The organism is Caballeronia sp. LZ062 (genome assembly GCF_031450785.1).
Lineage (GTDB): Bacteria > Pseudomonadota > Gammaproteobacteria > Burkholderiales > Burkholderiaceae > Caballeronia.
In genome coordinates, this window is sequence record NZ_JARTWB010000002.1 from 1,706,286 (window position 1) to 1,763,956 (window position 57,671).

50 protein-coding genes and 1 tRNA gene (2 of these 51 cut by a window edge) are annotated in these 57,671 nt (G+C 65.3%); 36 read left to right on the forward strand and 15 right to left on the reverse strand.

Annotated elements, in window-relative coordinates:
• Together P9239_RS14075 and P9239_RS14080 are read left to right on the forward strand one after the other, a co-directional pair.
• On the forward strand, positions 1-116 hold the end of the coding sequence (locus P9239_RS14075; protein ID WP_309751819.1) for a hypothetical protein. 439 nt of this gene lie to the left of the window's left edge; 116 of the gene's 555 nt are visible here — the last part of the coding sequence; the start codon falls outside the window, past its left edge; the stop codon is at positions 114-116.
• Positions 113-637 carry a hypothetical protein gene (locus P9239_RS14080; protein ID WP_309756408.1) on the forward strand — a complete coding sequence of 175 codons (525 nt, stop codon included), beginning with the start codon at positions 113-115 and terminating at the stop codon, positions 635-637. The genes P9239_RS14075 and P9239_RS14080 overlap by 4 nt, the downstream gene beginning before the upstream one ends.
• 195 nt (positions 638-832) lie before the next feature.
• On the opposite strand, the gene P9239_RS14085 is transcribed toward P9239_RS14080, so the two are convergent.
• Together P9239_RS14085 and P9239_RS14090 are read right to left on the reverse strand one after the other, a co-directional pair.
• Complete coding sequence (locus P9239_RS14085; RefSeq protein ID WP_309751821.1) at positions 833-2,230, reverse strand: nitrate/sulfonate/bicarbonate ABC transporter ATP-binding protein; 1,398 nt, start codon at positions 2,228-2,230, stop codon at positions 833-835.
• A gap of 12 nt (positions 2,231-2,242) precedes the next feature.
• Positions 2,243-3,994 (reverse strand): ABC transporter permease subunit, encoded by a 1,752-nt coding sequence (locus P9239_RS14090; RefSeq protein ID WP_309751823.1) that lies wholly within the window; start codon positions 3,992-3,994, stop codon positions 2,243-2,245.
• 810 nt (positions 3,995-4,804) lie between these two features.
• Here P9239_RS14090 and P9239_RS14095 point away from each other — a divergent pair.
• The gene (locus P9239_RS14095) at positions 4,805-6,487 is read left to right on the forward strand and encodes a diguanylate cyclase (RefSeq protein ID WP_309751825.1); all 1,683 of its coding nucleotides are present in this window, start codon (positions 4,805-4,807) and stop codon (positions 6,485-6,487) included.
• A 95-nt stretch (positions 6,488-6,582) separates the two neighbouring features.
• On the forward strand, positions 6,583-6,846 hold the full coding sequence (locus P9239_RS14100) for a hypothetical protein (RefSeq protein WP_309751828.1): 264 nt from the start codon (positions 6,583-6,585) through the stop codon (positions 6,844-6,846).
• 24 nt (positions 6,847-6,870) lie between these two features.
• On the opposite strand, the gene P9239_RS14105 is transcribed toward P9239_RS14100, so the two are convergent.
• Positions 6,871-8,214, reverse strand: a complete 1,344-nt coding sequence (locus P9239_RS14105; RefSeq protein WP_309751830.1) for an ATP-binding protein — start codon at positions 8,212-8,214, stop codon at positions 6,871-6,873.
• Entirely contained in the window at positions 8,198-8,920 is a 723-nt protein-coding gene (locus P9239_RS14110) for a response regulator (protein WP_309751832.1), read from the reverse strand. The genes P9239_RS14105 and P9239_RS14110 overlap by 17 nt, the downstream gene beginning before the upstream one ends.
• 221 nt (positions 8,921-9,141) lie before the next feature.
• On the opposite strand from P9239_RS14110, the gene P9239_RS14115 reads away from it, so the two are divergent.
• Positions 9,142-9,738 carry a periplasmic heavy metal sensor gene (locus P9239_RS14115; protein ID WP_309751833.1) on the forward strand — a complete coding sequence of 199 codons (597 nt, stop codon included), beginning with the start codon at positions 9,142-9,144 and terminating at the stop codon, positions 9,736-9,738.
• 64 nt (positions 9,739-9,802) lie between these two features.
• Here P9239_RS14115 and P9239_RS14120 read toward each other — a convergent pair whose 3' ends face one another.
• Positions 9,803-10,501, reverse strand: a complete 699-nt coding sequence (locus P9239_RS14120; protein ID WP_309751838.1) for a pirin family protein — start codon at positions 10,499-10,501, stop codon at positions 9,803-9,805.
• A 469-nt stretch (positions 10,502-10,970) separates the two neighbouring features.
• Here P9239_RS14120 and P9239_RS14125 point away from each other — a divergent pair, with 469 nt between their 5' ends.
• From P9239_RS14125 to P9239_RS14145, 5 genes are all read left to right on the forward strand, one after another.
• Positions 10,971-11,657 carry an ABC transporter permease gene (locus P9239_RS14125; protein ID WP_175939813.1) on the forward strand — a complete coding sequence of 229 codons (687 nt, stop codon included), beginning with the start codon at positions 10,971-10,973 and terminating at the stop codon, positions 11,655-11,657.
• Between the two features lie 25 nt (positions 11,658-11,682).
• A complete protein-coding gene (locus P9239_RS14130; RefSeq protein WP_309751841.1) occupies positions 11,683-12,396 on the forward strand; it encodes an ABC transporter permease in 714 nt (237 codons plus the stop codon).
• 29 nt (positions 12,397-12,425) lie between these two features.
• Positions 12,426-13,205, forward strand: a complete 780-nt coding sequence (locus tag P9239_RS14135) for an ATP-binding cassette domain-containing protein (protein ID WP_309751843.1) — start codon at positions 12,426-12,428, stop codon at positions 13,203-13,205.
• Between the two features lie 531 nt (positions 13,206-13,736).
• The gene (locus tag P9239_RS14140; RefSeq protein WP_309751845.1) at positions 13,737-14,906 is read left to right on the forward strand and encodes a porin; all 1,170 of its coding nucleotides are present in this window, start codon (positions 13,737-13,739) and stop codon (positions 14,904-14,906) included.
• Positions 14,907-15,156: 250 nt separating this feature from the next.
• A complete protein-coding gene (locus P9239_RS14145) occupies positions 15,157-16,314 on the forward strand; it encodes a porin (protein WP_309754054.1) in 1,158 nt (385 codons plus the stop codon).
• A 125-nt stretch (positions 16,315-16,439) separates the two neighbouring features.
• Here the strand turns inward: P9239_RS14145 and P9239_RS14150 are convergent, their stop codons facing one another.
• The 3 genes from P9239_RS14150 to zwf all read right to left on the reverse strand — a co-directional run bounded on the left by P9239_RS14150 (position 16,440) and on the right by zwf (position 20,652).
• Positions 16,440-18,356, reverse strand: a complete 1,917-nt coding sequence (locus tag P9239_RS14150) for a bifunctional transcriptional regulator/glucokinase (protein ID WP_309751847.1) — start codon at positions 18,354-18,356, stop codon at positions 16,440-16,442.
• Complete coding sequence (pgl, locus tag P9239_RS14155; RefSeq protein WP_175939808.1) at positions 18,337-19,059, reverse strand: 6-phosphogluconolactonase; 723 nt, start codon at positions 19,057-19,059, stop codon at positions 18,337-18,339. The genes P9239_RS14150 and pgl overlap by 20 nt, the downstream gene beginning before the upstream one ends.
• Before the next feature lie 132 nt (positions 19,060-19,191).
• On the reverse strand, positions 19,192-20,652 hold the full coding sequence (zwf, locus tag P9239_RS14160) for a glucose-6-phosphate dehydrogenase (RefSeq protein WP_309751850.1): 1,461 nt from the start codon (positions 20,650-20,652) through the stop codon (positions 19,192-19,194).
• 591 nt (positions 20,653-21,243) lie between these two features.
• On the opposite strand from zwf, the gene P9239_RS14165 reads away from it, so the two are divergent.
• From P9239_RS14165 to P9239_RS14185, 5 genes are all read left to right on the forward strand, one after another.
• A complete protein-coding gene (locus P9239_RS14165; RefSeq protein WP_309751852.1) occupies positions 21,244-22,497 on the forward strand; it encodes an ABC transporter substrate-binding protein in 1,254 nt (417 codons plus the stop codon).
• Positions 22,498-22,714: 217 nt separating this feature from the next.
• Positions 22,715-23,656 carry a sugar ABC transporter permease gene (locus P9239_RS14170; protein ID WP_309751854.1) on the forward strand — a complete coding sequence of 314 codons (942 nt, stop codon included), beginning with the start codon at positions 22,715-22,717 and terminating at the stop codon, positions 23,654-23,656.
• The gene (locus tag P9239_RS14175) at positions 23,646-24,503 is read left to right on the forward strand and encodes a carbohydrate ABC transporter permease (RefSeq protein WP_175939804.1); all 858 of its coding nucleotides are present in this window, start codon (positions 23,646-23,648) and stop codon (positions 24,501-24,503) included. The genes P9239_RS14170 and P9239_RS14175 overlap by 11 nt, the downstream gene beginning before the upstream one ends.
• A 51-nt stretch (positions 24,504-24,554) precedes the next feature.
• Positions 24,555-25,673 (forward strand): sn-glycerol-3-phosphate ABC transporter ATP-binding protein UgpC, encoded by a 1,119-nt coding sequence (locus tag P9239_RS14180; RefSeq protein ID WP_309751860.1) that lies wholly within the window; start codon positions 24,555-24,557, stop codon positions 25,671-25,673.
• 115 nt (positions 25,674-25,788) lie between these two features.
• Positions 25,789-27,915, forward strand: coding sequence for a prolyl oligopeptidase family serine peptidase (locus tag P9239_RS14185; RefSeq protein WP_309751862.1), 2,127 nt, complete (start codon positions 25,789-25,791; stop codon positions 27,913-27,915).
• Between the two features lie 428 nt (positions 27,916-28,343).
• Here P9239_RS14185 and P9239_RS14190 read toward each other — a convergent pair whose 3' ends face one another.
• Complete coding sequence (locus P9239_RS14190; protein ID WP_309751864.1) at positions 28,344-29,555, reverse strand: Bcr/CflA family multidrug efflux MFS transporter; 1,212 nt, start codon at positions 29,553-29,555, stop codon at positions 28,344-28,346.
• Positions 29,556-29,709: 154 nt separating this feature from the next.
• Here P9239_RS14190 and P9239_RS14195 point away from each other — a divergent pair, with 154 nt between their 5' ends.
• The 8 genes from P9239_RS14195 to P9239_RS14230 all read left to right on the forward strand — a co-directional run bounded on the left by P9239_RS14195 (position 29,710) and on the right by P9239_RS14230 (position 37,242).
• Positions 29,710-30,279 carry a hypothetical protein gene (locus P9239_RS14195; protein ID WP_309751867.1) on the forward strand — a complete coding sequence of 190 codons (570 nt, stop codon included), beginning with the start codon at positions 29,710-29,712 and terminating at the stop codon, positions 30,277-30,279.
• Positions 30,280-30,404: 125 nt separating this feature from the next.
• Complete coding sequence (gene hemL / locus P9239_RS14200) at positions 30,405-31,688, forward strand: glutamate-1-semialdehyde 2,1-aminomutase (RefSeq protein ID WP_309751869.1); 1,284 nt, start codon at positions 30,405-30,407, stop codon at positions 31,686-31,688.
• Between the two features lie 27 nt (positions 31,689-31,715).
• Positions 31,716-32,837 (forward strand): bifunctional diaminohydroxyphosphoribosylaminopyrimidine deaminase/5-amino-6-(5-phosphoribosylamino)uracil reductase RibD, encoded by a 1,122-nt coding sequence (gene ribD, locus P9239_RS14205; RefSeq protein WP_309751871.1) that lies wholly within the window; start codon positions 31,716-31,718, stop codon positions 32,835-32,837.
• A gap of 29 nt (positions 32,838-32,866) precedes the next feature.
• Positions 32,867-33,499, forward strand: coding sequence for a riboflavin synthase (locus P9239_RS14210; protein WP_309751873.1), 633 nt, complete (start codon positions 32,867-32,869; stop codon positions 33,497-33,499).
• A 385-nt stretch (positions 33,500-33,884) separates the two neighbouring features.
• Complete coding sequence (gene ribBA / locus P9239_RS14215) at positions 33,885-35,051, forward strand: bifunctional 3,4-dihydroxy-2-butanone-4-phosphate synthase/GTP cyclohydrolase II (RefSeq protein WP_309751875.1); 1,167 nt, start codon at positions 33,885-33,887, stop codon at positions 35,049-35,051.
• A 36-nt stretch (positions 35,052-35,087) separates the two neighbouring features.
• Positions 35,088-35,597 carry a 6,7-dimethyl-8-ribityllumazine synthase gene (gene ribH, locus P9239_RS14220; RefSeq protein ID WP_175939795.1) on the forward strand — a complete coding sequence of 170 codons (510 nt, stop codon included), beginning with the start codon at positions 35,088-35,090 and terminating at the stop codon, positions 35,595-35,597.
• Entirely contained in the window at positions 35,594-36,028 is a 435-nt protein-coding gene (gene nusB, locus P9239_RS14225; protein WP_309751880.1) for a transcription antitermination factor NusB, read from the forward strand. Before ribH ends, nusB begins: the two co-directional genes overlap by 4 nt.
• 20 nt (positions 36,029-36,048) lie before the next feature.
• Complete coding sequence (locus tag P9239_RS14230; RefSeq protein ID WP_309751881.1) at positions 36,049-37,242, forward strand: pyridoxal phosphate-dependent aminotransferase; 1,194 nt, start codon at positions 36,049-36,051, stop codon at positions 37,240-37,242.
• Between the two features lie 77 nt (positions 37,243-37,319).
• Here P9239_RS14230 and P9239_RS14235 read toward each other — a convergent pair whose 3' ends face one another.
• Entirely contained in the window at positions 37,320-38,468 is a 1,149-nt protein-coding gene (locus tag P9239_RS14235; RefSeq protein WP_309751883.1) for a lytic transglycosylase domain-containing protein, read from the reverse strand.
• A 587-nt stretch (positions 38,469-39,055) separates the two neighbouring features.
• On the opposite strand from P9239_RS14235, the gene P9239_RS14240 reads away from it, so the two are divergent.
• Genes P9239_RS14240 through P9239_RS14250 form a run of 3 tightly spaced genes read left to right on the forward strand, consistent with a single transcriptional unit; the run spans position 39,056 to position 42,326 of the window.
• Positions 39,056-40,666, forward strand: coding sequence for a UbiD family decarboxylase (locus P9239_RS14240; RefSeq protein WP_309751885.1), 1,611 nt, complete (start codon positions 39,056-39,058; stop codon positions 40,664-40,666).
• Positions 40,663-41,658 carry an asparaginase gene (locus tag P9239_RS14245; protein ID WP_309751887.1) on the forward strand — a complete coding sequence of 332 codons (996 nt, stop codon included), beginning with the start codon at positions 40,663-40,665 and terminating at the stop codon, positions 41,656-41,658. Before P9239_RS14240 ends, P9239_RS14245 begins: the two co-directional genes overlap by 4 nt.
• The gene (locus P9239_RS14250; RefSeq protein ID WP_309751889.1) at positions 41,655-42,326 is read left to right on the forward strand and encodes a LysE family transporter; all 672 of its coding nucleotides are present in this window, start codon (positions 41,655-41,657) and stop codon (positions 42,324-42,326) included. Before P9239_RS14245 ends, P9239_RS14250 begins: the two co-directional genes overlap by 4 nt.
• Before the next feature lie 9 nt (positions 42,327-42,335).
• On the opposite strand, the gene P9239_RS14255 is transcribed toward P9239_RS14250, so the two are convergent.
• Complete coding sequence (locus P9239_RS14255) at positions 42,336-43,298, reverse strand: threo-3-hydroxy-L-aspartate ammonia-lyase (protein ID WP_309751891.1); 963 nt, start codon at positions 43,296-43,298, stop codon at positions 42,336-42,338.
• Between the two features lie 114 nt (positions 43,299-43,412).
• Positions 43,413-43,760 (reverse strand): hypothetical protein, encoded by a 348-nt coding sequence (locus tag P9239_RS14260; RefSeq protein WP_309751893.1) that lies wholly within the window; start codon positions 43,758-43,760, stop codon positions 43,413-43,415.
• Between the two features lie 1,218 nt (positions 43,761-44,978).
• Here P9239_RS14260 and P9239_RS14265 point away from each other — a divergent pair.
• The 3 genes from P9239_RS14265 to trmB all read left to right on the forward strand — a co-directional run bounded on the left by P9239_RS14265 (position 44,979) and on the right by trmB (position 46,529).
• A complete protein-coding gene (locus P9239_RS14265; protein ID WP_309751895.1) occupies positions 44,979-45,539 on the forward strand; it encodes a YggT family protein in 561 nt (186 codons plus the stop codon).
• Between the two features lie 62 nt (positions 45,540-45,601).
• Positions 45,602-45,676, forward strand: a tRNA-Gly gene (locus tag P9239_RS14270).
• Positions 45,677-45,779: 103 nt separating this feature from the next.
• On the forward strand, positions 45,780-46,529 hold the full coding sequence (trmB, locus tag P9239_RS14275; RefSeq protein WP_309751897.1) for a tRNA (guanosine(46)-N7)-methyltransferase TrmB: 750 nt from the start codon (positions 45,780-45,782) through the stop codon (positions 46,527-46,529).
• 68 nt (positions 46,530-46,597) lie between these two features.
• On the opposite strand, the gene P9239_RS14280 is transcribed toward trmB, so the two are convergent.
• The 3 genes from P9239_RS14280 to P9239_RS14290 form a co-directional block, all read right to left on the reverse strand.
• Positions 46,598-47,431, reverse strand: coding sequence for an undecaprenyl-diphosphate phosphatase (locus P9239_RS14280; protein WP_309751899.1), 834 nt, complete (start codon positions 47,429-47,431; stop codon positions 46,598-46,600).
• Between the two features lie 61 nt (positions 47,432-47,492).
• Positions 47,493-48,080: a DUF1439 domain-containing protein gene (locus P9239_RS14285; RefSeq protein WP_309751900.1), complete on the reverse strand. Its 588-nt coding sequence runs from the start codon at positions 48,078-48,080 to the stop codon at positions 47,493-47,495.
• Between the two features lie 50 nt (positions 48,081-48,130).
• Positions 48,131-48,412: a YkgJ family cysteine cluster protein gene (locus P9239_RS14290; RefSeq protein ID WP_309751903.1), complete on the reverse strand. Its 282-nt coding sequence runs from the start codon at positions 48,410-48,412 to the stop codon at positions 48,131-48,133.
• 139 nt (positions 48,413-48,551) lie between these two features.
• Here P9239_RS14290 and hemN point away from each other — a divergent pair, with 139 nt between their 5' ends.
• From hemN to P9239_RS14325, 7 genes are all read left to right on the forward strand, one after another.
• Positions 48,552-49,934 carry an oxygen-independent coproporphyrinogen III oxidase gene (gene hemN / locus P9239_RS14295; RefSeq protein WP_309751905.1) on the forward strand — a complete coding sequence of 461 codons (1,383 nt, stop codon included), beginning with the start codon at positions 48,552-48,554 and terminating at the stop codon, positions 49,932-49,934.
• Positions 49,935-50,162: 228 nt separating this feature from the next.
• Positions 50,163-51,542 (forward strand): amidase, encoded by a 1,380-nt coding sequence (locus P9239_RS14300; protein WP_309751908.1) that lies wholly within the window; start codon positions 50,163-50,165, stop codon positions 51,540-51,542.
• A 140-nt stretch (positions 51,543-51,682) separates the two neighbouring features.
• Complete coding sequence (locus tag P9239_RS14305) at positions 51,683-52,201, forward strand: disulfide bond formation protein B (RefSeq protein ID WP_309754056.1); 519 nt, start codon at positions 51,683-51,685, stop codon at positions 52,199-52,201.
• A gap of 245 nt (positions 52,202-52,446) precedes the next feature.
• On the forward strand, positions 52,447-53,973 hold the full coding sequence (gene xdhA / locus P9239_RS14310) for a xanthine dehydrogenase small subunit (protein WP_309751910.1): 1,527 nt from the start codon (positions 52,447-52,449) through the stop codon (positions 53,971-53,973).
• Positions 53,970-56,357 (forward strand): xanthine dehydrogenase molybdopterin binding subunit, encoded by a 2,388-nt coding sequence (gene xdhB / locus P9239_RS14315; protein ID WP_309751912.1) that lies wholly within the window; start codon positions 53,970-53,972, stop codon positions 56,355-56,357. The genes xdhA and xdhB overlap by 4 nt, the downstream gene beginning before the upstream one ends.
• Before the next feature lie 46 nt (positions 56,358-56,403).
• A complete protein-coding gene (gene xdhC / locus P9239_RS14320; protein WP_309751914.1) occupies positions 56,404-57,420 on the forward strand; it encodes a xanthine dehydrogenase accessory protein XdhC in 1,017 nt (338 codons plus the stop codon).
• Between the two features lie 44 nt (positions 57,421-57,464).
• A protein-coding gene (locus P9239_RS14325) for an adenosine deaminase (protein WP_309751916.1) crosses the window boundary here: on the forward strand, positions 57,465-57,671 show its beginning. The gene runs 816 nt beyond the window's last position; the window shows 207 of its 1,023 coding nt (coding positions 1-207); it begins with the start codon at positions 57,465-57,467; the stop codon falls past the right edge of the window.

Here is a 57,671-nt window from a genome sequence, read left to right on the forward strand (position 1 = left end):
CCAAGGACCGCCCCGCTGACAGCGCGTTCTACGTCGCGTCCGTCTGCCGCGACGGAGCCAAGTGGAAATGGGCGTCGGCCGAGCCTGCCACGCCGCGTTGGGGTTCGCTGCAATGACGGTGCGGCTCGCAGTTCAACCCGCGCTGCGCTTCTCGCTTGCCGTGGCGGTCGCAGCCGCCTGCGCGACGATGAGCGGATGCGCGTCCATCGGCGCGGCGACGGGCGCGGTCGCGGGCGTGGCGACCGGCGCGGTCACGACGAATCCGGCCATCGGCATCGGCGTCGGCATCGCGGTGCAGGCCGCCACCGACGAAGCGGTGAAGCGCGTGTCGAAGTCGCTCCATACGGACCAGCAAGTCGCCATCGCGGCGGCGGCGGGCATGTCGGCGGTCGGCGAGACACGCCCGTGGAAGGTCAAGCACACGCTGCCGATCGAAAACGGCCACGGCGACGTGCGCGTGCTGCGCGAAGTCGACAACGCGCTTGCAAGCTGCAAGGAGTTCGCGTTCTCCGTCGTCGACGGCGACGATGCGAACGCGCACGCCGACTGGTTCGTGGCGAGCGCCTGCAAGCAGACCGAAGGCTGGAAGTGGGCGTCGGCGGAGCCTGCGGTCGAGCGTTGGGGCAATCTGCAGTAAGCAACAGGCGCGGCGTACGCAAAAAAGCGCGGCTTCCGTTTCCGGGAGCCGCGCTTTTTATTCGGGCGCAATCTGCCTGGGCGTCTACTCGCGTTTCTCCGTCGTGGATGACGACAATGCAAAAGCCCGCGTCACAAAAAAAGCGCGGTTCCGTTCCCCGAAACCGCGCCTTTGTTCGAGCGAGAAACGGCGAGATCAGGCCTCGACGTCCTCCAGGCTCAGCATCTCCGTCTGATCGTTATACGAGAAAATCTCGCCGTAACGTCCCCAGTCGATAACCGCATCGAGCGTCTCCTGGGCGGCTTTATCGGAGAGGAAGTCTTCGAGTTCCTGCTCGAAGCGCACGCGCGGCGCACGATGCCCCGGCCGCTCGTTGAGCACCTTCTTGATGCGCGCGGCGAGCGGCACGTGCCGCAGCAGATGCTCGGCGAACATCATCTTGCGCTCCTGCGTGCCGAATTCGGCGAACACGCGCGCCTGCGGCGTCAGGTAGATATCGCCCTCGCGCACGTCCGCGAAGCCCAGATGTTGCAGCACTTCCGCAATCGGAAAGAGGTCGTCCACTTCCAGATGCAGCGTCCGCGCAATTTCCGGCATGTCCGCGCGGCCGTGGTACGGCTCGGCGGCGAGCGTTTCGATCAGACCCGCCATCAGATTGGTCGACACGGACGGCAGCCAGCTCCCCAACTCCAGCCCCTTCTTCTTCGCGTCGTCGAGCTGGCGCGCGGTCATCTTCGCGTAGATGTCGTCCACGAGCCGCCGGAACGCCGGGTCCAGCCGGTTGCGCGGATGCTTGAACGGCACCTTGATCTCGGCCATCACGCGGCCGGGATTCGACGACAGCACGAGAATGCGGTCGCACATGAACACCGCTTCTTCGATGTTGTGCGTCACGATCAGCACGGACTTGATCGGCAGACGTCCCTGCGTCCACAAGTCGAGCAGATCGGTGCGCAGGTTTTCGGCGGTCAGCACGTCGAGCGCGGAGAACGGCTCGTCCATCAAGAGCAGCGTGGGATCGACGACCAGCGCCCGCGCAAAGCCCACGCGCTGGCGCATGCCGCCCGACAGTTCGCGCGGATAAGCGTTCTCGAAGCCGTCCAGACCGATCAGGTCGATGGCCGCGAGCGCACGCTCGCGCCGTTCCCGCGCGGCGACGCCCTGCGCTTCCAGACCGGCTTCCACGTTTTGCAACACGGTCAGCCACGGAAAGAGCGCGAAGGTCTGAAACACCATCGCGACGCCCTTCGCCGGGCCGCGCAACGGCTCGTTGAGATAGGTGACTTCGCCGTCGGTCGGCTCGATCAGACCGGCGATGATGCGCAGAAGCGTCGACTTGCCCGAGCCCGAGCGCCCGAGCAAACCGACGATCTCGCCTTCGCGCAGCGAAAGGTTGGCGTCGTCCAGCACGAGCAGTTCGCCCTGCGTCTTGTTGAAGCCGCGGCTCACGTTCTGAACGCGCAGAATCTCCGCGCCTAAGCGCGGCGGCTTGTTCTGCGCGCCCGGCGGCGCCCCGGCCGGCGTGCCGGTTGTGCCGGGCGTGCGCACCGCTGCCTGCTGGGCGGGCGCCTGGGAATTTTTAAGGTTCTGCATCGGAAGTCGTCCTCAATCCAGTCGAAGCCGCGCTTCGGCGTAGGCGTACAGCGGGCGCCACAACAGGCGGTTGAACAGCGTCACGAAGAGCGACATCACGGCGATGCCGAGAATGATCTTCGGATAGTCGCCGTCCGCCGTGTTTTGCGCGATATACGCGCCCAGTCCGTGAGCGACGACATTGGTTTTGCCCCACGACACCGCTTCCGCGACGATGCTCGCGTTCCACGCGCCGCCCGAAGCGGTGATCGCGCCGGTGATGTAGTACGGGAAAATGCCCGGCAGCATGGCCTTCTTCCACCACTGCCAGCCGCGAATCTGGAAGTTCGTCGCGGCTTCGCGGTAATCGTTCGGATAAGCCGACGCGCCCGCGATCACGTTGAACAGGATATACCACTGCGTCCCGAGCACGATGAGCGGCGACAGCCAGATATCCGGGTTCAGATGCCAGCGCACGATCACGACGACGAACACCGGAAAGAGCAGATTCGCCGGAAACGCCGCGAGGAACTGCGCGAGCGGCTGGAACTTCTCCGCGAGCGCCGGGCGCAGGCCGATCAGCACGCCGATCGGCACCCAGACCACCGACGCGATCGCGATCAGCACCACCACGCGCAGCAGCGTGATGAAGCCGAGCACGAACACGTGGCCCACTTCGCTCCAGGTGACGCCCGTCGCGACGAACGACACCACCTTCCAGACGACGAACGCCGTGACGACGAGCACGGCCGCGCCCCACGCGATATCGCCGGCACGCGTTGAAGACACCGGCGCGCGCAGCGGCAGCTTCACGCCTTGCAGCGACGGCAGCTTGATCGGCACGCGCGCGGCCTTCGCGAGAATCCATCCGGCCGGCACGAGCAGGCGGTGAATCAGGCGCGTGCGGCGAATCAGGTCGAGCAGCCACGACTCGGGCGCATTGCCCGAACTCGTGTTCTCCATGCGGAACTTGTCCGCCCACGCGACGAGCGGGCGGAACATCAACTGGTCGTAGGCCAGGATCACGATCGTCATCGCGAGGATCACCCAGCCGATCGCGCCGAGATTGCGCTCGCCGATGGCCGCCGCGAGATACGCGCCGATGCCCGGCAGCACGATGCTGCGATTGCCGACCGTAATGGCTTCGGACGCCACGACGAAGAACCAGCCGCCCGACATCGACATCATCATGTTCCAGATGAGGCCGGGCATGGAGAACGGCACTTCGAGCTTCCAGAAGCGTTGCCAGTTGGTCAGGTGAAAGCCGCGCGAGACTTCGTCCAGGTCGCGCGGCACCGTGCGCAGCGACTGGTAGAAGCTGAACGTCATGTTCCACGCCTGGCTCGTGAAAATGGCGAAGATGGCCGCGCACTCCGCGCCGATCACGCGCCCCGGGAAAAGCGCGAGAAAAAACGTGACCGTGAACGAGATGTAGCCGAGCACCGGCACTGACTGGAGAATGTCGAGAATCGGCACGAGCACGACGGACGCGCGCCGGCTCTTCGCCGCGAGCGTGCCGTAGGCGAGCGTGAAGACGAGCGACGCGACCATCGCGGCCAGCATGCGCAAGGTCGTGCGCAACGCGTATTCGGGGAGATTCGCGGGGTCGAGCGAGATCGCCTGCGTCTGCAGTGTCGAAATGGGCGCGAGCGTCTCGTGAAAGCCGACGGCGGCGAGCGCGATGATGCAGATGATCATCGGGAACGCCACGAAGTCCCAGCGGTTGGGCAGGAGCCGCCAGGCGGACGCGTTCGCCGTGCGATTCAGATTGAAACCAAATTCCATTCAAGGCCCTCCCCGTAAGGCTGTGTTACGACCGCGCAAATGCGCGGATGATGCTCGAGACGGCCGATGCCGTCGTCCGGGCGAGCCCCCTCACTGTCCTTGCCGCGACGGCGCGCGACGGCGCACAACGGTTCAACGCGTCCGGCCGCCCGGCGGACGACATGCGCTCGCGCTGAACCGAGCGACACTACACCACTCACGATGACAGGCACAACCTTCCCGCCGAACTTTGGCTCGCGGCGTGCGGCTTGTGTTGCTCATCGGCACGACGGAGCCGAACTGAAGTGCCGGCGCAGACCGGCGCGCACCGCTTCATCCTTGCAGGGCGCTTTCGGCCCGCCATCGCGCCCAATGCACGCACAAGCGGGCTGCGGCGGCAAGCGAACCGCGTGGTTGAGAACCAATGTGTTGGGCGAACGCCGTTCGCAGCAATAAGGCGCTTGATAGACGACAGAAAACATCGTCCAATCTGGGCTTATCAGAAACAATAAATGAGCGCCGATGCAATGCGAGACGCCAAGACCGAGTCGGAAGGCCGTCCGACAGACGCGAGACACCCCGCTTTCCGCACGCACGAGCCTCGCGCGCATGCCACAACCGCCGCTCCCGCGCCCCTGCAACGCAATGAACGCGCCCGGGCTGACCGGCTGAACGTTCGTCTCAGGGCGGCGATTATCGCGTTTTTGGCCGGCTGCGGCGAGTCCCCGCGCACGCCGCCGATGCGCAGCCCACGCGCCCTGGCGCGCGCACGGCGCACGCGCGCCGAATGCCCGACGGTCGCGGCGTGACGCCGGCGCACGGGCCCGACCGATGAACAAGCTCCTTCTGCACCGCGCGATCGCGACGCTTTGCCTCGCGTTGCTCGCGCTCGGGTGCTGGGTCGCCGCCGGCTTGCTGTCGGACCGCATGGTACAGCAGGAGATGACCGCGACCGTGCGCACCGAGCGCCAGATGGCGGCGTCCATCGTCGACAACATGGCGCAGATCATTGCGAGCGACCTCGCCATGTCGCGCGCCATTCCCGCGACGCTCGCGCAGATGGACCTCACGCAGCGCGCGCTGTCCCAATCGCGGCGTTACACGTCGAACCTCAAGACGACCGAATCGGCACGGCGCGAGCAATGGATGGCACAGCCCGGACTGGATCAGGTGAACCGTTTCCTGCACGACGCGCAGGGCTTCGCCGGACTCGACTCCATCTGGCTCGTGAACGACCAGGGCTACTGCATTGCATCGAGCAACGCCAGCGACGAGAACAGCTTCATCGGCTACGACATGAGCGGGCGCGGCTACGTGGCTCGCGCGCTGCTCGGCGGTTTCGTGGAAATGTACGGCGTCGGCCGGCTCTCCGCCGAGCCGGGCATCTTCATCGCCGCGCCGGTGTACGAGGACGGGCTTCTGGTCGGCGCGGTGATCGCAAAGGTGAGCATCGACCGCTTGCGGCACTGGGTTTCGCGCCCGGGCACCTTCGTCACCGACGAAAACGGCGTCGTGGTCATGGCGCACGACGGCCGGCTCGAATATCAGGCGCTGCCCTTTGCGCCCGTCGCACGCATGACGGTTCGCGAGCGCCTCGAACACTATCGCCGCGACGCGTTCGCCCCGCTGCGGCTCGAAAGCGTCGGCGAGCAGATGCGGCAATCGGCACCCTGGCTCGCGCCCGCGCTCGCGAAAAACTTCTATGCCGCCAACGGCGACTCCGTGCCCTCGCTGTACGACGAACGCACCGGCCTCAACTCCGGCTTGTCGGCGCATATCGTCCATCCGCTTACGAGCTGGCCGGAGATCACGCGCAATCACAGCCGCGACCGCCTGCTCGTGTTTCTGACGATGCTCGGCGTCGTGACGCTCGCCGTCGTGATCGCGACGTCGTATTCGCGCGAACGCCGCCTGCATCGCGCGACGCGCGATCTCGCGGAGCAGTTGCAATCGGCCAATACGCTGTTGTCGGCGGAAGCGCGCCACGACGCGCTCACGGGCGCGCTGTCGCGGCGCTACTTCCTCGACACGCTGCGGCACGAGGTCGAACTGGCGCGCTCCGCGGGCACGCCGCTTTCGGTCGCCATCGCGGATCTCGACCATTTCAAGCAGATCAACGACCGTTACGGGCACGCGTGCGGCGACCGCGCGCTCGAGCACTTCGCGGAGGTCTGCCGCGAGCAGCTTCGTCCGAGCGATGCGATCGGGCGGCTCGGCGGCGAGGAGTTCGGCATCCTGCTGCCGCAAACGTCGCTCGCCGACGCGCAAGCCGTGCTGGAGCGGCTGCGCAAGCGCTTCCATCACGAACATTGCGCGCATCTGCCCGACGATGCGGTGCTTTCGGTCAGTATCGGCATCACGGAACAGGCGAGCGACGACGCGCTCGAATGGATTCTCTCGCGCGCCGATCTCGCGCTCTACGAGGCGAAGTCGCGCGGGCGCGACCGCAGCGAAGTGCGCCCCGCCGACCCGCCGCCCGCGCGGCATACCGAAGACTCGCTCGCGGGCAAGTAGCGCCGCCGCCTTTCCCCTCGTCGCCACACGGACATGTCCGCGCAGGTATCATCGACCTTGGGTTTCGACTGCGTTGCCGTTATCGGGAGGATTGCATGAAGGGAAATCTGGTCATCGTGTGCCGCGATCAGGACGCTGAAACGTTCGACCAATTGCTCGCGGAGTACGGGTCGTTCCAGACGCGGCTGTCGTCCACCGCGTGGTATCTGAAGATCGACCTGGCGCCGGAAGTGATTCAGGAGGAAATCCTGTCGCGCCTCGGCAAGTACACGACGCATTACATCTTCGAAGCGTCGACGGTGACGTATAACACCGTGGACAGCGAGGCGGCCTCGGCGCTGGAGACGCTCTTCGACTGAGCCGCGTCGAAAAAGCGCGCGTAGTCAGACCGCGCGCTCCGCCTGTTGCGGTCCGGCGCGGCGCTCCGTGACCGCGCGGGTGGCGACATCGAACGGAAAGGTCATCACGACCTGCAGGCCGCCATCCACCTGATTGCCGATTTCGCACTCTCCGCCCGCGCGCCGCGCGAGCCGCTCGACGATGGCGAGTCCCAGTCCGCTATGCCCGCTGCCGCCGCGCGCCGGGTCGAGCCGCACGAACGGCCGGCTCGCCTTGATCAGATCGTCCGGCGCAATACCCTTGCCGTGATCCGACACGCACAGCACCCAGCCCTTCGCCTCCCGCCGCGTCTCGATGACGATAGGCGGCGCGCCGTACGCATGGGCGTTGTCCAGCAGGTTCGAGAGCAGGCGGTCGAGCGTCGCCGCCGGCAGCACGAACGACGGGCCGGCTTCCAGCTGCAGACGCACGGTATCCGCACCCGGCGCCACCGCGCGATAAGCCCGCGCGATGCGCTCGCACTGTTGATCCACCGCGACCGGCTCGCTGCCGTCCGGGCGGTCGTGCGCGAACACGAGGAATTGATCGACGATATGCGCCATTGAATCGACGTCGCGCACGACGCCGTCGCGGGTTTTCTCGTCGTCCATCATTTCGGCGCGCAGGCGCAGGCGCGCAAGCGGCGTCTTGAGGTCGTGCGCGACGCCCGCGAGCATCACGGCGCGGTCGTTTTCGCTTTGCGAGACTTCGCGCACCATCTGATTGAAGCCGTGCGTGAGCTGGCGCAACTCGCGCGGGCCGCGCTCCGGCACGGGCGGCGTAGGCTGGCCGCGTCCGAAGCGCGCCACCGCTTGCGCGAGCGAGCGCAGCGGCGACTGCAACTGCCACGCGGCGAAGAGCGCGGCGAGCACCGCCGCCGAGAAAATGATGGCGAGCCACACGAGCATGCGGTCGCGCGAGCGCGGCGGGCGCAGCGGCTGCACCGGCACGACGATCCAGCCCGCGTCCTTTGCGCCGTGCACCCAGACGCTCGGCGGCGCGCCGGGCGGGCCCGGGCGCACGTCGGTGCCGTCGGGCAGGCGGTCCTTCATGTCTTCGACAAAGCGCGACAGCGGAGGCGGAAGCTCGTCGCCGCTCGCGGGCTGCGGGACGTCCGCGGCCTCGAGCGGCACGATGCGCACGCGCGAAGGCAACGGCTGATCCGGACTATTGGCGATGTGCTGCCGCACCGCTTCAACGAGGAACGCGGCTTCCTCGACGGCATAACGCGTCTGCGAGTTGTCGCGCTCCAGGCGGATCACGGCGAACCACGCGAGGTGCGAGAGCACCAGCACGCCGATCACGAGGACGACGAGCCGGCCGAACAGCGAATCAATGGGCCGACGCATTTTGCTCGCCGTCGGGCACGAACACGTAGCCACGTCCTCGCACCGTTTGGATGAAGCGCGGCGCGGACGGATCGCTTTCCAGAATGCGCCGCAGGCGCCACACCTGCACGTCGATGCCGCGGTCCGTGCCGTCGTATTCCGGGCCGTGCAGCAGTTCGAGCAGACGCTCGCGCGTGAGCGTGCGCATCGGGTGATTCACGAAGATCTTGAGCAGCGCGAATTCGCTGCCGGACAGCGTGATCGGCTTTTCGTCGTGTTGCAGCGTGCGCGACTGGAAGTCCAGCCGGAAGCGGCCGAACGAATATGGCTCGCGTTGCTCGGGCGCGGCGGACGGAATCGTGCGGCGGCGGCGCAGCACCGCCTGCACGCGCGCCAGCAGTTCGCGCGGATTGAACGGCTTGCCGAGGTAATCGTCCGCGCCCAGTTCCAGCCCGACGATGCGGTCCACATCGTCCGCGCGGGCGGTCAGCATGATCACGGGGATGTCGTCGCCCGATGCGCGCAGCTTGCGCAGCGCGGTCAGGCCGTCGACGCCCGGCATCATCAGATCGAGAACGATGAGATCGGGACGCTCGCGCTCCAGACGGCGTTCGAGCGAACCGGCGTCGTGCAGCACCGAGACCTCGATGCCCTGCCGGACCAGATAGTCGCGCAAGAGGTCGCGCAGTTCGGCGTCGTCGTCGACGACAAGAATTTGTGTAGTCATGAAATGAAGTGTATCGCGTGAGTCGGGGCGGCTTCGCGGCGTACACGCGGCAAAGGGTTACGGCGTGTTACCGCGAAAGCAGCGCGTAAACCAGCGTAATACGAAAAGCCGGCGCGGTAACACGCTCGCCGGCACGACCCTCTACGCTGTGTCTCACCGACCCAGCGCGGACCTCGACGAATCCGCGCATTCGGCTCCGTCACAATCAAGGGAGTCTCACGATGTTCAAGCAAAAGAATCGCATTCTCGCCGCCACGGCTGCCGCACTTGCCCTGACCTTCGGCGCGGCGCACGCCGCCACCAACGACGCACCCAACGCCCCGCCGCCCGGCGCGCCGGGCATGATGGGCGGCCCCGGCGGTCATCATATGGAAATGCGCATGCAGAAGCAGCTCGACCAGTTGCACGGCCAGCTGAAGCTGAATACGGATCAGGAAAGGCTGTGGCAGACGGCCATCGACACGATGAAGCAAAACCACGCCGCCATGCGCGAGAGTCATCGCCAGATGCACGAGCAGTTCCAGTCGATGCAGAACCAGCCGATTCTGGATCTGAATGCGATGAACGCGGCGCATCAGAAGCTCGAGCAGCAGCAGATGCAGCTGCATGAGCAGACAGCGACCGCCTGGCTCAACTTCTATAACTCGCTGAACGACCAGCAGAAGACGACCGTGAGCGCCGCGCTCAAGAAGCACTTCGCCCGCATGCACGAGCATGAGCAAAAGATGCACGAACGCTGGGGCAAGCATCGCGGCGGGCCGGACGCCGCTCAGGGCGCACCGGGCGCACCGGGCGCTTCGGCGACTGCGAAACCGTAAGCGGTTCTCGCAGGCGAAAAAAAAACCGCGGGCGAGAGCCCGCGGTTTTCAAATCAAAGGCCGGTCAAGCCAGATCGAACAACAGCACTTCCGCCTGCTCGCCGCCGTCGATCGTCACCTTGGCGATGTCCTCCATCTTCACGGCATCGCCTGCGCCGAGCGCCTCGCCGTTCACCGACACCTTGCCGCGCGCCACATGCACGTACACGCGGCGGCCCGCCGGCACGTCGAAGTCGGCACGCTCATCGCCGTCGAACAGGCCCGCGAAGATTCGCGCGTCGGCGCCGATCTTCACCGAGCCGTCCGTGCCTCCGGGCGATGCGATCACGCGCAGCCGGCCGCGCTTTTCGTCGTCGGTGAAACGCTTTTCCTCATAGCCCGGCGCGCCGCCCGGCGCATCCGGAATGATCCAGATTTGCAGGAAGTGCGCGGTCTCGGTGGGCGATCCGTTGAACTCGCTGTGCCGCACGCCGGTCCCTGCGCTCATGCGCTGCACGTCGCCGGGGCGGATGGTCGATCCGTTGCCCATGCTGTCGCGATGCGCGAGCGCGCCTTCCAGCACGTAGCTCACGATTTCCATGTCGCGATGACCGTGCGTGCCGAAGCCCTGCCCGCCTGCGACGCGGTCTTCGTTGATCACGCGCAGCGCGCCGAAGTGGACGTGCTCCGGATCGTGGTAATCGGCGAACGAGAAGGTGTGATACGAGTCCAGCCAGCCGTGGTTAGCGTGACCGCGTTCGTTGCTGCGGCGAATCTCGAACATGTTGTGCTCCCGGTGTAGACGTTGAACTGCGATGGAGACAATGTAAGGGCGGCCGCCTGCCCGAACAACGCGCGCAACGGCACTACACCGTCCCGCCGATGGATGTAATCGGACTTCTCCTGCTATCGCCGCGCGCAAGCCGGGTTCGGGTAAAATACCGCGCTTTTCGGGTGGCGGCGGCGCTGCGGCGTCTTTGGAAACACCGGCGGGCGGCATCCTCGATATTGGCGGGGGTTCGCGGGGGATTGCGGCTTAGAGCGTGCTCGCCAATTTTGGCCACCTACAATACGGACCGCCGGCGCGCGAGCCACTCGCGGCGCCGAAAATAAGCGAGACAATCCGCGCGGGGATTCATCCGGCAGACGCCGGGCGGCATGACGCGGCGCGATTGGCGAGCGATGGCAACGACTGACGGCGGCGAGCCGCTTCGTGCGCGAATGGCAATGGCGCACCTTATCAAGGAATCACCATGTTGCAAGGCTACGGCCCGCTGATCCTCGCGGGCACCTGGCAGACCGTCAAGCTCGCGGTGCTGTCGCTGGCGTTCGCCTTCGTGATCGGCCTCATCGGCGCGGCGGCGAAGCTCTCGAAGAGCCGCATCGCGTCGGGCATCGGCACGGTCTACACGACGCTCATTCGCGGCGTACCCGATCTCGTGCTGATGCTGCTGCTCTTCTACAGCATCCAGATCTGGCTGAACCTGCTGACCGATCAACTCGGCTGGGACCAGATCGACATCGATCCGTTCCTCGCGGGCATTCTCGTGCTCGGCTTCATCTACGGCGCGTATTTCACCGAGACGTTCCGCGGCGCGTTCCTTTCGGTGCCGCGCGGTCAGCTCGAAGCAGGCGCCGCCTACGGCATGACGCCGTGGCAGACCTTCTCGCGCATCATGTTTCCGCAGATGATGCGTTTCGCGCTGCCGGGCATCGGCAACAACTGGCAGGTGATGGTGAAGGCGACGGCGCTAGTGTCGATCATCGGCCTCGCGGACGTGGTGAAAGCGGCGCAGGACGCCGGCAAGGGCACGCAGCGTTTCTTCTTCTTCACGCTGCTCGCAGGTGTCGTTTATCTCGCCATCACCACGATCTCGAACTTCGTGCTGATCTGGCTGGAGCGGCGCTATTCCATCGGCGTGCGCAAGGCGGACCTGTAACCAGCGTTAAACAGCGGCGGACTTCATGATCGAAATCATCCAGGAATTCTGGAAGAACTACCTTTTCACCGACGGCTACCGGATCACCGGTCTCGCCATCACGATGTGGCTGCTCGTCGTTTCCATCGGCCTCGGATTCTGCCTTTCGGTGCCGCTCGCCGTGGCGCGGGTTTCAAAGAACAAGCTGCTCTCGCGCAGCGTCTGGCTGTACACGTACGTGTTTCGCGGCACGCCGCTCTACGTTCAGCTTCTGCTCTGCTATACGGGCCTCTACAGCCTGCAGGTCGTGCGCGATCACATGCTGCTTTCCCAGTTCTTTCGCAGCGGCATGAACTGCACGCTGCTCGCGTTCACACTCAACACCTGCGCCTATACGACCGAAATCTTCGCCGGCGCGATCAAGGCGACGCCCTACGGCGAGATCGAAGCGGCGCGCGCCTACGGCATGTCGAGCTTCACGCTGTACTGGCGCGTGATCCTGCCTTCGGCGCTGCGCCGCGCGCTGCCGTACTACAGCAACGAAGTCATTCTGATGCTGCACGCGACGACCGTCGCGTTCACGGCGACTGTGCCGGACATATTGAAGATCGCGCGCGACGTGAATTCCGCGACGTATCAGTCGTTCCAGGCGTTCGGCATCGCCGCCCTGCTCTACCTCGTCATTTCGTTCGCGCTCGTGTGGCTGTTCCGCCGCGCCGAGCATCGCTGGCTCGCGTACCTGCGGCCTCAAGGCAAATAAGTCAGGCAATCGGCCCTACAGGACCGCACATGAATTCTCAGAAGCACAAGCTTTTCGTCGACGACATTCACAAGCAGTACGGCAGCAACGAAGTGCTCAAAGGCGTCTCGCTGAAGGCCAAGGCCGGCGACGTCATCAGCATCATCGGATCGTCGGGCTCCGGCAAGAGCACGATGCTGCGCTGTATCAACTTCCTCGAACAGCCGAACCGCGGGCGCATTTTCGTCGACGGCGCCGAAGTCCGCACGATGATGGACAAGACCGGCGCGCTGAAGGTCGCCGACGCGAAGCAGCTACGCCAGGTCCGCTCGAAACTCTCGATGGTGTTCCAGCACTTCAATCTCTGGTCGCACATGAACGTGCTGGAGAACGTGACGGAAGCGCCCGTGAACGTGCTCGGACTGCCGAAGAAGGAAGCGGAAGAACGCGCCCGCACGTATCTGGAAAAGGTCGGGCTCGCGCCGCGGCTGGAGAAGCAGTATCCGTCCCATTTGTCGGGCGGTCAGCAGCAGCGCGTGGCGATCGCCCGGGCACTCGCCATGCACCCGGATGTGATGCTCTTCGATGAACCCACGTCCGCGCTCGATCCCGAACTCGTCGGCGAAGTGCTGAAGGTGATGCAGACGCTCGCCGAGGAAGGCCGCACGATGATTGTCGTCACGCACGAGATGGCGTTCGCGCGCAATGTGTCGAACCATGTCGTGTTTCTGCATCAGGGGCGTATCGAAGAGGAAGGCTGTCCGAACGAGGTGTTCGCTCAACCGAAGAGTGAGCGGCTCAAGCAGTTTCTCTCCGGTAGTCTCAAGTAGGTTCCGCACAGTCCCTGCGAAAAAAGCGCCCTCGAGGCGCTTTTTTTTTGCGTCCGCGCCGTACCGCACAACGCTTCCCGCCCGATTCGGCCATCTAGCGCCGCGACGTGCCCGCGTCAATAGGCGTGAAACCTGACCCCGAAAGTTGCCCGGTCGCAAACCCTTGCTGCATAAGGCTTTGCGGGCCATTTCCCATGCTTTGGGTCGCGTGCATACCACAGCGGCTTTGCGTTTTTGACACACCGCCCCGCCGAGCGTCAAATTTCTTTGGCGAGTGTGACGTAATTTGTTAAATTGGTAACTAAAGTACCAAAACGAAGTGCACAAAAAGTAGTTTTACTTCAAAACAAAGTGAGGAGACGCCCGTCGACGGACCGGCGTCGGATTCGTGCCCACGATGCGCGAATCGTCACGAGCACTCTCGTTTAAGCGTGTGTCGTTCCTCGAAAAACAATTTCCGGTTGGATGCGCCCGCATCGAACCGCACACGGCAGCACTTGGTTCTATTTCTTGACAGGGTTGGAGGAGATGATGAAAAAAGCTTTGCTCGCGGCAGCAGCACTGCTGACGTTCAGCGCGGTGGCTCAGGCTCAAAGCAGCGTGACGCTGTATGGCCGCCTGGACGCCGGCCTGGAGTACATGAACGGCGTGCCGACCGGCGTCGGCGCCAACGGCGCGGCTACCGGCTCGTCGCACCGCTTCCGTGCGGAAAGCGGCGACTGGGGTACGAGCCTTTGGGGCTTGAAGGGCGTCGAAGACCTGGGCGGCGGTTATCGCGCCGTGTTCCAGTTGGAAGGCAGCTTCAACACCATGACGGGTCAGGGCCCGGGCAACAACGGCCTCTTCAATCGCTGGGCGACGGTCGGTGTCGCCAACAACAACTTCGGTACGCTGCTGTTGGGCCGCGAACTGTTCATCGCTAACGGCGTGTGGGACTTCGATCCGTTCGGTCAGTCGAACTGGTCGTCCGCCTCGCTGGTGCGTGGCCGCAACTGGCCGCAATCGAGCAACAACATTTCGTACCAGTCGCCGAAGTTCGCGGGCTTCGACTTCTACGGTCAGTACTCGCTCTCGAACGCGACGAACTGGAACGGCAACGGCACGACGGCGCAAGGTCGTGAAGGTGGCGCGTACATCACGTACACCACGCCGCTCTTCCAGATTCGCGGCATGTACGACGAGATTCGCAACCCGGGCAACGGTTTGCTCGGCGGCGCATACAACGCGGTCAACGGCGGCACGACCGCCGCGAACAACGCAAACGGCAACGGCGTCTATGCGTACTCGCGTGAGTACACGGCGATGTTCAACCTGTTCCTCGGCCAGTTCAAGGTTCAGGGCGCTTACCAGGCGATCCGTTCTTCCGGCATGGTGGGCCAGTTGCCCGGCCAGCCGACGACGCTCGACCACGAATGGGGCGGCGTGACGTGGCAAGCAACGCCGGCGGCGGCTCTGATCGGCGCGGTCTACCACGTGAACGGCAACAACGGCGCGGGTAACGCGACCATCTACACGGTCGGCGGCTCGTACAACCTGTCCAAGCGCACGCTGTTCGACCTGCAAGTCGCCACGGTGCAGAACAGCAAGAGCGCCAACTACGGCCTGAACGCCAACAACTTCGGCACGGCCGCCGCGACGGACAACCCGTTCGCTGGCCACAGCCAGACGGGCGTGTACGCCGGCATTCAGCACTCGTTCTAATCGGCGAGTCTGAAGTACGAATAGTTCTATAAGGTTTTCACGCTGCTGCGAGAGGCGCGTATCGGTGCGGTGCCCGAAAGGGTGTCGCACCGTTTTTTATTTGGCGCGGCGTTTCGTCGAGCGCGACCGCCCTGTGTTGCAGCGTTTGTCAAATTGAATCATAAGTACAGGAGACGCCTTCCGAACATGTAGTTCTCCTTCAAAATCTCCGCGGCACTTGTTTCACTTTTGACAGGAGTTGGAGGAGATGATGAAGAAGGCTTTGCTCGCAGCGGCTGCGCTGCTGACGTTCGGCGCGGCGGCACACGCCCAGAGCAGCGTGACCTTATACGGCCGTCTGGACGCGGGACTCGAATACATGAACGGTGTGCCGACCGGGGCGGCTTCGAACGTCACGGCGAGTCGCATTCGCGCGGAGAGCGGCGACTGGGGCACGAGCCTCTGGGGCCTGAAAGGCGCGGAAGATCTGGGCGGCGGCAACCGCGCCGTGTTCCAGCTCGAAGGCAGCTTCAACACCATGACGGGTCAGGGCCCGGGCGGCGGCGGTCTCTTCAATCGCTGGGCGACCGTCGGTATTGCAAACAACAGCTTCGGTACCGTGCTGTTGGGCCGCGAACTGTTCGTGTCGAACGGCGTGTGGGACTTCGATCCTTTCGGCCAGTCGAACTGGTCGTCCGCTTCGCTGGTGCGTGGTCGCAACTGGCCGCAATCGAGCAACAATATCTCGTACCAGTCGCCGAAGTTCGCAGGCTTCGATTTCTACGGGCAATATGCGTTGTCCAACGCGACGAGCTGGAACGGTAATGGCAGCACGAAGCAAGGCCGCGAGGCAGGCGCCTACGTCACCTATACGTCGCCCTACTTCCAGATCCGCGGCATGTACGACGAGATTCGCAATCCGTCCAACGGCACGCTCGGCGGCGCGTATAACGCAATCAATGGCGGGATCACCGGCGCGGGCAACGCCAACGGCAACGGCGTCTACGCCTATTCCCGCGAATGCTCCGCAATGGCGAACGTGTTCCTCGGCCAGTTCAAGGTCCAGGCGGGCTATCAGGCCATCCGCTCGTCCGGCATGACCGGCCAGTTGCCCGGCGAGCCGACCACGCTCGACCACGAATGGGGCGGCGTGACGTGGCAGGCCTCGCCGGCTGCGGCGCTGACCGCCGCCGTCTATCACGTGAACGGCAACAACGGCGCGGGCAACGCGACCATGTACACCGTCGGCGGCTCGTACAACCTGTCGAAGCGCACGTTGTTCGATCTGCAAGTGGCAACCGTCCAAAACAGCAAGACGGCGAATTACGGCCTCAACGCGAACAACTTCGGTTCGGCCGCTTCCACGGACAATCCGTTCCCCGGCCGCAGTCAGACCGGCGTGTACGCGGGCATTCAACACTCGTTCTAAGCAGCGCGTGCAATGCTCGCAGCGGCGCGGCTCCCGGAAGGGGACGCGCCGTTTCTCTTGCCGACGACAAAAAGGGGCCGCCGATTCGCATCGGCGGCCCCTTTTCCTTTAGCGCGGCTCGGGCGCTATTCCTTCGCCACGCCCGACGCGCCGTGGCTCAGCCAGTCGAGGACAGCGGCGGCTTCATCGTCGCTGGATTCGCGGATCTGCGCGACCGCTTCGCTGATCTTCGCGCTCGGCTGCGGCGCCGCACGGCGGATCGCCACGCCGACCGCGAGGATGTCGATGATCACGAGATGCAAGATGCGCGAGATCATCGACAACTGCGACTCGCGAATTTCGATGTGATCCGTCTCCAGCGCCACCGTCGCGCGCTTGGCGAGCGGCGTGTTGCTCGACGTGATCGCGATGACGGTCGCGCCCTGCTGCATCGCCACTTCGAGCACGCGCAATAGTTCCGGCGCGCGCCCCGACTTCGACACCGCCACGATCACGTCGCCCTTGCCGAGCAACGCCGCGGACGCCGCCTGCATGTACAGATCGCCGTACGCAATCGTCGGGATGCCGAAGCGGAAGAACTTGTAATGCGCGTCTTGCGCGACGATGTTCGAATTCCCGAGGCCATAGAACTCGATGCGCCGTGCGCCGTTCAGAATGTCGATTGCGCGCTCGACGTTATCGAAGTTCAGGTGCTCGCGTAGCTGCAGAATCGCGGACACGGTGTTATCCAGCACTTTCGCGCCGAAATCCGTGGCCGTATCGCCGAGATGCACCTGACTATGGCTGACCGGAATGGTGCCAGTCAGACCCGTCGCGAGCTTCAGCTTGAAGTCGGAGAGGCCCTGACAGCCGAGCGAGCGGCAGAAGCGAATCACCGTCGGCTGGCTCACGTCCGCCTTGCGCGCAATGTCGATGATCGGATCGTTGATGATCGAGCGCGGATGATTCAGCGCGAGATCGGCCACGCGGCGCTCGGCGGGGGTGAGCGCGTCGCGCATTTGCCGGATGCGCTCGAACACCGCCGACGAACCGCTGTTCGCGCGATTCGACAGTTGCTCGGCCAGAATCGCGGAGACGCCGAGGAACGCCGGATATTCCGCCGTGATGACGTAAGTCGGAATGCCGGACAAATACTGCTGGAAGCGCCCTTTCGACTCGAATCGCTCGCGAAACGGCGACTTGTGGAACAACTCGCCCAACTTGAGCACGATGCCGCCGCCGATATAGATGCCGCCCAGCGCGCCGAGCGTGACCGCGATATTGCCGGCGAACGTGCCGAGGATTGCGCAGAAGCAGTTCACCGTTTCGAGCGCGAGCGCCTCGCCTTCCAGCGCGCGCGTGGTGACGTCGGCGGCGGTGAAGGTGTCGGCGACCGCGACGTTGTCGCGCTCCGCGAACGCCCGGTAGATCAGCTCCAGACCCTGCCCCGCGCACACGCGCTCGAACGACACGTGCGGGTACTTGCGGCGCGCATAGCGCGTGACGAGGTCTTCGCTCTCATTGAACGGCGAAAAGGTCGCGTGGCCGCCTTCGCTGCCGAGCGCGATCCAGCGGTCGTCGGCGGGGATCAGACCCGACACGCCCAGGCCTGTGCCCGGACCCAGCAAGCCGATCACGCTGTTCTGCCGCCGCGCGCCGCCGCCGATCTGCACGCGCTGCGCATCGGTAAGCCCGGGCAGCGCCATGGCGAGCGCGGTGAAGTCGTTGACCACGAGCAGCGTATCGAAGCCGAGCGCGCGGCGCGTCGCTTCGATCGAAAAACTCCAGTCGTGATTGGTCATCTTCACGTGATCGCCATCCACCGGATTGGCGATCGCGATCGCCGCGTGGTTCACGCGGCCGACCTTCGTGTCCTTCAGATATTGCTGCATGACTTCCGCGATGCCGGGGTAATCGGAACCCGGATACACGCGAATTTGCCCGATTTCGCCGGGCGCCGTCTCCAGCGCGAAGCGCGCGTTCGTGCCGCCGATGTCGGCGAGCAGCCTCGGTCCATCGGCGTGGCTCGCCGCCGGCGCGGCCTTATGCACACCAGTAGACATCGAGCTTCACTCCTTCATCGTTGGCCAAAGTCGAGATGGCATTCTTCTGGCGCGCGGCAAGCGCCGCGTTCAGTACGTCGAGTTTCTTCTGGCCGGAGATGAAGAGGAAAAGCTGCTTCACCTGCTTCAGCGCGGACATCGACAGGCTCACGCGCGCGTGCGGCGCGCTGCCCGGATGCACGGCGACGAAGCGGTCCTGCGTGGAGATGGCGAAGTCCCATTCGGGCGCATCTGCGAAGATGGACGCCGTGTGGCCGTCCTCGCCCATGCCGAGCACGGCGACATCCGGCAGACGGCGGCGCGCGTCGGCGTTGAGCGCGGCGACGTGCGCGTCGAGCGTGGCAGACGTATCGACGAGCGGCAGGAAGTACGCGGCCGCGCCCGCGTCTTGCAGAAGCGTCTCGCGCACGAGGCGCGCGTTGCTCGCGGAATCGGTTTCAGGCACCCAGCGGTCGTCGACGAGCGTCACGTCGATATGCGCCCACGCGAGCGGCTCGTGCGAGAGCGTTTGCAAAAACGGACGCGGGCTCGTGCCGCCGGATACGGCGAGCGTGGCATGAGCGGATTGTCCTGACGCGGCTGCGCTGGCATCGGCCGATGCGGCGCCTCTGGCCGCGAGCGACGCGGCAAGCGCGTCGCTGACGGCCTTCGCCAGCGCGTCCGAGTGGGCGCGCGGGTCGTCGAAAGTGCGAAGCTCGATCACTGCTCCTCCATCCTGCTTGTCTTGGTTTATCGACCCGCCTTATGCCGCGAAACCGCGAACGGCCCGCGAAGCGGTCTTGTGTGCTGGCGTCGCGGCGGCGTCTCTCTTGATGGAGCCGTCAGCGCGACGCCCTCAATTCTCTTCTTCCAGCCAGCACGTGCCATGCTGCGCGAGCATCGCGCTCGACGCCGCCGGTCCCCACGTGCCCGCCGCATACGGCTTGGGCTTGTTCGTCGACGCCGCCCACGCGTTCAGAATCGGCTCGACCCAGCGCCACGCGGCTTCCTGCTCGTCGCGACGCACGAAGAGCGCGAGCCGCCCGTGGATCACGTCCAGCAACAGCCGCTGGTACGCCTCCATCTGCCCTTCCTTGAAGAATTGGTCGAACGCGAGGTCCAGATGGACGCTTGCGAGATTCATGCCCTCGCCCGGCTGCTTCGCGAGGCAGTAGAGGCGAATGGTCTCGTTTGGCTGCAGGCGGATCACGAGGCGGTTCGCGCCCGCGCGGAGCGCATTGGCGCCGAGCGCGGAATGCGGCACCGGCCGGAAGTTCACGACGATCTCCGCCACGCGATCCGCGAGGCGCTTGCCGGTGCGCAGGAAAAACGGCACGCCCGCCCAGCGCCAGTTTTCGATTTCGACTTTCAGCGCGACGAAGGTTTCGGTGTTGCTGTCCGCGCGCACGCCGGCTTCCGTCGCGTAAGCCGGCACGGATGCGCCGCGAATCACGCCCGCGTGATACTGCCCGCGTACGGCGACGCGGCTGATGTCGCGCTCGTCGATCGGCTTCAGCGCGCGCAGAACGCGCAGCTTTTCGTCGCGCACGGAGTCGGAATCCATCGAGTGCGGCGGCTCCATCGTCACGATGGAAAGCAGTTGCAGCAAGTGATTCTGAACCATGTCGCGCAACGCGCCGGTGTTGTCGTAGAAGTCGCCGCGCGCTTCCACGCCGAGTTCTTCCGCGATGGTGACCTGAATGCTTTCGACCCATTCGCGCCGCCACAGCGGCTCGAAGAGCGCATTGCCGAAGCGCAGCGCCAAGAGGTTCTGCACCGGCTCCTTACCGAGGTAATGGTCGATGCGGTAGATCTGCTCTTCCTGAAAGATCTCGCCGACTGCGTCGTTGATGGCGTTCGACGACTTCAGGTCATAGCCGAGCGGCTTTTCCAGCACGATGCGTGCGTTCTGGTTCAGAGCGACTTCCGACAGCGCACGGCAAATGGGCACGAAGAGCGACGGCCCGGTCGCGAGATAGAAGACGCGCGTGCCGTCGTATTTAGCGAGCGCGTCGCGCAGCACCACGAAGTCTTCCGCGCGGCCCAGGTCGAGCTGCACGTATTCGATGCGCTCCAAAAAGCTGCGCCACGCCGTTTCGTCCGGGCCCTTCTTCGACACGTGCGGCTTCACGTGCTCCTCGACCCATGCGAGGTATTCGCCGGGCGCCTGGGCGCCGCGCGCCACGGCAACGATCTTGCCCGACGCGGCCAGCATGCCCGCCCGGTGCGCTTCGAAAAGCGCCGGAAGAATCTTGCGCATCGACAAATCGCCGGTCCCGCCGAAGAGCACGAAGATGAAATTCGAGTCGCTTTGCATGGGTCTCTGAGGCCGCCTGTGAAGTCGGTGGGACGTCGAACGAAACGCTACCGTAGTTCGACAAAATTTTTTTTGACACTGAATTGTAGTTTAACTACAATCCAAATCAAGAGGAAATGTCACCCGGGAAAAAAATCGCTTGTCAATCAGAAGATGAGTGTTTTCCCTAAGGCGGCTCTCGTACTCATGTTAACGAAGTCCGGAAATCGCTGCTTTCATGCACCGGGCTACGTGCCACAGGCGTACAGCCTCGCGCCTGCGCCCTGTCGTCCGCGTTCCAACCGCGGCTCGTATGCGCAGGTAAAAAGCAAAAGCAATCACTAGCATGGGCCGGCACAGGCATGACGCCATCGGCTCACAGAGGAGACAGTCGTTGCGATTTGACCTACTCATCTCTTGAGAGCCGTGCGGCCGACCATCGGTTTGCCGGCTTCGCACGCGCGCATGCATTGCCCGCTGTGGCGCGCTTCTCTGCCGACACTCCGATTCCGGCCACCCCAAGCATTGCCGTTGTAACCACCGTTTTTTCAACGCTTCCTGGCGACATCAGGGGCCACTCGTTACTTGTTCAGGTGCTGGAGGAGATAAACAATGAAAGTCCGTAAGCTCATGGGCGCGCTCTGCGCCGCAGGTCTTCTGTGCGGCGCGACGGCGTCGGCGGTGCAGGCTGCCGAGGCTGTTTCCGTGTTGCACTGGTGGACCTCGGGCGGGGAATCGAAAGCGGTCGGCGTGCTCAAGGACGACATGACCAAGCAGGGCTATCAGTGGAAGGACTTCGCGGTTGCGGGCGGCGCGGGCGCGGCTGCCATGACCGCACTGAAGACGCAGGTGATCTCGGGCAACGCGCCGTCGGCGGCTCAGATCAAGGGTCCGCTGATCCAGGAATGGTCGGAGCAAGGCGTGCTCGTGCCGATCGACTCTGTCGCCGGCGACTGGAAGAAGAATCTGCCGCCGGAAATCGACAAGGTCATCCATGCTGACGGCCACTACGTCGCAGCGCCGTTCTCGGTGCACCGCGTGAACTGGCTGTACATCAACAAGGCCGCGCTCGACAAGGCAGGCGGCAAGGTGCCGACGACCTGGGCCGAATTCTTCCAGGTGGCCGACAAGATGAAGGCCGCCGGCATCATGCCGATCGCGATGGGCGGCCAGCCGTGGCAAGACCTGACGCTGTGGGAAGACGTCGTGCTGTCGCAGGGCGCGGACTTCTATAAGAAGGCCATCGTCGATCTGGACCAGAAGACGCTGACGTCCGACAAGATGGTGTCGGTGTTCGACACCGTCCGCAAGATCCAGGGTTACTTCGATAGCGGCCGCACCGGCCGCGACTGGAACCTCGCCACGGCCATGGTCATCAACGGCAAGGCCGGCATGCAGTTCATGGGCGACTGGGCGAAGGGCGAATTCGCCGGCGCGAACAAGAAGGCCGGCACGGACTACGTCTGCGCCGCGGTGCCGGGCACGGAAAAGGCCTACACCTTCAACGTCGACTCGTTCGTGTTCTTCCAGCAGAAGGGCCAGAAGACGGCTACGCCGGGCCAGCTCGCGCTCGCGAAGACCATCATGTCGCCGGACTTCCAGGAACAGTTCAGCCTGAACAAGGGCTCGATCCCGGTGCGTCTCGGCGTGAAGATGGACAAGTTCGACGACTGCGCGAAGAAGTCCTACGCTGATGAACAGACGGCGATCAAATCGGGCGGTTATGTTCCGTCGCTCGCGCACGGCATGGCTCAGGGCGACGCTGTCGCGGGCGCCATGACCGACGTCGTGACCAAGTTCATGAATTCGTCGCAGGATTCGAAGAGCGCGGTGCAGGCGCTCGCGAACGCCGCCAAGACGAAGTAAGGACGTAGCAGGGTAACGGGCGGCAGGCGGCGCAACACGGCCGCCCGCCGCCCGGCTGTCAACGAGCCATAGAAGCGTCGCATAACGGTTGTATCAAGCGCCGGTCGTGCCGAAGTCAGCCGGTTAAAGCACACCTTCGCACCGCGCGCGCAAGTCAGCGTCATTCAAGCGCGTCTAGGCGCACCCAAGCGCCGGCGCATCTTCCAGGAGTCGAGTTGTGACTGCCTCCCTCAGCGGTACCGCGGAAAAAACTCCGCACCAGCCCCGCCGCGCTTCACCTACGGCGGCGCTTGCCGATCGCTGGATTCCCAAGCTGGTGCTCGCTCCCAGCATCGTGATCGCGCTCGTGTTCGTGTATGGCTTCATTGCCGTCACAGGGTATCTGTCGCTGTCCGAATCGCGACTGATGCCGCGCTACGAGTTCGCCGGTTTCGACCGATACCGGCAACTCTTCGCCAACGACGTCTGGTGGACGTCCGCCGCCAACCTCGGCTGGTTCGGCATTCCGTTCATCGCCATTTGCGTCGGTCTCGGCCTCTTCCTCGCGATTCTGCTCGACCAGAAAATCCGCAACGAAGGCGCGCTGCGCGCGGTCTTTCTCTACCCGATGGCGCTTTCGTTCATCGTGACCGGCACCGCGTGGCAATGGATTCTGAACCCCAGCCTCGGCATCGAGAAGGTGTTCCACGACTGGGGCTGGACGAGTTTCACCTTCAACTGGCTCGGCGACCCGGACAAGGCGATCTTCTGCGTCGTGATCGCGGCGGTCTGGCAATCGAGCGGCTTCGTGATGGCGCTCTTCCTCGCCGGCCTGCGCGGCGTGGACGGCGAAATCTTCAAGGCCGCGCAAGTGGACGGCGCGACGCTGCCGACCATCTACCGCAAGATCGTGATTCCGAGCATGCGCCCGGTGTTCTTCTCCGTGCTCTTGATTCTCTGCCACATCACGATCAAGACCTTCGACCTCGTCGTCGCGTTGACGGCGGGCGGACCGGGCACGTCGTCGTCGCTGCCGGCCATCTTCATGTACACGTTCTCGTTCAACCGGGGACAACTGGGCGTCGGCGCCGCTTCGTCGATGATGATGCTCGCCACGGTCGTCGCGGTTCTCGTGCCGCTCATGTATCTGGAATCGAGGAGCACCCGCAATGCAGCCTAAGATGACGATCAGCCGCGCCGTCATTTACGCGGTGCTGATCCTTTTCGCGCTCTACTTCCTGTTCCCGATCTACGTGATGCTGTCCACGTCGTTCAAGGATCTGGACCAGCTTCGCACCGGCAATCTGCTTACGCCGCCCACGCACTTCACGCTCGCGCCGTGGGTCAAGGCGTGGCAGGAAGCGTGTACCGGCGTGCGCTGCGACGGCATGGAGCCGTTCTTCATGAACTCGGTGCGCATGGTGATTCCGGCCGTGCTGATCTCGTCGATCGTCGGCGCGTTCAACGGCTATGTGCTCACGCACTGGCGCTTCCGCGGCGCGGACGCGTTCTTCACCATGCTGCTCGTCGGCTGTTTCATCCCGTTTCAGGCGATTCTCCTGCCGATGGCGCGGCTGCAAGGCTTCCTCGGACTGTCGAACACGACGAGCGGCCTCGTGCTCGTGCACGTGATCTACGGCATCGCGTTCACGACCATGTTCTTCCGCAACTTCTACGTGAGCATTCCGGCCGAACTCGTGAAGGCGGCGCGCATCGACGGCGCGGGCTTCTTCACGATCTTCACGAAGATTCTCTTGCCCGTGTCGCTGCCGATCTTCATGGTCTGCCTGATCTGGCAGTTCACGCAAATCTGGAACGACTTCCTGTTCGGTATCGTGTTCTCGGGCGTGGATTCCATGCCGATCACAGTGGCGCTGAACAACCTCGTCAATACGTCGACGGGTGTGAAGGAATACAACGTGGACATGGCGGGCGCGATCATCGCGGCCTTGCCGACGATTCTCGTCTACATGATCGCAGGACGTTACTTCGTGCGCGGCCTCACGGCGGGCGCGGTGAAGGGTTGAGCGCACTTTAGACGCGCTTCCCGCTGAAGAGACAACATAGAGGATTCAAGCATGGCAAGCCTTTCCATCCGTGACGTGTACAAGACCTACCCGAACGGGGTGCCGGTTCTCAAGGGCGTCAACATCGACATCGAGGACGGACAGTTCCTGATCCTCGTCGGCGGCTCGGGCTGCGGCAAGTCCACGCTGCTCAACATGATCGCGGGGCTGGAGACCGTCACCAAGGGCGACATCCAGATCGACGGCAAGACGGTCAACAACCTCTCGCCGAAGGACCGCGATATCGCGATGGTGTTCCAGTCCTACGCGCTCTACCCTTCCATGAGCGTGCGCGACAACATCTCGTTCGGCCTCAACATCCGCAAGGTGCCGAAGGACGAACAGAAGAAGATCGTCGATCGCGTGTCGGAGACGCTGCAGATCGGCCATCTGCTCGACCGCAAGCCGGGGCAGCTGTCGGGCGGTCAGCGTCAGCGTGTCGCCATGGGCCGCGCGCTCGCGCGTGATCCGGTCATGTTCCTCTTCGACGAACCGCTCTCGAACCTCGACGCCAAGCTGCGTATCGAGATGCGCTCGGAGATCAAGCTGCTGCATCAGCGCCTCGGCACGACCATCGTCTACGTGACGCACGATCAGATCGAAGCCATGACGCTCGGCGACCGCATCGCGGTGATGAAAGACGGCATCGTGCAGCAGTTCGGCGCGCCGCAGGAAATCTACGATTCGCCGTCGAACCTCTTCGTCGCGGGCTTCATCGGCGCGCCGCCGATGAACTTCATCAGCGGCAAGCTGGTCGAGGCCGGCGCGGGCGTCGGCCTGCAACTGGACACGGGCGTCGCGCGTAACGTGCTGAAGCTGCCGTTCGATGCCGCGAAGCTGCGCGGCAAGGTCGGTCAGGACGTCGTGCTCGGCCTGCGCCCGGAGCGCATCACGGACGCTCGCAGCGCGCACAACGTCGAAGACGCGAGCCTGCAGCCGATGGAAGTGCGCGTCGACGTAATCGAGCCGACCGGCCCGGACACGCTCGTGTTCGCGCAGGTGAACGGCAAGCGCATCGTGTCGCGCGTGCACCCGGCGAGCAATCCGCAGCCGTTGTCGAACATGACGCTGTTGTTCGATGTGTCGAAGGCAGTGCTGTTCGATCCGAAGACGGAAGAGCGGCTGGCGTAAGCGCCGTCGTCGCTCATGTGCTTCCAAGCCGCGCCTCGTGCGCGGCTTTTTCTTTGATGGCGCGACCGCGCCGATGCGGCACAATCAGCGTTTCGCTTTGGAATTGCGCCGCGCCATGTCCCTTCTCTCCGACCACCCCTCGCTCCTCTGGCCGCAAGCCGACAACCCTGATCCCTTCATCGGCCTCGAATCACTCGACGACGCCCGCGTGCAAACCTGGGTCGATGCGCAGAATCGCCGCACCGAAGCCGCATTCGGCAACACGCCCGACGCGCGCGCGCTCGCCGCGCGGCTCGCGAAGGCGTACACGTCGCAGGATCGCATCGTCACGTGCTCGCGCTATGGCGACTGGGCCTACAACACGTGGCAGGACGACGCGCATCCGCTCGGCATCGTGCGCCGCACGCCGTGGAGCGCGTGGCTCGCCGGTACGCCCGAGTGGGAGATCGTGCTCGATGTGGACGCCCTCGACCTCAACACGAACCGCGACGATACGCGCTGGGCGCTCGCCGACTTCGACATGCTCTACCCCGGCTACGACCGCGCGCTGGTCTCGCTGTCGCCGGGCGGATCGGATGCGTGCATCGTGCGCGAGTTCGATATCGAGCAACGTCGCTTCATCGACGACGGCTTCGCGCTGCCGGACGTGGGCAAGCACGACATGTCGTGGATCGACCGCGATACCGTGTACGTCGGCTGGGACGACAGCAAGACGAGCGATCGGCCCGCGCTGACGACCTCGGGCTTTCCGCGTCAGGCGCGGCGCTGGAAGCGCGGCACACCGCTCGCGGATGCGCCCGTCGTGTTCGAAGGCGCGCGCCGCGACGTATCGGCGGGCGCGGACTACGATCCGCTCGAAAAGCTGCATCTGGCTTCGCGCGCGGTCACGTTTTACGACACGCTGCACTTCTGGCTCGACGAAACCACGAACGAATGGCGTCAGTACGACCTGCCTCAGCACGTGGAAATCGAGCACTGGAACGGCTGGCTCTTCGTCACGCCGCGCAAGCAATGGAACGTGGGTGGCCGGCGTCACGCGGCAGGCGCGCTGACCGTGATCCGGCGCGACGCGTTCCTTGCCGGCTCGCGTCATTTCACCGCACTCTTCACACCGGGCGAGCGGCGCGTGCTGGCGGGCATCGACTTCACGAAGCAATGGCTGATCGTTTCGCAAATGGACGACGGCACGCCGCGCGTCACCCTCTGGCGTCCGCCCGCCAATGAAGACGGCGCGTGGGAATCGCGCGAATTCGCGTTGCCGGAGGCGAGCCAGAGCTATGTCGATTCCATCGACAGCGAGCGCGACGACACGGTGCTGATTCACGTCGAACACTTTCTGACGCCGCCGTCGCTCTATCACGCCGATCTCGCGAGCGACGCGCCGTGGACCCTGCTTGCGCGTCTGCCCGCACGATTCGACGCCACAGGCCTCGCCGCCGTGCGCCGCCATGCCATCGCGCCGGACGGCGAGCGCATTCCGTACTGGCTGATCGGCCGCGGCGTCGATGCGCAAGCGCCGCAGCAAGCGCGCCCGTGCCTGCTCTACGGCTACGGCGGCTTCGAAGTCGCGCTCGACCCGCATTACGACGCGACGACCGGCATCGCGTGGCTGGAACGCGGCGGTCTGTACGCGGTGGCGAACATTCGCGGCGGCGGCGAGTTCGGCCCGCAATGGCATCAGGCGGCGCTGCGGGAGAACCGGCAAGTCTCCTTCGACGATTTCGTCGCGGTCGCGCAGGCGCTCGTCGAAGGCGGCGTCACGACGGCAAAGCAACTCGCGATTCGCGGCGCGAGCAACGGCGGCCTGCTCACCGCCGTGTGCATGGTGCAGCGGCCCGAGTGCTTCGGCGCAGTGCTGTCGGAGGTGCCGCTTGCCGACATGGCGCGGTTTCATACGCTCTTGCAGGGCGCTTCGTGGATCGACGAATACGGCGATCCGGACGACGCCGCCGACTTGCGTCATCTGATGGCGTACTCGCCTTATCAGAACGTGAAGGCGGACGCCGCGTATCCGCCGGCGCTCTTCACGTCTTCGACGAGCGACGACCGCGTGCATCCCGGCCACGCGCGCAAGATGGTCGCGAAAATGCAGGCGCAAGGCCACGCGGACGTCTGGTATCAGGAAACGGGCGAAGGCGGCCACGGCGCGGGCGTCGAGCCCGAAGCGGTCGCGCAGGCCGAAGCGGCGGCGTTCACGTTTCTCGCGTCGATGGTCGGACCGCTGCCGCCGCATCAGGGATGAGATACAGCGAAACAGCGCGTTTCGGTGAAAAAGCGTCGCTCTCTTACGATTCGAATTCGTTCGATATAGGGGAGCTTACGGCGATCCTATAGTGCAACCATTCCTTGTTGATTCGGCGATACGCCTTCCTCGACAGAAGGTTCGAGGCAACGGGAATGGTTTGACTGACATTTCGACCGAAACGAATCGCTCGGGAACACCTTTGACCCAGGCCCGCGATTCCCGACAGGAGGAGACGCCTATCGCCAAAACCGAACCGAGCGAGTATTCACCTTTGACCCGGACGAATACTGCCCACGAAAGACGGCTCGACCGCACTGCCTTCTGACCCAGGGCCAGCGTGAGTCGAGCTGGAAACACCTCTGACCAGGTTGAACCTCGCCGCCGTGCGAGGTTTTTTTTTTGCTCGCGCGCGGCGGCTGCCCGCCTCAGACCCGCACCGGCGCGGCGTGCGAGCGCATTACCAGCGTGCGCCCGGCGAACGTGAGGACGCCGCACACGCCGATCACCATACCCATGCCGTGCGGCGAGACATCGTGAAAAAGGCCGACCGCGAGACTCGCGAGCGCGCCCAGCGCGAGTTGCATGGCGCCGAACACGGCGGCCGCCGCACCCGCGTTGCGCGGATAACGGTGCATGAGTTCGGTCGTGCAATTGGCCGACAGCAGCCCGACCACGCCGACCACGAAGAACAAGCCAGCGACGATCGACCACAAGCCGCCCCAGCCCGTCAGCGAGACGAGCGCCACCGCGATGGCCGCCACGACGCTCACGAACGCCGCGCCGGAGATCATCTTCATTGCGCCCACGCGCCCGACGAGCTTCGTATTGAGCACGTTGCCGCCGATGATCCCGACGATGTTGAGTCCGAACAGGAGCCCGTAGTGCTGCGGCTTCACGTGAAAATAGTCGATGTAGACGAAGGGCGTCGCGGTGATATACGCGAACATCGACGCGAACGCCATGCCGCCGCAGAGCACATGACCCCAGGTGACCGAATCGGTCAGCAAATGACCGTAGGCCGCGAACGAATTGCCGAGCGCCGCGCCCGCGCGCTTTTCCTTCGGCCACGTTTCCGGCACGCGCAGGAACGCAGCCAGTGCGCACAGCGTGCCGAAGAGCGTGAGCGCCACGAACACGACCCGCCAGCCGCCGAGCAGCAGCAATTGCCCGCCGATCAAGGGCGCGAGCAGCGGTCCGATGGACGTGACGATGGAGAGCATCGAGAGGACGCGGGCGGCATCGGCCGGAGCGTGGGCGTCGCGGGCGATGGCGCGCGCCAGCACCGAGGCCGCGCCCGCGCCGAGCGCCTGCAGGAAGCGCACGAGGACGAGCGCGTCGATGGAAAACGCCGTCGCGCAGCCTACGCTCGCGAGCGCGTACAGCGCGATGCCGCCGAGCAGAATCGGCCGTCTGCCGTAGGCGTCGGATAGTGGACCGTAGAGCAGCATGCCGAACGAGAAGCCGAACATGAAGCTCGTGAGCGTGCCCTGCGCGGCGGCGGGACTCGCGCCGAACGCGGCGGCAAGCGACGGCAGGCTCGGCAGATACATGTCGATGGACAGCGGACCGCATGCGGCAAGCGCGCCGAGCAACAGGATCAGCCGGCCATCGGGCCGGCGGCGGGTGGTGTCTGACATCGAGTGTGCAAGGAAGAGGACGGGCGCTTCGCGGACTGTGCTAGTTCGCTGCCACGGCGCAGCCTTCGAAGCGAGCGCCCATTGTACGCGACGCCCTGATTCGGCCCGGTACGCTAAGCTCACCGCTTCTGCCCTTCGCGCCTTGCCCTTCACGATGACCGCCTTCCTGCTGATCTGGAGCCCGAAGAAGTGGCCGTGGCCCGAACTGCCCGACATTGCGCGCCGCGTGGCTGCAGGCGAAGCCGTCGCCGACGTCTGGGGCTGCGGCACCGCGCGCGGCCTCATGCCGGGCGATCGCGTCTTCGTGCATCGCGTGGCGCAGGAGCCGAAAGGCGTGTTCGCCTCGGGCTACGTGACGCGCGCGCCGTACGAAGTGCCCGATCCGCAGTCGAAGCGCGGCTATCGGTTATGCATCGACTTCGTGTATGACTGGCTCGTCGATGCACACGAGCATGTCGTCGTCACACGCGACGAGTTGCGCGCGCATCCGCTTTCCGTGCAGACGTGGGATGCGCAAAGTTCCGGCACGCTCATCAAGCCGATGGCCGAGGGCACGCTGGAAAAGCTGTGGACGGAGCGCACTGGCCGGCGCGGACGTCCTCCCGCCGCGACCGCTTTTCCCGTGCGCGCGACGCCCTCCAAAGCCAGCGCCCGCGCCGCGCGCGAGGCTCGTGCAGCCGACGACCCGCCGCCGCGTAAGCCGTCGCGGGCGCGTCAGCCGTAACCGGCCTCCCGCCAACGAGTCCGGTACAATTTGAGCAACATTTGTCGCACCGGACGCCCTTGCTCAACGTGCTTTCAGCGCGCCGGTCGCACGTCTCGCATCCACTTTCAGCGCAGGCCTTCTCCATGTCCAAGAACCAAGCCCTTTTCGAACGCGCTCAGCGAACCATCCCCGGCGGCGTGAATTCGCCGGTGCGGGCGTTTCGCTCGGTCGGCGGCACGCCCCGCTTCATCGAGCGCGCGCAAGGCCCGTACTTCTGGGATGCCGAAGGCAAACGCTATATCGACTACATCGGCTCGTGGGGACCGATGATCGTCGGCCACGTGCACCCGGAAGTGCTCGAAGCGGTGCAGCGCGTGCTCGCCGACGGCTTCTCGTTCGGCGCGCCGACGGAAGCGGAAATCGAGATCGCGGAGGAAATCTGCAAGCTCGTGCCGTCGATCGAACAGGTGCGCATGGTGTCCTCCGGCACGGAAGCGACGATGAGCGCGCTGCGTCTCGCGCGCGGCTTCACGAACCGCAGCCGCATCGTGAAGTTCGAGGGCTGCTATCACGGCCACGCGGACAGCCTGCTCGTGAAAGCGGGTTCGGGTCTCCTGACTTTCGGCAATCCGACATCGGCGGGCGTGCCAGCGGATATCGCCAAGCACACGACGGTGCTCGAATACAACAATGTCGAGCAGCTCAACGAAGCGTTCGCGGCGTTCGGCGCGGAAATCGCGTCGGTGATCGTGGAGCCGGTCGCGGGCAACATGAACCTCGTGCGCGCGACGCCGGAGTTCCTCAACGCGCTGCGTGATCGCTGCAACGAGTATGGCTCGGTGCTGATTTTCGACGAAGTGATGTGCGGTTTTCGCGTCGCGCTCGGCGGCGCGCAGCAGGTCTACGGCATCAAGCCGGACCTCACGTGCCTCGGCAAGGTCATCGGCGGCGGCATGCCGGCGGCGGCGTTCGGCGGGCGACGCGACATCATGGCGCATCTCGCGCCGCTCGGCGGCGTCTATCAGGCGGGCACGTTGTCCGGCAATCCCATCGCCGTCGCGGCGGGCCTGAAGACGCTGCAGATCATCCAGCGCGAAGGCTTTTACGACGACCTCGCGAAGAAGACGCGCAAGCTGGTCGACGGCCTCACCTCTGCCGCGCGCGAAGCGAAAGTGCCCTTCTGCGCCGATTCGATCGGCGGCATGTTCGGCCTCTACTTCATGGAGACCGTGCCGGGCAGCTTCGCGCAGATCCAGCAAGGCGACACGAAACGCTTCAACACGTTCTTCCACGCGATGCTCGATGCCGGCGTGTACTTCGCGCCGTCCGCGTTCGAAGCGGGGTTCGTCTCCAGCGCCCACGACGACGCCGTGCTCGACGCGACCCTCGACGCTGCGCGCGGCGCGTTCGCGTCGCTCGCAGTTTAAGGCCGCGCCGCGCAACGGGCCGCCGCGATGTTCTCGCAAACCGATTTCACCTACATGGAGCGCGCGCTCGCGCTCGCCTCGCGCGGCATGTACACGACGACGCCGAATCCGCGCGTCGGCTGCGTGCTCGTCAAGAACGGCGAAGTGATCGGCATGGGCTTCACGCAGCCGGCCGGTCAGGACCACGCCGAAGTGCGCGCGCTGAAAGACGCCCGCTCGCGCGGCAAGGACCCGCGCGGCGCGACCGCCTACGTGACGCTCGAACCGTGCAGCCACTTCGGGCGCACGCCGCCCTGCGCGCATGCGCTGATCGACGCGCGCGTCGAGAAAGTCATCGCGGCGATGGAAGACCCGAATCCGACCGTGTCCGGCCGTGGCCTCGCGATGTTGCGCGACGCGGGCATCGACGTGCGCTGCGGGCTGCTCGCGAACGAAGCGCACGAGATGAACATCGGCTTCGTCTCGCGCATGACGCGGCGTCGCCCGTGGGTGCGCATGAAAGTGGCGGCGACGCTCGACGGACGCACGGGCCTGCCCTCGGGCGAAAGCCAGTGGATCACCGGCGAAGACGCGCGCGCCGACGGTCACGCGTGGCGCGCCCGCGCCTGCGCGATCCTGACGGGCATCGGCACCGTGCGCGAGGACGATCCGCAACTCACCGTGCGCGCGGTCGATACGCCGCGCCAGCCGCAGCGCGTTCTGATCGACAGCCGGCTGGACGTGCCGCTGGACGCGCGCATTCTCGACGGCGCGCCGCCGTGGATCTTCCATTCCGCGAGTGCCGACGAGCAGCGCGCCGACATGCTGCGCGAAAAGGGCGCTGAACTCGTCGAGTTGTCGAACGAACACGGCAAAGTGGATCTTCCCGCCATGCTTACCGCGCTTGCGGACCGCGGCATCAACGAGTTGCACGTCGAGGCGGGCCACAAGCTGAACGGCTCGCTGCTGCGCGAAGGCTGCGTCGATGAACTGCTGGTCTACCTCGCGCCGAGTCTGCTCGGCAGCGCGCCCGGCATGTTCGACTTCGCGCCGCCCGCCACGCTCGACGCGCGGCCGCATCTCAAGTTTCATCGCATCGACCGGCTCGGCGACGATCTGCGCATTCTGGCGCGCTTCGCCGATGCGCACGTCGCCGGCCCGTTGCTCTAAACACGCTTCGATACAAAGGAACGCGCTTCATGTTTACAGGAATCGTCACGGCGGTCGGCCGCATCGAAAAAGTCACGCCGCTCGGCGCCGAGCCGGAAGCTGGCGTGCGTCTCAGAGTGGCGGCGGGCGGACTCGATCTCGCGGACGTCGAACTGGGCGACAGCATCGCGATTCAGGGCGCGTGCATGACGGTGATCGAGAAGTCGCCGGACGCCTTCGATGTGGACGTCTCCCGCGAAAGCCTGAACAAGACCGCCGGCCTGGGCGATGCCGGCGCGGAAGTCAATCTGGAAAAGGCCCTGCGCGCGCACGACCGGCTGGGCGGGCATCTGGTTTCCGGCCATGTCGATGGGCTCGGCACGGTGTCGCGCTTCGAGCGCGTGGGCGAATCGCATGAATTGCGCATCGTCGCGCCGAAGGACATCGGCAAGTATCTGGCTTACAAGGGCTCGGTGACGGTGAACGGCGTGAGTCTCACGGTGAACGCCGTGGAGGATCGCCCGGACGGCTGCGAGTTCTCCATCAATCTCATTCCGCATACGGTCGAAGTGACGACGCTCAAGGCGCTTCGTGCGGGCGCGAAGGTGAATCTTGAGATCGATCTCATCGCGCGGTATGTGGAGCGGATGATGTCGGCGGCGTCGCCCGCGCAAGGCGCGTAGTCTGCAGGCCGCACCATTTTTTGGCGATCGCAGACTGCTGCCGCATGTGGATTACAACCCGCATGAATCCCCACATCGAGACGGCTAACACGCGGCATGCGACGACCGACTCCGTTCGGCACCGGCGTACAAACAACGGTTTGCGACGGAGCACGCACACGTCGCTGAATCGCAAGCCTTGCGAGTTGTCGCGCTCCGGCGCCGCGCCGGCGCCTGCAGCAGCCTTTCACCGCCCTGCGCGCAACCCTGGCGAAAGCAGCGCTCAATTGCGTTGCTAGCCAGACCATACGCCGCCCCGCGCCCTCACGCGTATTCCCGGCGACTGTCCATCGGCCGTGGCGTAAAATACAGGCCTTTGCCAATCAGCCCTGTCGGGAACGCCACCATGTCGATCGCTTCCACTCCAGAAATCATCGCCGAGCTCAAGGCCGGCCGCATGGTGATCCTCGTCGACGAAGAAGATCGCGAGAACGAAGGCGACCTGATCGTCGCCGCCGACTTCATCACGCCCGAAGCCATCAACTTCATGGCGCGCTACGGCCGCGGCCTGATCTGCCTCACGCTCACGCAGGAACGCTGCAAGCTGCTCAACCTGCCGCTCATGACCCAGCGCAACGGCACGCAATACGGCACGGCGTTCACCGTCAGCATCGAAGCCGCCGAGGGCGTGACCACCGGCATTTCCGCCGCCGACCGCTCGCGCACCATCGCCACGGCGGTCGCCGCGAATGCGCGCGCCGAAGACATCGTTCAGCCGGGCCACGTGTTCCCGATCATGGCGCAACCGGGGGGCGTGCTCGTGCGCGCGGGCCACACGGAAGCCGGCTGCGACCTCGCCGCGCTCGCGGGCCTCACGCCCGCCGCCGTTATCTGCGAAGTGATCCGCGACGACGGCGAAATGGCGCGCCTGCCCGATCTCATCGAATTCGGCGAGCAGCACGGCATCAAGATCGGCACGATCGCGGACCTGATCCACTATCGCAGCCGCACGGAATCCATCATCGAAAAGGTCAGCGAGCGCACCATGCAGACCGCGCACGGCACGTTCCGCGCGGTGCTGTATCGCGACGAACCGACCGGCTCGCCGCATATCGCGCTCGTGCGCGGCACGCCGTCGCCGGATCGCGAGACGCCCGTGCGCGTGCACGAACCGCTGTCGGTGCTGGACCTGCTTGAAATCGACGCATCGACGCACTCCTGGACCATCGACGCCGCCATGAAGGAGATCGCCGCGCGCGATCTCGGCGCCATCGTCATGCTCAATTGCGGCGACAGCCGCGAGCATCTGGTCGACACGTTCCGCGCGCTCGACGAAAGCGACAAGACCGCCAAGCCGCAGCGCCGCCCGATCGACTTCAAGACCTACGGCATCGGCGCGCAGATTCTTCGCGATCTCGGCGTCGGCAAGATGCAGGTGCTCGCCAATCCGCGGCGCCTGGGCAGCATGTCGGGCTACGGGCTCGAAGTGACCGGCTTCATTCCGATGCCCGGCTGCCCCGCGACGGCGGCGAGCGCAACCGACGGCACCGTCGCGCATCTGCGTTCGGCCTGAGCGCATCCAACTTATTCCAAACCAACGGACCTCTACATGGAAATCGGACAATACCAGCCGAACCTCGACGGTGACGGCCTGCGCATCGGCATCGTGCAGTCGCGCTTCAACGAACCGGTGTGCAACGGCCTCGCGGATGCATGCATCGAGGAGCTGGAGCGCCTCGGCGTGATCGGCGAGGACGTGCTGCTCGTGACCGTGCCGGGCGCGCTCGAAATTCCGCTCGCGCTGCAAAAGCTCGCCGAATCCGGCCAGTTCGACGCCCTGATCGCGCTCGGCGCGGTCGTGCGCGGCGAGACGTACCACTTCGAACTCGTGTCGAACGAAAGCGGCTCGGGCATTTCGCGCATCGCGCTCGATTTCGGCATTCCGGTGGCGAATGCCGTGCTCACGACCGAAAACGACGAACAAGCCGTCGCACGCATGACGGAAAAAGGCCGCGACGCCGCGCGCGTGGCAGTCGAGATGGCTAACCTGTCGGTGGCGCTGGAGCAACTCGGCGGCGACGAAGAAGATGACGAAGACGAAGACGAGGACCGCGCATGAAGAGCGCACGACGCCGCTCGCGTGAACTCGCGACGCAAGGGCTTTACCAATGGCTGCTGTCGGGCGCGCCCGGCGGCGAGATCGACGCGCAGTTGCGCAACGCGCAGGGTTTCGACAAGGCCGACCGCGAACATCTGGACGCGATCCTGCACGGCGTGATCAAGGAAGCGGATGCGCTTTCCGCCGAACTGCAACCGTGCCTCGACCGTCCGATCGACCAGTTGTCGCCGGTCGAGCGCGCAGTGCTGCTCGTGGCCGCGTTCGAATTCAAGCATCACATCGACATTCCGTATCGCGTGGTCATCAACGAGGCAGTGGAACTAACGAAGACCTTCGGCGGCTCGGACGGCTACAAGTACGTGAACGGCGTGCTCGACAAGCTCGCCGTCGCGATGCGTCCCGCCGAAGCGCAGGCGCGCGGACGCGGCTAACGGGATATGGGATCGACGGCATGAATACCGCTTCGGAGCCGCTCATGCGGCTCGCCTCCCGCGTCGACGCCATCGAGCCGTTCTACGTGATGGAGTTGATGAAGGACGCCCAGGCGCTGGAGCGCGCCGGACGCGACATCATCCACATGGGAATCGGCGAGCCGGACTTCACCGCGCCCGCGCCGGTCACGCGCGCCGCCGCAGACGCGCTGGCCCGCGGGGTCACGCAGTACACGAATGCGCTGGGCGTCACCGCGCTGCGCGAGGCGATCGCCGCGCATTACCGCGACGCGTTCGGCTTGACCGTCGATCCCGCGCGCATCGTGGTGACGGCGGGCGCGTCCGCCGCGCTCTTGCTCGCGTGCATGGCGCTCGTCGACAACGGCGACGAAGTGTTGATGCCCGATCCGTGCTATCCGTGCAACCGGCACTTCGTGTCGGCGGCGGACGGCAAGCCGGTGCTGATCGCGAGCGGCCCGGCCGAGCGCTTCCAGCTCACCGCCGAACAGGTCGAAGCGCACTGGACGAGCGCGACGCGCGGCGTGCTGCTCGCGTCGCCTTCGAACCCGACCGGCACGTCCATCGAGCCGGAGGAGTTGCGGCGGATCGTCGGCAAGGTGCGGGAGCGCGGCGGCTTCACCATCGTCGACGAGATCTATCAGGGCTTGAGCTACGACGCGAAGCCCGTGTCGGCGCTCTCGTTCGGCGACGACGTGGTGACGGTCAACAGCTTCTCGAAGTACTTCAACATGACCGGCTGGCGGCTCGGCTGGCTCGTCGTGCCGCACGCGATGATCGGCGCGGTCGAGAAGCTCTCGCAGAATCTGTTCATTTGCGCATCGGCGCTCGCGCAACATGCGGCGCTCGCCTGCTTCGAGCCGGAGACGCTCGCCATCTACGAAGCGCGCCGGCTGGAGTTCAAGCGCCGGCGCGACTACATCGTGCCGGCGCTGCGTTCGCTCGGCTTCGGCGTGCCGGTCGTGCCGGACGGCGCGTTCTACGTCTACGCCGATACGACAAGCGTGCCGCACCCCGCTGCCGGCGACAGCGAAAGGCTCACGCGTTCCATGCTGCATGACGCGGGCGTGGTCCTCGTGCCGGGCGCGGATTTCGGCTTTCATGCGCCCGATCGATATATCCGGCTCTCGTATGCAACGGCGTACTCGAAGCTGGAAGAAGCCGTCGCGCGGCTCGGGGACTTTTTCAGCCGCTGAACGTCATTCGCCGACAAACAAAAAGGGCACCCGCATGTGGTGCCCTTTTTGTTTTGTCTGACTGTGTTCGCCGACGATCAGGCGCCCAGTTCGGCCGAAGCGCCATGCTTCGAATCGCCGGAATCGCTTTCGTCTTGCGAGTCGGCCTTCTTCGCGCCGTCGATCGTCACGTGGACGCGCTTGGCCGTATCCACCGAGGCGGACGCCAGCACTTGTTTCGGCGCGGCCTGGACGGGCGCCTGCGGCGCGTTGATCGGCACGTTGCGGCCACGCGCGACATCGCGCAGACGCGCCCGCTCGGCCAGCACCTTCGCGCCGTAGCCGCCGTCGTCCTGCGACGTCGAACCGACGTAGTAGCGCAGACCGCCCGCCACGGAACCGCCGCGCGCAATGCAGTCCTTCAGCACCAGCGCGCCGACCTTGATGTTCGCGAGCGGATCGAGCGCCGCGTGCGAGCCGCCGAAGTACTCGAACTTGTCCGAATGGACCTTCGACATGACCTGCATCAGCCCTTTCGCGCCGACGCCGCTTTCCGCATACGGATTAAAGCCCGATTCGATGGCCATGACCGACAGCAGCAGCAGCGGATCGAGACCGACTTCGCGGCCCGTGTCGAACGCGGCGCGCACGAGGTCGCTTACCGGCTCTTCGGCCACGCGGTAGCGCCGCGCGATGAAGTTCGCAACCAGCTTCTGTTCGCGCGTGGAGACGAGCACGCGGTCGTCGCGCGCATCGGCGACGATACGTTGCGCGGGAATGGCGCTCGCCAGCAAGCTGACGGACGGCATCGTGCGGGGATCGAGCCCGTTGGGCGACACGGCGAGACTGATGCCGCCGGTCAGCTGGCGCGTGCTGTCGTCATCGGTCGCGGCCGCGCCGAGCGACGGAACTTGCGCCGGCGGCGCCGCCGACACGTCCGGGTTCGCGGCCAGGCTGATGGGCGCGGCATCAGCAGGCGGGCGATGCACGGCCGAGAACGGCGGAAGCGGCTGGCCGGCCAGAAGCCGCGCCGGACCGGCTTGGACCGCCGCGGACACGAACGGCATGATCCGTGCGGCAAAGGTCGTGCGCCAGGACGGCAAGAGCCATAGCGCGAGCGCCGTGACGATGGCCGCGCAACCGACCAGGCTAAAAAGATAGTGACTCATACGGCTTCCACGACGCAGCGCGGTGCGCAAACCTTGCGCGACGCGAGTGTCCGGACGCCACGATAACCAAGCGTTCATCGATGCTCCCAATGTTGCATGATTCAAGCTGATGAATACCAATCAACCGGCATTCGAAAGCGCAAATCAGACACCGCTCGCTCTTGGCAAGGCGTAAGCGGCATCGGGGAAACGGCATGCGCCGTCTGGAAAGCCGATCCGGCAACAGCGGCCGGAGTGCGCGGCACGAACAACATGCCCTTGGTGCGCAGGTGGCTTTCCACGCGAAAAACCGGCGCATGAAAACGCCGGCAGTGACAACCAACAGCCATGAATCGCCGGGCAGGTGCGGCGCAGGCGACGCATAGCGTCTGAGAAAAGACCTGAGGCTAAGGTAAAAAGTTTCAAAACCTGCAATGGATGCGAAGCGATTCTAGCAGGGTTTAATGATCCGTCAATGCTATGCCTTTCCGTTTCAATTACTTACAGTAATAATGAACACCGTTTAGGAGCGCAAACGCACGTCCGCCACGCAGTTTTCCGGGGAATTTGCTGAGTGTCTCCCAGCGCACGGACTGCTGCACAGGTAAAATCGACAATCGCCTAGCGCGCAGCCGTCCCACCCCGCCCGCTTCCCGTAGCGGCCTCGAGTCCTCGTCCGACCATCGATGAAATATAAAGATCTGCGCGACTTCACCGCCCGCCTGGAGGCGCTCGGCGAACTGCGCCGCATCCGGCAGCCTGTTTCACCCGTCCTCGAAATGACCGAACTCGCCGACCGCGTGTTGCGCGCGGGCGGCCCGGCGCTGCTTTTCGAAGCGCCGACCGGTCACAGCATGCCGGTGTTGGCGAACCTGTTCGGCACGACGCGGCGCGTGGCGCTTGGCATGGGCATCGAAACGGAATCGCAAATCGGCGCCAATGCGACGCTAGGCAGCGACACCGCCGCGCTGAGTTCGCTGCGCGATATCGGCCGGCTGCTGTCCGCGCTCAAAGAACCGGAGCCGCCGCGCGGCCTGAAGGACGCCGGCAAGCTGCTGTCGCTCGCCAAGGCGGTCTGGGACATGGCGCCGAAGTCGGTGAGCGCACCGCCTTGTCAGGAGATCGTGTGGGAAGGCAACGACGTGGACCTCGCGCGCCTGCCGATCCAGACCTGCTGGCCCGGCGATGCCGGACCGCTCTTGACGTGGGGCCTGACCGTCACACGCGGGCCGAACAAGACGCGCCAGAACCTCGGCATCTATCGGCAGCAGCTGATCGGGCGCAACAAGCTCATCATGCGCTGGCTCGCGCATCGCGGCGGCGCGCTCGATTTCCGCGAGTTCGCGCTCGCCAATCCCGGCAAGCCGTATCCGGTGGCGGTGGTGCTGGGCGCCGATCCGGCCACGATTCTCGGCGCGGTCACGCCTGTTCCCGACACGCTGTCCGAGTACCAGTTCGCGGGTCTGCTGCGCGGTTCACGTACCGAACTGGCGAAGTGTCTGACGCCGGGCGTCGATACCCTGCAGGTGCCGGCGCGCGCGGAGATCGTGCTTGAAGGCTTCATCTATCCGCAGGAAGGCGCTCTGCCCCCGGCACCAGAAGGCGCGCCGCCGCGTCCGTCGGCGAGTGCCGCCGCGAAATATGAACACGCGCTGGAAGGCCCCTACGGCGATCACACCGGCTACTACAACGAACAGGAGTGGTTTCCGGTCTTTACGGTCGAGAAAATCACCCTGCGCCGCGACGCCCTCTTCCACTCCACCTACACCGGCAAGCCGCCCGACGAACCGGCCGTGCTCGGCGTGGCGCTCAATGAAGTCTTCGTGCCGCTCTTGCAAAAGCAGTTTCCCGAGATCACGGACTTCTATCTGCCGCCGGAAGGGTGCAGCTACCGCATGGCAATCGTGCAGATGAAGAAGAGCTACGCCGGTCACGCTAAGCGCGTCATGCTCGGCGTCTGGAGTTTCCTGCGGCAGTTCATGTATACGAAGTTCATCGTCGTGGTGGATGAAGACGTGAACGTGCGCGACTGGAAGGAAGTGATCTGGGCGATCACGACGCGCGTCGATCCCACGCGCGACACCGTGATGATCGACAACACGCCGATCGACTACCTCGACTTCGCCTCGCCGGTCGCGGGTCTCGGCTCGAAGATGGGGCTCGACGCGACGAACAAGTGGCCGGGTGAGACGAACCGCGAATGGGGCCGCCCGATCACGATGGACGCGGCCGTCAAGCGCCGTGTCGATGCGCTGTGGACCGAAATCGGACTGGACAACGCGGGGAGGAACGCATGATCGCAGCGACGCTGTATCGCGGGGAGGCAGTCGAGAACACGCACGCGGCGCACGTCGCCGTGGTCGATGCGCAAGGCGGTCTGCTGCATTCGTTCGGCGACCCGCATCGCGTGACGCTGCCGCGCTCGGCCGCGAAGCCGGCGCAGGCGCTCGCCGTGATTGAGACGGGCGCGCTGGAACGCTTCGGCTTCGACGAAGCCGATCTCGCGCTCATGTGCGGCTCGCACAGCAGCGAGCCCCGCCACGTCGAACGCGCTCGCGCGATGCTGGGGAAGTCCGGCGCGAGCGAGAGCGACCTGCGTTGCGGCGGCCATCCGCCGATATCGGATACCGTCTACAAAGACTGGATTCGCCGCGACTTCTCGCCGACGCCCGTGTGCAGCAACTGTTCGGGCAAGCACGCCGGCATGTTGGCAGGCGCGCGGGCGATGAACGCGCCGCTCGACGGCTATCACCTGCCGGAGCATCCGCTGCAGGCGCGCGTGAAACGCACGATGGCGGATGCCGTCGATCTGCCTTTCGAGGACGTGCTCTGGGCCATCGACGGATGCAATCTGCCGACGCCCGCTTTCCCGCTCGACCGTCTCGCACGCCTCTATATGAAGATTGCCGACGCGCCGGACGGCTCGCCGCTCGCGCGCATTCACCGCGCGATGACGTCGCATCCCGAACTCGTCGCGGGCGAAGGACGCTTCTGCACGCGTCTGATGCGCGCGTTCGGCGGCGCGCTCGTCGGCAAGACCGGCGCGGACGCGAGCTATGCGATCGGCCTGAAGCGGCCGGGAGGCGCGCTCGGCATTGCGGTGAAGGTCGAAGACGGCAACACGAACGTGCTGCACGCGATCGTTGCGCACGTGCTGGAGCTGCTCGACATCGGCACGCGCGAGCAGCGCGCGGCGCTCGACGACTTCCGTCATCCGCCGATGGTGAACACGATGGGCGTGCCGACCGGCCATCTCGACGTGACGCTCGCGCTCACGAGACACGCATGACGCACTCGTGGTCGTTGATGTCGGACGGCTTCTTCTTGTCGCTGTCGCTGTGTCTGGATATCGGGATCGCCAACGTCGCAATCATTTCGCTTGCGCTGTCGCACGGCTTCAAGCCGGGGCTCGTGCTCGGCCTCGGCACGTGTTTCGGCGACCTGTTTTACGCGGCGCTGGCGCTAGCGGGCATGTCCGCGCTGCTGCAGTTTCCTGCGGTGCGCTGGGTTGTCTGGATCGGCGGAGCCATCGTGCTGCTGTTTCTCACGTGGAAGATGGCGCGCGAGGCGATGAACCCCGCGTCCGCGCCGCCCGTCGAGGGCGAAGCGGATACACGCACGCCGCGTCAGAGCCATCTGAAGAGTTTCTTGCGCGGATGCCTGCTCGCGGTTTCATCGCCGAGCGCGATTCTGTGGTTCGCGGCGGTCGGCGGCGCGCTGATTGCGAAAGCCGGCGCGACGAGCCCGATGAGCGCGTCGGTGTTTCTGCTCGGCTTCTTTTGCGGCGGACTCGGCTGGACGCTCTTCGTCTGCACGCTCGCCGCCCATGGCCGCAAACGCGCCGGCACGCGCCTCTTGCGCGCGTGCCACGTGCTATCCGCCGTGCTCTTCGCTTACTTTTCGTACAGCGTGATCGTCAACGGGTACCGCGATCTGATCGTCCACGCGGCGTCGTGACGGCCCGCTTCACGCGATGAACTGCGCGAAGCGCGCCAGATCGACGTTGCCGCCGCTCACGATCACGCCCACGCGCTTGCCTTCCACCGGCACCACTTTCTGAAGCACCGCCGCAGCGGCGAGGCAGCCGGTCGGCTCGACGACCATCTTCATGCGCTCGGCGAAGAAGCGCAGCGTGTCGACGAGCTGCGCGTCGCTCACCGTGACGATGCGGTCCACGTGCTTCTGGATGATCGGAAAGTTGTATTCGCCGACATGCGTGGACGCCGCGCCGTCCGCGATGGTGCGCGGCACCTCGATATGCGCGATCTCGCCCCGCGCGAGCGACTGTTGCGCGTCGTTGCCCGCTTCCGGTTCCACGCCGATCACCTTGCACGACGGCGAGAGCGCCGCCGCCGCGAGCGCGCAGCCCGCGATCAGTCCGCCGCCGCCGAGGCACACGAAGAGGTAATCGAGCGGGCCGGTCTCCTCGATTAGTTCCTTCGCCGCCGTGCCCTGCCCGGCGATCACGTGCGGATGGTCGTACGGCGGAATCAGCGTCATGCCGCGCTCTTCGGCGAGCACCCGGCCAATCTCTTCGCGATTCTGCGTGTAGCGGTCATACGTGACGACTTCGCCGCCGTAGCCGCGCGTCGCCGCGATTTTCGCGGCCGGGGCGTCTTCCGGCATGATGATCGTCGCGCGGATGCCGGCGAGTTTCGCCGACAGCGCAATGGCCTGCGCGTGGTTGCCGGACGAATACGTGATGACGCCGGCGGCGCGCTGCGCGTCGTCGAAATGGGAAAGCGCGTTATAGGCGCCGCGAAACTTGAAAGCGCCCATGCGCTGGAAGTTTTCGCATTTGAAAAAGAGCGACGCGCCGGCGATTTCGTCCGCCGTGCGGGACGTGAGAACCGGCGTGCGATGCGCAACGCCGTCTATGCGGCGGGCGGCATCGGCGACGTCATCGAAAGTCGGGGCAGGAAGTGGCATCGGATGAGAAGTGGCGTCGGGAAAACGCCATTCTCGCCAGTTCCGAAGCGAATCGGAATAGCCTTTTCGTGGATGTGCAAAAAAATCGAGCCCCTCGCGGGGCTCCGTTTTTAATTAGTGCCAGTGGCCGTGACCGTAGCCACGACCATATGGATGGCCATAATACCCGTGGCGCCAATAAGGACGTCCGTAATATCCATAGCCATACCCGCCGACGACGACTGCGGGCGGCGGCGCATACACGACAGGCGGAGGCGGCGCGACATAAACCGGCTGAGGCGGAGCGACATAGACCGGCTGCGGCGGAGCGACATAAACCGGCGCGGGCGGCGCCTGATAAACCGGATACGCCGGCACGCCGATACCGACACCTACCGACACATGCGCTTGAGCGACACCCGCCACACCCGCGACCCCCAGGCCGAGGGCGCCAGCGACCAACAAACTACCGAGCTTTTTCACTTTGGTTCTCCTCGCCGCTTGGGGTCGACCGGTCCATCCGGTCGCGCGGCTGCGTAGTTTAAATTTAGCGAAAAAGGCGCGAGGTCGCTCAGACCATTTGTTGCAAATTGCAAGGTTCTGGATGACCAGGTCGGATGGTCGGGGCGGCGTGATCCGTCGGATATCCCGAACGGCAAGGTAACGCGCCCTCCGTTCGTCCAAGGCGTCGGCAATCAAGTCGGACAGGAGTAACGTCTCTTTACAAATAAAATGAAAAACCCCGCCGAACGGACCGTTCGACGGGGCTTTGCATACAGTCAAGACACTTTCAGGGGATTCAACCCACCTTCACATAGGCGAATTCGCGCGTGACATTCGGCGGGACATACGCGGCGCCGATTACGACGCGCGGCGTCAATCGCTTCTTCTGGTCCCACCAGCGACGCCTCTGGGCCTGGCTCAAGAAACGCAAATGCTTTCGATAAGAGAAAATGCTCATGCGACCTCCGAACGTAGCGTTTTAAAACGTCGAGGAAAGCGGCCGCTCAAGCGGGCCATGCATTTCCGTTAATCACTCTTGTCTTTTAGTATTAGCGCCCGGTTCGTTCATCAATGTTCGCAAAAGAACCAAAACACGCGAGCCGCGTGCGGTGAACCACATTTCAGCAGAAAACATGCCATGGATTAACCGGCGAGCGGCTCGCCCAATTGTTCACGGCTTCTGATTCAATCGTTTTCTGTGATCCTATCCTGCCATCTTTGCGTGAAATGCGCTCGGAGAAAGCGTCGCGAGCCGGCAACATCAGGGTTTGCGGCAATGCGCCCCTGCATGCGCTATGCTTGCATCCGGCTTTCATTCGTTCTCAAAGACAATCGCTCGTCCCTGTTGGACAACGCGCCCAAGCCGCGCCGAAGCCATGTTAAGGTGACGTCCGGCGCCCCACCGGCATTGGCGGTGGGCGGGGAATGCAAGGCGCCATCTGCTAGAAGAGAAGAGATCGCGGCGTTCGCCGGCTCCGGCCCGAGCGCGGCGGCTTCGGAAGACATTCAGTCCAGAGAACAAACAATGATCAAGGTCACTCATTACGGCTTGCGCCACGCGGCTTGCGCGTTCGCCTCGCCACGGCAGCGTCAGTCCCGGCGGCCTCGCAGCGGCTGCTAGCTTCATCGCCTGTTCGCTTCGCTTTTCCCGACCCCGGCGCGGCCCTCCCGCCGCCACGTTTCCCAAGAGGACCCGAGATGTTCGGCGATATCGCCCGTTTTCTGCTTAATACCGTCTTCACCCTGTTCGGCGCGGCGCTGATCCTGCGTGCGTGGATGCAAGTGGTCCGCATGCCGCCGTACAACCCGGTTTCGAATGCCGTCATGCAGGCGACCAACTGGATCGTCCTGCCGCTCCGCAAGATCCTGCCCGGCGGCAAAATCGACTGGGCAAGCATTGTGGCCGCCTACATTGCGGCGCTGGTCTATGTGACGTTGATGGTGTATCTCGCCGGCGTCGATCCGACGGTGATGCTGCCGATGCTCCTGCTCGTCGCGGTTCTGACCGTCGTCAAGTGGGCGCTCAACCTCATCATCTGGATGACGATTCTCATGGCGCTGCTTTCGTGGCTGAACCCGCAGTCGCCGGCCATGCCGCTGCTCTATCAGATCACCGCGCCGTTTCTCGATCCGCTGCGCCGGATCCTGCCGCGTTTGGGCGGCATCGATTTGTCGCCGATTCTGCTTTTCGTGATCGTGCAGGTGCTCTTGATGGTGGTGACGCGCGTCGCGGTATCGATGACGCTCTTCGGCATCTAGTCCTTGCCGCGCCGCCCGCGATTGCGCGGCGGCGCGCGTTGCGCTTACAATAGTCGGCTCACGCGGGCGTCGTATAATGGCTATTACCGTAGCTTCCCAAGCTACTGACGTGGGTTCGATTCCCATCGCCCGCTCCAGCATCACGAGCAAAGACCAGCAACACATAAGCGAAAGCCGCCTTCCATACAGCGAGGCGGCTTTTTAGTTTCCGCGCGACGCTTCCCCGCTTCCGATTCCGCCATGAACGACCAATCCCACGATCCCCACGGCGACGACGCTCATGCCGCCGGTCAGCGCGCCAACAGCGAGACATCGCAGCCGCTGCATCATCGGCGCATTCGCAGCTTCGTGACGCGTGCGGGCCGGGTCTCGCCGGGACAGCAGCGCGCGATGGAGGAACTAGGCCCGCGCTTTGTCCTGCCCTACGCGCCGGAACTCGCGGACTGGGACGCGCTCTTCGGCAGGCAGGCGCCGCGCGTGCTCGAAATCGGCTTCGGCATGGGCGCGACGACGGCGGAAATCGCGGCGGCCCGCCCGGGCGACGACTTTATCGGCGTGGAAGTGCACGAACCGGGCGTGGGCGCGCTGCTGAAGCTTATCGGCGAGCAGCAGCTCGGCAACATCCGCATTCTTCAGCACGACGCCGTGGAGGTGCTCGAGCACATGATCGCGCCCGCGAGTCTGGACGGCGTGCACATCTATTTTCCCGATCCGTGGCACAAGGCGCGGCATCACAAGCGTCGGCTCATTCAACCGAAGTTCGTGGCGCTCCTGAGCTCGCGCGTGAAGCCGGGCGGCTATCTGCATCTCGCGACCGACTGGCAGAACTACGCGGAACAGATGCTCGACGTGCTCTCAGCGGAACCGATGCTCGAAAACACCGCCGACGGCTACGCGCCGCGTCCGGATTATCGGCCGGTGACGAAGTTCGAACGCCGCGGCTTACGGCTCGGACACGGCGTCTGGGATCTGCTGTTTCGCCGCAAGTAAGCCGCACCTAAAAACGCAAACGCCACGGCTAGCCGTGGCGTTTGCGTTTTTAAGACAGTCCTACCGAATCAGTCCGCCCAGCTCAGACCGCCGCTATACCCGACGATCAGGATCAGCAGCCCGAAGCCGATGCGATACCACGCGAATGCAGTGAAATCATGCGAGGCGACGTAACGGAGCAGCCAACGCACACAGATGAACGCGCTCACGAACGCGGACACGAGCCCGATGGCGAAGAGCCCGAGGTCGTTCACCGTGAGCGCGCGCCAGTATTTGGCCATTTCGTAGAGCGTCGCGCCGAAGATGATGGGAATGGCGAGGAAGAACGAGAATTCGGTGGCCGCGCGGCGCTCCAGCCCGAACAGCATGCCGCCGATGATCGTCGCGCCCGAGCGCGATGTGCCCGGAATCAGCGCAAGGCACTGCGCAAGACCGACCTTCAGCGCATCGGCGAAGGAAAGGTCATCGACCGAATGCACGCGCGGCGGCGCGCCGCGATCGCGCTGTCGCGCTTCCGCCCACAGAATCACGATCCCGCCGACGATCAGCGCCACGGACACCGGCACCGGCGAGAACAGCACCGACTTGATCTTCTTCTCCAGCAGCAGGCCGAGCACAATGGCCGGGATCGTCGCGATGATGACGTTGATCGCAAAGCGCCGCGCGTCCGGACGGCTGCCGAGGCCGCCCACTACCGAGCCGATTTTCGCGCGATATTCCCAGCAGATCGCGAGAATGGCGCCGAACTGAATGACGACATCGAATGTCTTGGCCTGCGCGTCGGTGAAATTGAGCAAACTGCCCGCGACGATCAAATGCCCCGTGCTCGACACCGGCAGGAACTCCGTCAAGCCTTCCACGACGCCCAGCACGAGCGCCTTTACCATCAGAATCCAGTCCATCCGTCAGCCCTTGTTCGCTTTTTTGCCGTTGGTGTGCAGCGTGGCGCGCCAGGATTTCGATTCACTTCTCGACAATCTGCACGCGTATGCCGTTTGTAAGGACTGTGATTGTACCGGGTTCGTAAGACACGCCCGCAAACTGAAGTTCTTCGGGCTTGAACGTGTAGATGGGATAGCGGTCGAGCAGTTGCGCCGCTAGCAGCGCGCCGGCCGCCGCGATTTGTTGGTTGTACTGCGCAGCGTCGCCGGCGAGCTGCGAATCGTCGACCGTCGGCGAAACGAGCACGACCGAGCGGCTCGGGGCGTCATAGGCGAGTTGCGTCGACAACGTGAACGCGCCGTTCACCGGGTTCGGCATGAAAGGCGTGGATAGCCGCGCGTCCACGCGCACCGTGACGCGATTGCGGTCCGCCGCCATGCCGACGACCGGATTGCTCAGCACGACGTCGAAGATTTGCCGCGCGGTACGTTCCAGCGGGAATTTGCGCGCAACCGCTTCCTGCACCTGTTTTTGCGAAAATGTGTAGTGATCCGGAATAAACGGAAAAATGGACGCGGCATGCGCCGCTGGTGCGAGCGCGAATGCGGGCAACGCGGCGAGCGCGCCCAGCAGCAACCGGCGCCTGAGCGGCGCGGCGGGTCGTGGCATGCGGGAATCTCCTCTACTTGATCTCGTGACCGTGCTTGGACAGACGAAGTTCATTGCGGTTGCGTGTCGATCTCGAGCCGTGTAAGCCATCGAACGGCATGCTCGCGCGTCTCTCCGCACATGTCGGCGGACGGTTGCAAACCGCTGCAGCACGCGGGCCGGCGCGGGTCGCCGAAAATCTTGCAGCGCAAATCATCGTCGAGCTGAATGCACGGCTCGCCCGCGCGCTTGCCGTTGGGCATACCCGGAATCGGACTCGTGATGGACGGCGCGATGCAGCACGCGCCGCATCCTTCGCGGCAGGCATGAGGTGACGAAGACGGGATAGACATGGCAAAAGCAGTCGAAACAGCGGCTAAGGCGCCATTGTCCCATGCCAGCCAAGCGCACCCCGGAAAGCGGCTGCGACGTTATCACGCAAGGCGCGCGCGCAGGCGCCCGCGTAAGATCGGCGCAACCCAAAGGCTGCCCATGACCCTCGCCGACACCCTCTTTCGGCCGGACCTGCTCGCGCGCTACGACGCGCACGGCCCGCGCTACACGTCCTACCCGACCGCCGTCCAGTTTTCGGAATCGTTCGACCCCGCGCATTACTTCAAAGCCGCAAGCGAAGGCGGCGCGTCGGCGGACCTGTCGCTGTACTTCCACATTCCGTTTTGCGACACCGTCTGCTTCTATTGCGGCTGCAACAAGGTCGCGACGAAAAACCGCGCGCACGCAAGGCCGTATCTGGACCGCATGAAACGCGAACTCGCGATGCAGGCCGCGTGCTTCGATACGCGACGCCCCGTCACGCAGCTTCACTGGGGCGGCGGCACGCCGACATTCCTCTCGCACGACGAAATGGCCGAACTCATGGCCGCCACCGCCGAGCATTTCAACCTCGTGGCCGATGCAAGCGCGGAATACTCGATCGAAGTCGACCCGCGCGAAGCGTCCGCCGAAACGATCGCGGTGTTGCGCGAACTCGGCTTCAACCGGCTGAGCCTCGGCGTGCAGGACTTCGACGAACGCGTGCAGCGGGCCGTCAACCGCATTCAGCCGCGCGCCATGACCGAAAACGTGATGCGCGCGGCGCGTGAGCACGGCTTCGAGTCGGTGAGCGTCGATCTGATCTATGGCTTGCCGCATCAGAGCGTCGAGAGCTTCACGCGCACGCTCGATGCGATCATCGCGCTCGCGCCGGACCGCGTCTCCGTATTCGGCTATGCGCACATGCCCGCGCTGTTCAAGATGCAGCGTCAGATCGACGAAAGCGCGCTGCCTTCGTCTGCCATGCGGCTCGCCATTCTGAAGCGCGTGATCGAGCGGATGAGCGATGCGGGCTATGTCTACATCGGCATGGATCATTTCGCGCTGCCCGGCGACGAACTCGCCCGCGCGTACGAAGCCGGCACGCTCCAGCGCAATTTCCAGGGCTACAGCACGCACGCGGACTGCGATCTGATCGGCATCGGCGCGTCGTCGATCGGCAAGGTCGGCGACGTCTACGCCCAGAACGCGCGCGATCTCGCCGACTACGCAGCCGCCATCGACGCGGGCCGCTTTGCGATTCAGCGCGGCGTGCGCCTTTCCGCCGACGACCTTCTGCGCCGCGACGTCATCATGCGGCTTATGTGCGGCGGCGTGCTGCGGTTTGCGGACGTCGAGCGCGAACACGGCATCGTCTTCGGCGACGCGTTCGCCGATGAACTCGCGCGCCTCGCGCCGATGGCCGACGACGGCCTCGTCGACATCACGCCGGACGCCATTCGCGTGCTGCCCGCCGGACGCATGCTCGTGCGCAACGTCGCGTCGGTATTCGACCGCTATATGGGACAGGCGAGCCTGCGGCGCTTCTCGCGGACCATCTGAATACACGACTCATCGCACCGTTGATGGTGTCGTCGCGTATTTCTTACTGCGCTGGCATAGAATGACAGCCACCTTGGGCGTCCGGCCGCAGTCCGCCGACGACCGCCCGCCCTTTCACCGCCGATGCGACGCGCCGCCGCGCGCACCGGACCGCCGCCGGCACGCGATGAACGAAGCCCGCCGCACGCTTCGCCCGCGCCGCCGCCGGCAACGCCACTGCTCGATGCCATGCCGACCACTTCGCCGCAGTTCGCCCCGCTAGCCCTCCTCGCCGCCGAATTGAAGTGCGGCCGCACGACGAGCCGCGCGCTCGTCGAGACCGCGCTGGAACGTATCGCCGATCCGAACGGGCAAGGCTCGACCGTTTTCCTTCAGGTCGATGCCGAGCACGCCCGCGCCGCCGCCGACGCCCACGACGCGCTGCGCCGCGCGGGCACGGTGCTTTCGCCGCTCGCGGGCATTCCCGTGTCGGTGAAAGATTTGTTCGATGTCGAAGGCCAGGTGACGCGCGCGGGATCGCGCGTGCTGGCGAACGCGGAGCCCGCCCGCGCCGACGCCGTCACGGTCGCGCGCCTGCGCCGCGCGGGCGCGGTCATCGTCGGACGCACGAACATGAGCGAGTTCGCGTTTTCGGGGCTCGGGCTCAATCCGCACTATGGGACGCCGCGCTCACCATACCGGGCGAACGTGCCGGACGACACGCGCATTGCGGGCGGATCGTCGTCGGGCGCGGCGGCATCGGTTGCGGACGGCATGGCCGCCGTCGCGCTCGGCACCGATACGGGCGGGTCGCTGCGCATTCCCGCCGCGTTCTGCGGCCTGACCGGCTTCAAGCCGACCGCGAGCCGCATTCCGAAGCAAGGCGGCGTGCCGCTTTCCAAGACGCTCGATTCGTTCGGGCCGATCGGCGCGACGGTCGCTTGCTGCGCGCTCGTCGACCGCATTCTCGCGGGGCGCGAGCCGGAGGTGCCCGCCACGCGCCCGCTCGACGGCGTGCGTCTCGGCGTGCTCACGAATTACGTCACGGACGGTGTGGAAGCGCCCGTCGCGCAAGCCGTGCAAGCGGCGGTCGATCATCTTGCGGCGGCGGGCGCGCTGGTGGAGGACGTGCGCTTCGCGCCGCTCGACCGTCTGCCGGAAATCAACCGTTTCGGGCTCGTGGCCATCGAAGCCTACGCGTGGCATCGCAAGCTGATTGCCGAGCACGCCGGCCAATACGATCCGCGCGTGCTCGCGCGTCTGATGCGCGCGGAAACCGCAAGCGCCGCAGACTACATCGAACTGTGCGAAGCCCGCGCCGCGATGATCGACGCCGCGCGCACGACACTCTGGCAACGCTTTGACGCAATCCTCTGCCCGACGGTGCCCGTGCTGCCGCCGCGCATCGCCGAACTCCAGGCCGACGACGATCATTTCGCGCGCACGAACGCGCTCGTGCTGCGCAATCCGACGACCTTCAATTTTCTCGATGCCTGTGCGCTGTCGCTGCCGTGTCATCGGCGCGGCGAGGCGCCGGTCGGCCTGATGCTCGCGGGCGCGCCGAACGCCGACGACACGCTGCTCTCCATCGGCCGCGCGGTCGAAGCCGTGCTGGAAACGACGCGCTGAAGCGCCGCATCCTTCACGAAAACGCGGCTGTGTCTCGCGCCGGGCGATCGCGCTAGAATTCCTGCGCGACGCCCGCCGAATCAGGCGCTTCCTTCTCGAATCGTTGCGAAATAATGAACAACCATCTACATCAATTCACGATGCACGAGGACGACCGCGCGCTGCGCCGCGAACGGCGGCTCTTGACGCTGCTGGGCTTCGTCTGCCTCGCGCTCGTCGGCGGAGCGCTGTATCTGCAATTCTTCCGCGGTGAAGACCCGTGTCCGCTGTGCATCATCCAGCGTTATTTTTTCGTGCTGATCGCCGTGTTCGCGTTTCTCGGCGCAGGCTTCAACGGCTGGCGCGGCGTCGGGCTGCTGGAGGCGCTCGTCGCGCTTTCGGCGCTGGGCGGCCTGGCCACGGCCGCGCGGCACGTCTACATTCAGGCGAACCCCGGATTCAGCTGCGGCTTCGATGCGTTGCAGCCGGTCGTCGACAGCCTGCCGCCCGCGCGCTGGATGCCGCAAGTCTTCAAGGTGGCGGGGCTTTGTGAGACAGCTTATCCGCCGATTTTCGGGCTTTCGCTGCCGCAGTGGTCGCTCGTCGCGTTTGCGGTGATTTTCGTGCTCGTCGCCTTCAGCATTCGGTCGCGGCGCAAGGCGCGCGCGGCGGCGCTGTGAGCTTGCTTTCGGCGCGGGCGCTCACGCCCCGCGCCTCGCGCTGTTTCTCTCGCATTTCACTTCCCCGCATCACCGCTTCCGCATAATCTGAATACGGTCCCGACAATATTTTCGGGATATTGCGGTGCTATGGTCGAGGCTGGATGGCGATCTACGTGCGCGCAGTCCGCTTACATGCCCGATTTTCGGGATGCAGGCGGAAACCGCGTAACGCGCGCCTGGTCCGCAATGTCCCTGCCCGGCTCATGACAACGCACACCATCCGCTTCCTGCACCGCGGCGCCGTCCGCGAAATCGCCGGCGCGCCCGCCACGCGCACCGTGCTTCAACATCTGCGCGCGAACGACTGCACCGGCACCAAAGAAGGCTGCGCCGAAGGCGACTGCGGCGCCTGCACGGTCGTCGTCGGCGAACTCGATTCAGCCGGCGAACTCGCGCTAAAGGCCGTCAACGCGTGCATCCAGCTGCTGCCGACGCTCGATTCGCGCGCGCTCTTCACCGTCGAAGACCTGCGCGGCGCGGACGGCGCGCTGCACCCGGTGCAACAGGCGCTCGTCGATTGTCACGGCTCGCAATGCGGCTTCTGCACGCCGGGCTTCGTCATGTCGCTGTGGGCGCTGTATCACGCCCATCCGCGCGATGCCGGTCCGCCCTCGCGCGATGAAATCGCCGCCGCCATTTCCGGGAACCTGTGCCGCTGCACCGGCTACCGGCCGATCATCGATGCCGCCGAGCGCATGTTCGACTACCCGCCGCCGGCTTTCGACCGCGATGCGATCCGCGACACGCTCGCCGGCTTGCGCCGCACGCAGACATTCGAGTACCGCGCGCCGGACGCACGCGGCGAAGCCTTCGGCACGCCCGCCTTCCACGCGCCCGTCAGCCGCGCCGAATTCGCCCGCCTTCGCGCAGCGAATCCGGACGCGCGGCTACTTGCCGGCAGCACGGACATCGGCCTGTGGATCACCAAGCAGTTTCGCGATCTCGGCGACATTCTCTTTATCGGCAATGTCGAGGAACTGAAGCGCATCGAGCACGACGCGCAGACGCTGACGATCGGCGCGGCCGCATCGCTCGAAGACGCGTACGCCGCGCTCACCGCCGATTATCCCGAACTCGCCGAACTCTGGACGCGTTTCGCGTCGCGGCCCATCCGGAACGCGGGCACGCTCGGCGGCAACATCGCGAACGGCTCGCCAATCGGGGATTCGATGCCCGCGCTTATCGCGCTGAACGCGGAACTCGTGCTGCAAAGAGGCGACGCGACGCGCACCATGCCGCTCGACGCGTTCTACCTCGCGTATCAGAAAACCGCGTTGCAGGCGGGCGAATTCGTCGCGGCGATCCGCGTGCCGCGCCCTGCCGCAGACTTGCGGTTCCGGACCTACAAAGTGGCCAAGCGCTACGATCAGGACATCTCCGCCGTCTGCGCGGCCTTCGCAATCCGCCTTGACGACACGCATCGTGTGACGAGCGCGCGCATCGCGTTCGGCGGCATGGCGGCGACGCCCAGGCGCGCGGCCCAAGCCGAAGCGGCGCTAACCGGCGCGCATTGGACCGACGACACCGCGCGCGTCGCGATGAGCGCGCTCGACGCCGACTATCAGCCGCTCACCGACATGCGCGCATCGAGCGCGTATCGGGCGAAGGTGGCGCGCAACCTGCTGCGGCGCTTTCATCTGGAAACGCGCGCCGACGCGCCGCTCGCGCTCGCCACAGTCAACGCGTTCGCCTACGCCGCCCATGCGTCGGTCTCCGAGGAGCAGCCATGAACAAGGCCAGCGAACCTATCGCGCTCGACGCCGCGGCCCGCCCCGCTGACGTCGACGCAGCCGGCGCCGCGCTGCCGCACGAATCGGCGGCGCTGCATGTGAGCGGCGAGGCTGTCTACACCGACGACATTCGCGAATTGCGCGGCACGCTGCACGCGGCGCTCGGGTTGTCGCGATACGCGCACGCGCGCATCGTCTCGATGAATCTCGATGCCGTGCGTGCCGCGCCCGGCGTGGTCGCCGTGCTGACCGCCGCCGATATTCGCGGCGAGAACAACTGCGGCCCCGTTATCCACGACGATCCGATCCTCGCCGCCGACGAAGTGCAGTACCTCGGGCAGCCGGTGTTCGCGGTCATCGCGAAAACGCACGATCTGGCGCGCCGCGCCGCCGCGCTCGCCAAAAGCGACGACGTCGTGCGCTACGAGCCGCTCGAAACCGTGCTCACGCCGCGCGAAGCCAAGGCGCGCAAGCAGTTCGTGCTTCCGCCGCTGCATCTGAAACGCGGCGATCCCGACGCGCGCATCGCGGGCGCGAAGCATCGCATTGCCGGGGAATTCGAGGTCGGCGGGCAGGAGCAGTTTTATCTGGAAGGCCAGGTGGCGTACGCCGTCCCGAAAGAATCGGACGGCATGCTCGTCTACAGCTCGACGCAGCACCCGAGCGAAATGCAGCAGGTCGTCGCGCACATGCTCGACTGGCCGACGCACGCGGTCGTCTGCGAATGCCGGCGCATGGGCGGCGGGTTCGGCGGCAAGGAATCGCAATCGGCGCTCTTCGCGTGCGTCGCGGCGCTCGCGGCGCACGTGCTGAAACGTCCCGTGAAGCTGCGCGCCGATCGCGACGACGACTTCATGATCACCGGCAAGCGCCACGACGCCGTCTACGAATACGAAGCGGGTTTCGACGAAGACGGGCGCATCGTCGGGGCGCGCGTCGAGATCGCGCTGAGGGCCGGCTATTCGGCGGACTTGTCGGGCGCGGTGGCGACGCGCGCCGTCTGCCACTTCGACAACGCGTATTTCTTGAGCGATGTCGATATCCGCGCGTTCTGCTGCAAGACGAACACACAGTCGAACACGGCGTTTCGCGGCTTCGGCGGGCCGCAAGGCGCGCTCGTGATGGAAGTGATGCTCGATGAAATCGCGCATCGGCTGAAGCGCGATCCGCTCGACGTGCGGCGCGCGAACTACTACCGCATCGGCGAGCGCAACGTCACGCCGTACGGTCAGACCGTCGCGGACAACGTGCTCACGCCGCTCACCGACGACCTGATCGCCTCCAGCGACTACCACGCGCGCCGCGAAGCGATCGCCGCGTTCAACGCGACGAACGACGTGCTCAAGCGCGGCATCGCGTTCACGCCGGTCAAGTTCGGCATCTCCTTCAACGTGCCGTTTCTGAATCAGGCCGGCGCGCTCGTGCATGTCTACAAGGACGGCTCGGTGCTCGTCAATCACGGCGGCACCGAAATGGGCCAGGGGCTCAACACGAAAGTCGCGCAAGTGGTGGCGAGCGTGCTCGGCATCGGACTCGCGCGCGTGCGCGTGACGGCCACCGATACGTCGAAGGTCGCGAATACGTCGGCGACGGCGGCATCGACCGGAAGCGATCTGAACGGCAAGGCGGCGGAAGCGGCGGCGCTGACCATCCGCGAGCGCCTCGCGGAACTGGCCGCGAGGCAACTCGGCGGCGCGGCGGCGGACGTGCGCTTTCACGGCGGCGTGGTCGAGGCGAACGGCGGGCAGATGCCCTTCGATCAACTGGTCGCGGCGGCGTATCTGGCGCGCGTGCAGTTGTGGTCCGACGGCTTCTACGCAACACCCAAGGTCCATTGGGACGCGAAGACGCTGACCGGCCATCCGTTCTACTACTTCGCGTACGGCGCGGCGGTATCGGAGGTCGTCGTCGATACGCTCACCGGCGAATGGAAGCTGCTGCGCGCCGACGTGCTGCACGACGCGGGGCGCTCGATCAACCCGGCCATCGACCTGGGACAAGTGGAAGGCGGCTTCATTCAGGGCATGGGCTGGCTCACGACAGAAGAGCTGTGGTGGAACCGCGACGGGCGCCTGATGACGCACGCGCCTTCCACCTACAAGATTCCCGCCGTCAACGACACGCCCGCCGCGTTCAACGTCGCGCTCTTTCGCGGCGCGGGCAACGAGAACGCCGAGCCGACCATCTTCCGCTCGAAGGCGGTCGGCGAGCCGCCGCTCCTGCTGGCGTTTTCGGTGCTGCTCGCCATTCGTGCGGCCATCGCGGGCACGGCGCCCGACGCGCCCGAAGCGCCCAAGCTGCGCGCGCCCGCCACGCCCGAAGCGATTCTCGATGCGCTCGCTTCTCTCGCCGCCGAGGCTCAGTCCGCCGCCCCGGTAAACTAGCGCCTGCGACGACGCAATAACCCGATCCTCTCCCGGAGCCTCATCCATGCAAGTTTGGCTGAACGACCTGCAACACCTGCTCGCGCACGGCGACGCCGTCGTGCTCGTGACGGTCGCGCGTGTCGAAGGCTCCGCGCCGCGCGAGCCGGGCACGAAGATGATCGTCACGCGCGAGGACGCCCGCTACACCATCGGCGGCGGCCATCTCGAATGGAAGGCGATCGAAACCGCCCGGCAAGTGCTGAAGGACGGCATGCGCAGCCCGCGCATGAGGCGGCTCGAGCGTTTCGCGCTCGGCCCGAGCCTCGGCCAGTGCTGCGGCGGCGCGGTCGTGCTCGCGTTCGAGCGGCTCGACGTATCGGACCTCAACTGGGTGACTTCGCTCGCCAAACGCACGGCAGCCGGGCTTTCGACGGTGCGCAGCGTCTCCTTCGCGCCGATGCCCGACGCCGTGATGCTGTCCGATCCCGAGCCGGGCGCCGACACCACCGACTGCCTGTTGTGGGACGGCGCGGGCTTCGACGAGAGCGGCGCGCTGCTCACCGAAACCATCGCGCCGCGCGACTTTCAGGTCGTGCTGTTCGGCGCGGGTCACGTGGGCGCGGCGCTCGTGCGCGTGCTCGCCACGCTGCCCTGTCACGTACGATGGGTCGATGAGCGCGACGCCGCGTTCCCGGCCCCGCAGTTCGTGCCGGACAACGTGACGATCGAGCCGAACGACGCGCCCGACGAGGCCGTCGACAACGCGCCGCCGGGCACGTACTTCATCGTGATGACGCACAACCATGCGGTGGATCTCGTCCTGGCCGAACGCATTCTCGCGCGCGGCGACTTCGCGTTCTTCGGCATGATCGGCTCGCACACGAAGCGCCGGCAGTTCGAGCACCGGCTCGCCGCGCGCGGCATCGACCCGGCGCGCATCGCGAAGATGGTGTGTCCGATCGGCATCGACGGCATCGTCGATAAAGCGCCCGAAGTCATTGCCGTCGCGGCAGCCGCCCAGCTGCTGCAGGCCGTGGAAGCGCGTGCCGAGCTTTCCACGTCGTCGCAACAGACCGCTTGACCCCGAGCGGAAGCCCCTAGCATCGACATAAGAACCCCAAGCCCATGAATCCCACACTCGCCGACAAGATCGCGCGCGCGCCGAAGGCGGAGCTGCACATTCACATAGAAGGCTCACTCGAGCCGGAACTGATCTTCGCGCTTGCCGAACGCAACGGCGTGAAGCTCGCATATGACTCCATCGACGCGCTGCGCGCCGCGTACGCGTTCACCGACCTGCAGTCGTTCCTCGACATTTACTACGCGGGCGCG

Coding starts and splice junctions, on each gene's coding strand:
- P9239_RS14190 (WP_309751864.1), bottom strand. CDS start 29,555: ATGTCAGACACCACCCGCCGCCGGCCCGATGGCCGGCTGATCCTGTTG.
- P9239_RS14285 (WP_309751900.1), bottom strand. CDS start 48,080: ATGCCACGACCCGCCGCGCCGCTCAGGCGCCGGTTGCTGCTGGGCGCG.
- P9239_RS14250 (WP_309751889.1), top strand. CDS start 41,655: ATGACGCACTCGTGGTCGTTGATGTCGGACGGCTTCTTCTTGTCGCTG.
- ribH (WP_175939795.1), top strand. CDS start 35,088: ATGGAAATCGGACAATACCAGCCGAACCTCGACGGTGACGGCCTGCGC.
- P9239_RS14240 (WP_309751885.1), top strand. CDS start 39,056: ATGAAATATAAAGATCTGCGCGACTTCACCGCCCGCCTGGAGGCGCTC.
- xdhC (WP_309751914.1), top strand. CDS start 56,404: ATGCAAGTTTGGCTGAACGACCTGCAACACCTGCTCGCGCACGGCGAC.
- P9239_RS14210 (WP_309751873.1), top strand. CDS start 32,867: ATGTTTACAGGAATCGTCACGGCGGTCGGCCGCATCGAAAAAGTCACG.
- hemN (WP_309751905.1), top strand. CDS start 48,552: ATGACCCTCGCCGACACCCTCTTTCGGCCGGACCTGCTCGCGCGCTAC.
- P9239_RS14130 (WP_309751841.1), top strand. CDS start 11,683: ATGATCGAAATCATCCAGGAATTCTGGAAGAACTACCTTTTCACCGAC.
- P9239_RS14085 (WP_309751821.1), bottom strand. CDS start 2,230: ATGCAGAACCTTAAAAATTCCCAGGCGCCCGCCCAGCAGGCAGCGGTG.
- P9239_RS14145 (WP_309754054.1), top strand. CDS start 15,157: ATGAAGAAGGCTTTGCTCGCAGCGGCTGCGCTGCTGACGTTCGGCGCG.
- P9239_RS14280 (WP_309751899.1), bottom strand. CDS start 47,431: ATGGACTGGATTCTGATGGTAAAGGCGCTCGTGCTGGGCGTCGTGGAA.
- hemL (WP_309751869.1), top strand. CDS start 30,405: ATGTCCAAGAACCAAGCCCTTTTCGAACGCGCTCAGCGAACCATCCCC.
- P9239_RS14195 (WP_309751867.1), top strand. CDS start 29,710: ATGACCGCCTTCCTGCTGATCTGGAGCCCGAAGAAGTGGCCGTGGCCC.
- P9239_RS14185 (WP_309751862.1), top strand. CDS start 25,789: ATGTCCCTTCTCTCCGACCACCCCTCGCTCCTCTGGCCGCAAGCCGAC.
- nusB (WP_309751880.1), top strand. CDS start 35,594: ATGAAGAGCGCACGACGCCGCTCGCGTGAACTCGCGACGCAAGGGCTT.
- P9239_RS14095 (WP_309751825.1), top strand. CDS start 4,805: ATGAACAAGCTCCTTCTGCACCGCGCGATCGCGACGCTTTGCCTCGCG.
- xdhB (WP_309751912.1), top strand. CDS start 53,970: ATGAACAAGGCCAGCGAACCTATCGCGCTCGACGCCGCGGCCCGCCCC.
- P9239_RS14120 (WP_309751838.1), bottom strand. CDS start 10,501: ATGTTCGAGATTCGCCGCAGCAACGAACGCGGTCACGCTAACCACGGC.
- P9239_RS14110 (WP_309751832.1), bottom strand. CDS start 8,920: ATGACTACACAAATTCTTGTCGTCGACGACGACGCCGAACTGCGCGAC.
- P9239_RS14235 (WP_309751883.1), bottom strand. CDS start 38,468: ATGAACGCTTGGTTATCGTGGCGTCCGGACACTCGCGTCGCGCAAGGT.
- P9239_RS14230 (WP_309751881.1), top strand. CDS start 36,049: ATGAATACCGCTTCGGAGCCGCTCATGCGGCTCGCCTCCCGCGTCGAC.
- P9239_RS14140 (WP_309751845.1), top strand. CDS start 13,737: ATGAAAAAAGCTTTGCTCGCGGCAGCAGCACTGCTGACGTTCAGCGCG.
- P9239_RS14135 (WP_309751843.1), top strand. CDS start 12,426: ATGAATTCTCAGAAGCACAAGCTTTTCGTCGACGACATTCACAAGCAG.
- P9239_RS14090 (WP_309751823.1), bottom strand. CDS start 3,994: ATGGAATTTGGTTTCAATCTGAATCGCACGGCGAACGCGTCCGCCTGG.
- P9239_RS14290 (WP_309751903.1), bottom strand. CDS start 48,412: ATGTCTATCCCGTCTTCGTCACCTCATGCCTGCCGCGAAGGATGCGGC.
- ribBA (WP_309751875.1), top strand. CDS start 33,885: ATGTCGATCGCTTCCACTCCAGAAATCATCGCCGAGCTCAAGGCCGGC.
- P9239_RS14265 (WP_309751895.1), top strand. CDS start 44,979: ATGTTCGGCGATATCGCCCGTTTTCTGCTTAATACCGTCTTCACCCTG.
- xdhA (WP_309751910.1), top strand. CDS start 52,447: ATGACAACGCACACCATCCGCTTCCTGCACCGCGGCGCCGTCCGCGAA.
- P9239_RS14180 (WP_309751860.1), top strand. CDS start 24,555: ATGGCAAGCCTTTCCATCCGTGACGTGTACAAGACCTACCCGAACGGG.
- zwf (WP_309751850.1), bottom strand. CDS start 20,652: ATGCAAAGCGACTCGAATTTCATCTTCGTGCTCTTCGGCGGGACCGGC.
- P9239_RS14100 (WP_309751828.1), top strand. CDS start 6,583: ATGAAGGGAAATCTGGTCATCGTGTGCCGCGATCAGGACGCTGAAACG.
- P9239_RS14115 (WP_309751833.1), top strand. CDS start 9,142: ATGTTCAAGCAAAAGAATCGCATTCTCGCCGCCACGGCTGCCGCACTT.
- P9239_RS14105 (WP_309751830.1), bottom strand. CDS start 8,214: ATGCGTCGGCCCATTGATTCGCTGTTCGGCCGGCTCGTCGTCCTCGTG.
- P9239_RS14165 (WP_309751852.1), top strand. CDS start 21,244: ATGAAAGTCCGTAAGCTCATGGGCGCGCTCTGCGCCGCAGGTCTTCTG.
- ribD (WP_309751871.1), top strand. CDS start 31,716: ATGTTCTCGCAAACCGATTTCACCTACATGGAGCGCGCGCTCGCGCTC.
- P9239_RS14125 (WP_175939813.1), top strand. CDS start 10,971: ATGTTGCAAGGCTACGGCCCGCTGATCCTCGCGGGCACCTGGCAGACC.
- trmB (WP_309751897.1), top strand. CDS start 45,780: ATGAACGACCAATCCCACGATCCCCACGGCGACGACGCTCATGCCGCC.
- P9239_RS14300 (WP_309751908.1), top strand. CDS start 50,163: ATGCCGACCACTTCGCCGCAGTTCGCCCCGCTAGCCCTCCTCGCCGCC.
- P9239_RS14150 (WP_309751847.1), bottom strand. CDS start 18,356: ATGTCTACTGGTGTGCATAAGGCCGCGCCGGCGGCGAGCCACGCCGAT.
- P9239_RS14080 (WP_309756408.1), top strand. CDS start 113: ATGACGGTGCGGCTCGCAGTTCAACCCGCGCTGCGCTTCTCGCTTGCC.
- P9239_RS14305 (WP_309754056.1), top strand. CDS start 51,683: ATGCACGAGGACGACCGCGCGCTGCGCCGCGAACGGCGGCTCTTGACG.
- P9239_RS14255 (WP_309751891.1), bottom strand. CDS start 43,298: ATGCCACTTCCTGCCCCGACTTTCGATGACGTCGCCGATGCCGCCCGC.
- P9239_RS14175 (WP_175939804.1), top strand. CDS start 23,646: ATGCAGCCTAAGATGACGATCAGCCGCGCCGTCATTTACGCGGTGCTG.
- P9239_RS14245 (WP_309751887.1), top strand. CDS start 40,663: ATGATCGCAGCGACGCTGTATCGCGGGGAGGCAGTCGAGAACACGCAC.